The sequence below is a fragment of the Bradyrhizobium sp. MI1.4 genome (genome assembly GCF_055811315.1).
Genome location: NZ_JBVVPP010000007.1, coordinates 1 through 57,146 on the forward strand (window position 1 = coordinate 1; position 57,146 = coordinate 57,146).

Annotated in this window: 51 protein-coding genes (1 of these 51 running past the window's edge); 16 read left to right on the forward strand and 35 right to left on the reverse strand. The window is 63.9% G+C overall.

The features are described from left to right. The 5 genes from AC0L23_RS10135 to AC0L23_RS10155 form a co-directional block, all read left to right on the forward strand. On the forward strand, positions 1–472 hold a 472-nt coding region (locus tag AC0L23_RS10135), incomplete at its 5' end, for an extracellular solute-binding protein (protein ID WP_473356835.1). Further along, positions 469–1,392, forward strand: a complete 924-nt coding sequence (locus AC0L23_RS10140) for a carbohydrate ABC transporter permease (protein WP_085362119.1) — start codon at positions 469–471, stop codon at positions 1,390–1,392. The genes AC0L23_RS10135 and AC0L23_RS10140, both read left to right, overlap by 4 nt. Further along, positions 1,385–2,242 carry a carbohydrate ABC transporter permease gene (locus AC0L23_RS10145; protein ID WP_473356836.1) on the forward strand — a complete coding sequence of 286 codons (858 nt, stop codon included), beginning with the start codon at positions 1,385–1,387 and terminating at the stop codon, positions 2,240–2,242. Before AC0L23_RS10140 ends, AC0L23_RS10145 begins: the two co-directional genes overlap by 8 nt. Positions 2,243–2,252: 10 nt before the next feature. Continuing rightward, positions 2,253–3,362 (forward strand): ABC transporter ATP-binding protein, encoded by a 1,110-nt coding sequence (locus AC0L23_RS10150; RefSeq protein WP_085353264.1) that lies wholly within the window; start codon positions 2,253–2,255, stop codon positions 3,360–3,362. After that, positions 3,359–4,126 (forward strand): SDR family NAD(P)-dependent oxidoreductase, encoded by a 768-nt coding sequence (locus AC0L23_RS10155; protein ID WP_085353267.1) that lies wholly within the window; start codon positions 3,359–3,361, stop codon positions 4,124–4,126. The genes AC0L23_RS10150 and AC0L23_RS10155 overlap by 4 nt, the downstream gene beginning before the upstream one ends. A 114-nt stretch (positions 4,127–4,240) precedes the next feature. Here AC0L23_RS10155 and AC0L23_RS10160 read toward each other — a convergent pair whose 3' ends face one another. The 4 genes from AC0L23_RS10160 to lpxA all read right to left on the reverse strand — a co-directional run bounded on the left by AC0L23_RS10160 (position 4,241) and on the right by lpxA (position 8,702). Next, the gene (locus AC0L23_RS10160; RefSeq protein WP_085353269.1) at positions 4,241–5,596 is read right to left on the reverse strand and encodes a serine hydrolase domain-containing protein; all 1,356 of its coding nucleotides are present in this window, start codon (positions 5,594–5,596) and stop codon (positions 4,241–4,243) included. Positions 5,597–5,837: 241 nt separating this feature from the next. Beyond that, complete coding sequence (gene lpxB, locus AC0L23_RS10165; protein WP_085353272.1) at positions 5,838–7,037, reverse strand: lipid-A-disaccharide synthase; 1,200 nt, start codon at positions 7,035–7,037, stop codon at positions 5,838–5,840. Continuing rightward, positions 7,034–7,891, reverse strand: coding sequence for an LpxI family protein (locus AC0L23_RS10170; RefSeq protein ID WP_085384805.1), 858 nt, complete (start codon positions 7,889–7,891; stop codon positions 7,034–7,036). Before AC0L23_RS10170 ends, lpxB begins: the two co-directional genes overlap by 4 nt. 19 nt (positions 7,892–7,910) lie before the next feature. Beyond that, complete coding sequence (gene lpxA, locus AC0L23_RS10175; RefSeq protein ID WP_085353276.1) at positions 7,911–8,702, reverse strand: acyl-ACP--UDP-N-acetylglucosamine O-acyltransferase; 792 nt, start codon at positions 8,700–8,702, stop codon at positions 7,911–7,913. Between the two features lie 175 nt (positions 8,703–8,877). On the opposite strand from lpxA, the gene AC0L23_RS10180 reads away from it, so the two are divergent. After that, complete coding sequence (locus AC0L23_RS10180; RefSeq protein WP_085353277.1) at positions 8,878–9,222, forward strand: KTSC domain-containing protein; 345 nt, start codon at positions 8,878–8,880, stop codon at positions 9,220–9,222. Between the two features lie 6 nt (positions 9,223–9,228). Here AC0L23_RS10180 and fabZ read toward each other — a convergent pair whose 3' ends face one another. The 16 genes from fabZ to AC0L23_RS10260 all read right to left on the reverse strand — a co-directional run bounded on the left by fabZ (position 9,229) and on the right by AC0L23_RS10260 (position 30,274). Further along, positions 9,229–9,645: a 3-hydroxyacyl-ACP dehydratase FabZ gene (gene fabZ / locus AC0L23_RS10185; protein WP_050992707.1), complete on the reverse strand. Its 417-nt coding sequence runs from the start codon at positions 9,643–9,645 to the stop codon at positions 9,229–9,231. 41 nt (positions 9,646–9,686) lie between these two features. After that, positions 9,687–10,754 carry a UDP-3-O-(3-hydroxymyristoyl)glucosamine N-acyltransferase gene (gene lpxD / locus AC0L23_RS10190; protein WP_085353279.1) on the reverse strand — a complete coding sequence of 356 codons (1,068 nt, stop codon included), beginning with the start codon at positions 10,752–10,754 and terminating at the stop codon, positions 9,687–9,689. A 125-nt stretch (positions 10,755–10,879) separates the two neighbouring features. Further along, the gene (bamA, locus tag AC0L23_RS10195; protein ID WP_026232862.1) at positions 10,880–13,435 is read right to left on the reverse strand and encodes an outer membrane protein assembly factor BamA; all 2,556 of its coding nucleotides are present in this window, start codon (positions 13,433–13,435) and stop codon (positions 10,880–10,882) included. A gap of 187 nt (positions 13,436–13,622) precedes the next feature. Then, the gene (gene rseP, locus AC0L23_RS10200; RefSeq protein WP_085353280.1) at positions 13,623–14,774 is read right to left on the reverse strand and encodes an RIP metalloprotease RseP; all 1,152 of its coding nucleotides are present in this window, start codon (positions 14,772–14,774) and stop codon (positions 13,623–13,625) included. Between the two features lie 44 nt (positions 14,775–14,818). Beyond that, positions 14,819–16,042 (reverse strand): 1-deoxy-D-xylulose-5-phosphate reductoisomerase, encoded by a 1,224-nt coding sequence (gene dxr / locus AC0L23_RS10205; RefSeq protein WP_085353281.1) that lies wholly within the window; start codon positions 16,040–16,042, stop codon positions 14,819–14,821. 4 nt (positions 16,043–16,046) lie between these two features. Beyond that, positions 16,047–16,889 carry a phosphatidate cytidylyltransferase gene (locus AC0L23_RS10210; protein ID WP_085353283.1) on the reverse strand — a complete coding sequence of 281 codons (843 nt, stop codon included), beginning with the start codon at positions 16,887–16,889 and terminating at the stop codon, positions 16,047–16,049. After that, a complete protein-coding gene (locus AC0L23_RS10215; protein WP_085353284.1) occupies positions 16,886–17,644 on the reverse strand; it encodes an isoprenyl transferase in 759 nt (252 codons plus the stop codon). Before AC0L23_RS10215 ends, AC0L23_RS10210 begins: the two co-directional genes overlap by 4 nt. A 112-nt stretch (positions 17,645–17,756) precedes the next feature. Further along, positions 17,757–18,320 carry a ribosome recycling factor gene (gene frr / locus AC0L23_RS10220; protein WP_007603628.1) on the reverse strand — a complete coding sequence of 188 codons (564 nt, stop codon included), beginning with the start codon at positions 18,318–18,320 and terminating at the stop codon, positions 17,757–17,759. A 67-nt stretch (positions 18,321–18,387) separates the two neighbouring features. Then, complete coding sequence (gene pyrH, locus AC0L23_RS10225) at positions 18,388–19,104, reverse strand: UMP kinase (protein WP_018455040.1); 717 nt, start codon at positions 19,102–19,104, stop codon at positions 18,388–18,390. A gap of 60 nt (positions 19,105–19,164) precedes the next feature. Continuing rightward, positions 19,165–20,088: a translation elongation factor Ts gene (gene tsf, locus AC0L23_RS10230; protein ID WP_018455041.1), complete on the reverse strand. Its 924-nt coding sequence runs from the start codon at positions 20,086–20,088 to the stop codon at positions 19,165–19,167. Positions 20,089–20,219: 131 nt separating this feature from the next. After that, entirely contained in the window at positions 20,220–21,209 is a 990-nt protein-coding gene (locus AC0L23_RS10235; RefSeq protein ID WP_007603625.1) for a 30S ribosomal protein S2, read from the reverse strand. A gap of 219 nt (positions 21,210–21,428) precedes the next feature. Next, a complete protein-coding gene (locus AC0L23_RS10240) occupies positions 21,429–23,924 on the reverse strand; it encodes a caspase family protein (protein ID WP_473356837.1) in 2,496 nt (831 codons plus the stop codon). A gap of 191 nt (positions 23,925–24,115) precedes the next feature. Next, positions 24,116–24,856 (reverse strand): carbonic anhydrase, encoded by a 741-nt coding sequence (locus tag AC0L23_RS10245; RefSeq protein ID WP_085394861.1) that lies wholly within the window; start codon positions 24,854–24,856, stop codon positions 24,116–24,118. A gap of 112 nt (positions 24,857–24,968) precedes the next feature. Beyond that, positions 24,969–25,487 (reverse strand): hypothetical protein, encoded by a 519-nt coding sequence (locus AC0L23_RS10250; RefSeq protein ID WP_026232865.1) that lies wholly within the window; start codon positions 25,485–25,487, stop codon positions 24,969–24,971. A 114-nt stretch (positions 25,488–25,601) separates the two neighbouring features. Next, a complete protein-coding gene (gene dnaE / locus AC0L23_RS10255) occupies positions 25,602–29,099 on the reverse strand; it encodes a DNA polymerase III subunit alpha (protein ID WP_085353288.1) in 3,498 nt (1,165 codons plus the stop codon). A 455-nt stretch (positions 29,100–29,554) separates the two neighbouring features. Beyond that, on the reverse strand, positions 29,555–30,274 hold the full coding sequence (locus AC0L23_RS10260; RefSeq protein WP_085353290.1) for an outer membrane protein: 720 nt from the start codon (positions 30,272–30,274) through the stop codon (positions 29,555–29,557). A gap of 252 nt (positions 30,275–30,526) precedes the next feature. On the opposite strand from AC0L23_RS10260, the gene AC0L23_RS10265 reads away from it, so the two are divergent. Both AC0L23_RS10265 and AC0L23_RS10270 read left to right on the forward strand, forming a co-directional pair. Then, positions 30,527–30,847, forward strand: a complete 321-nt coding sequence (locus AC0L23_RS10265) for a DUF3551 domain-containing protein (RefSeq protein ID WP_473356838.1) — start codon at positions 30,527–30,529, stop codon at positions 30,845–30,847. A gap of 1 nt (position 30,848) precedes the next feature. Further along, positions 30,849–31,097: a DUF3551 domain-containing protein gene (locus AC0L23_RS10270; protein ID WP_018455048.1), complete on the forward strand. Its 249-nt coding sequence runs from the start codon at positions 30,849–30,851 to the stop codon at positions 31,095–31,097. A 147-nt stretch (positions 31,098–31,244) separates the two neighbouring features. On the opposite strand, the gene map is transcribed toward AC0L23_RS10270, so the two are convergent. Further along, entirely contained in the window at positions 31,245–31,994 is a 750-nt protein-coding gene (gene map, locus AC0L23_RS10275; RefSeq protein ID WP_085353579.1) for a type I methionyl aminopeptidase, read from the reverse strand. A 78-nt stretch (positions 31,995–32,072) separates the two neighbouring features. Next, a complete protein-coding gene (locus AC0L23_RS10280; RefSeq protein WP_473356839.1) occupies positions 32,073–35,222 on the reverse strand; it encodes a GAF domain-containing protein in 3,150 nt (1,049 codons plus the stop codon). Positions 35,223–35,827: 605 nt separating this feature from the next. Between AC0L23_RS10280 and AC0L23_RS10285 the strand changes: the two genes are divergently transcribed. After that, positions 35,828–36,814 (forward strand): hypothetical protein, encoded by a 987-nt coding sequence (locus AC0L23_RS10285; protein WP_247385798.1) that lies wholly within the window; start codon positions 35,828–35,830, stop codon positions 36,812–36,814. Between the two features lie 35 nt (positions 36,815–36,849). On the opposite strand, the gene AC0L23_RS10290 is transcribed toward AC0L23_RS10285, so the two are convergent. Both AC0L23_RS10290 and AC0L23_RS10295 read right to left on the reverse strand, forming a co-directional pair. Further along, a complete protein-coding gene (locus tag AC0L23_RS10290) occupies positions 36,850–37,488 on the reverse strand; it encodes an HD domain-containing protein (protein ID WP_085353295.1) in 639 nt (212 codons plus the stop codon). 90 nt (positions 37,489–37,578) lie between these two features. Next, positions 37,579–38,040: a carboxymuconolactone decarboxylase family protein gene (locus AC0L23_RS10295; RefSeq protein WP_085353296.1), complete on the reverse strand. Its 462-nt coding sequence runs from the start codon at positions 38,038–38,040 to the stop codon at positions 37,579–37,581. Between the two features lie 137 nt (positions 38,041–38,177). On the opposite strand from AC0L23_RS10295, the gene pdxR reads away from it, so the two are divergent. Continuing rightward, entirely contained in the window at positions 38,178–39,596 is a 1,419-nt protein-coding gene (pdxR, locus tag AC0L23_RS10300) for a MocR-like pyridoxine biosynthesis transcription factor PdxR (RefSeq protein WP_085384787.1), read from the forward strand. A 27-nt stretch (positions 39,597–39,623) separates the two neighbouring features. Here the strand turns inward: pdxR and AC0L23_RS10305 are convergent, their stop codons facing one another. Continuing rightward, complete coding sequence (locus tag AC0L23_RS10305; RefSeq protein WP_018455054.1) at positions 39,624–40,397, reverse strand: helix-turn-helix transcriptional regulator; 774 nt, start codon at positions 40,395–40,397, stop codon at positions 39,624–39,626. 107 nt (positions 40,398–40,504) lie between these two features. Here AC0L23_RS10305 and AC0L23_RS10310 point away from each other — a divergent pair, with 107 nt between their 5' ends. Then, on the forward strand, positions 40,505–41,584 hold the full coding sequence (locus AC0L23_RS10310; RefSeq protein WP_018455055.1) for a zinc-binding dehydrogenase: 1,080 nt from the start codon (positions 40,505–40,507) through the stop codon (positions 41,582–41,584). 77 nt (positions 41,585–41,661) lie between these two features. Here AC0L23_RS10310 and AC0L23_RS10315 read toward each other — a convergent pair whose 3' ends face one another. The 8 genes from AC0L23_RS10315 to AC0L23_RS10350 all read right to left on the reverse strand — a co-directional run bounded on the left by AC0L23_RS10315 (position 41,662) and on the right by AC0L23_RS10350 (position 50,647). Next, positions 41,662–42,363, reverse strand: a complete 702-nt coding sequence (locus tag AC0L23_RS10315) for an ABC transporter ATP-binding protein (RefSeq protein ID WP_085353299.1) — start codon at positions 42,361–42,363, stop codon at positions 41,662–41,664. 7 nt (positions 42,364–42,370) lie between these two features. Further along, complete coding sequence (locus tag AC0L23_RS10320) at positions 42,371–43,651, reverse strand: lipoprotein-releasing ABC transporter permease subunit (protein WP_007603606.1); 1,281 nt, start codon at positions 43,649–43,651, stop codon at positions 42,371–42,373. 90 nt (positions 43,652–43,741) lie between these two features. Beyond that, a complete protein-coding gene (gene proS / locus AC0L23_RS10325) occupies positions 43,742–45,061 on the reverse strand; it encodes a proline--tRNA ligase (protein WP_085353302.1) in 1,320 nt (439 codons plus the stop codon). A gap of 153 nt (positions 45,062–45,214) precedes the next feature. Beyond that, on the reverse strand, positions 45,215–46,777 hold the full coding sequence (locus AC0L23_RS10330; protein WP_085353304.1) for a copper resistance CopC/CopD family protein: 1,563 nt from the start codon (positions 46,775–46,777) through the stop codon (positions 45,215–45,217). Then, positions 46,777–47,295 carry a YcnI family copper-binding membrane protein gene (locus tag AC0L23_RS10335; RefSeq protein ID WP_162496494.1) on the reverse strand — a complete coding sequence of 173 codons (519 nt, stop codon included), beginning with the start codon at positions 47,293–47,295 and terminating at the stop codon, positions 46,777–46,779. Before AC0L23_RS10335 ends, AC0L23_RS10330 begins: the two co-directional genes overlap by 1 nt. Positions 47,296–47,327: 32 nt before the next feature. After that, the gene (locus AC0L23_RS10340; RefSeq protein ID WP_085353308.1) at positions 47,328–47,846 is read right to left on the reverse strand and encodes a copper chaperone PCu(A)C; all 519 of its coding nucleotides are present in this window, start codon (positions 47,844–47,846) and stop codon (positions 47,328–47,330) included. Between the two features lie 134 nt (positions 47,847–47,980). Continuing rightward, positions 47,981–50,188 (reverse strand): TonB-dependent receptor family protein, encoded by a 2,208-nt coding sequence (locus AC0L23_RS10345; RefSeq protein ID WP_456654121.1) that lies wholly within the window; start codon positions 50,186–50,188, stop codon positions 47,981–47,983. 84 nt (positions 50,189–50,272) lie between these two features. Beyond that, positions 50,273–50,647: a DUF2946 family protein gene (locus tag AC0L23_RS10350; RefSeq protein WP_085394838.1), complete on the reverse strand. Its 375-nt coding sequence runs from the start codon at positions 50,645–50,647 to the stop codon at positions 50,273–50,275. Between the two features lie 476 nt (positions 50,648–51,123). Here AC0L23_RS10350 and AC0L23_RS10355 point away from each other — a divergent pair, with 476 nt between their 5' ends. From AC0L23_RS10355 to AC0L23_RS10370, 4 genes are all read left to right on the forward strand, one after another. Next, positions 51,124–51,528, forward strand: coding sequence for a globin (locus AC0L23_RS10355; protein WP_018455065.1), 405 nt, complete (start codon positions 51,124–51,126; stop codon positions 51,526–51,528). Positions 51,529–51,669: 141 nt separating this feature from the next. Further along, the gene (locus AC0L23_RS10360) at positions 51,670–52,692 is read left to right on the forward strand and encodes a sugar ABC transporter substrate-binding protein (RefSeq protein WP_018455066.1); all 1,023 of its coding nucleotides are present in this window, start codon (positions 51,670–51,672) and stop codon (positions 52,690–52,692) included. Positions 52,693–52,698: 6 nt separating this feature from the next. Continuing rightward, entirely contained in the window at positions 52,699–54,201 is a 1,503-nt protein-coding gene (locus tag AC0L23_RS10365; RefSeq protein ID WP_446481777.1) for a sugar ABC transporter ATP-binding protein, read from the forward strand. A gap of 12 nt (positions 54,202–54,213) precedes the next feature. Further along, complete coding sequence (locus AC0L23_RS10370) at positions 54,214–55,242, forward strand: ABC transporter permease (RefSeq protein WP_026232870.1); 1,029 nt, start codon at positions 54,214–54,216, stop codon at positions 55,240–55,242. Between the two features lie 326 nt (positions 55,243–55,568). Here the strand turns inward: AC0L23_RS10370 and AC0L23_RS10375 are convergent, their stop codons facing one another. Continuing rightward, positions 55,569–56,273: an L-2-amino-thiazoline-4-carboxylic acid hydrolase gene (locus AC0L23_RS10375; protein ID WP_473356840.1), complete on the reverse strand. Its 705-nt coding sequence runs from the start codon at positions 56,271–56,273 to the stop codon at positions 55,569–55,571. A 41-nt stretch (positions 56,274–56,314) separates the two neighbouring features. Then, the gene (locus AC0L23_RS10380; RefSeq protein ID WP_026232871.1) at positions 56,315–56,707 is read right to left on the reverse strand and encodes a RidA family protein; all 393 of its coding nucleotides are present in this window, start codon (positions 56,705–56,707) and stop codon (positions 56,315–56,317) included. A 129-nt stretch (positions 56,708–56,836) separates the two neighbouring features. Between AC0L23_RS10380 and AC0L23_RS10385 the strand changes: the two genes are divergently transcribed. Next, a protein-coding gene (locus AC0L23_RS10385) for a LysR family transcriptional regulator (RefSeq protein WP_026232872.1) crosses the window boundary here: on the forward strand, positions 56,837–57,146 show its beginning. 314 nt of this gene lie beyond the right edge of the window; only the first 310 of its 624 coding nucleotides appear in the window; its start codon is at positions 56,837–56,839; its stop codon lies off the right edge, out of view.

Sequence of the window (57,146 nt, forward strand, 5' to 3'; positions counted from 1 at the left end):
CGGGTGGGCGCAGGGCGTCTTGCGCAACGCCGGCTTCAAGTTCGAGGACTTCATCATCGCCCCGGGCCCGAGCGACAATAGCAAGCCGGTCTTCCTGTTGAACGCCGATGCCTTCATATTCTGGCAGCGCAAGGAGCCCGACCTGCAGGCCGGCCAGACGCTGATGGCCCAGCTCGTCATGGATCCGGCGATCCAGACTATGTATTCGCAGATCACGGGATCGATCCCCGTACGCACCGATGTCGATCTCTCCGGCGAAGGCTGGTCGGACGGGCAACGGCGGACCGCAGCAGCCCTGAAAGACGCGATTGCCAGCAATCAGGCCGTCCTCAGCCTTGCGCACAACATGGCGCAGGAAAACGGCATGACCGCAGCGATGATCGACGTGATCACGGAGTACGTGAAGAACAAGACGATCAAGCCGGAGCAGGCGGCCATACGCCTCGCCGAAGCCGTCGAGAGCTCACGTTGACGATCGCCGTCTCGACAACACCGGGCCGGCCGGCGGCCTCTGGCTGGGTACGCCGGCTGCCTGAATATCTGACGATCTGGGTGCCGCTGCTGTTGTCCGCCGCGCATCTCATTGCGTTTACGCTGTGGACGATCTGGATATCGTTCACGCCGTCCACTTTGGTCCCGGTCTCGGGCTGGGTCGGCTTGCGCAACTATTCTGCGGTCGCCGCATCGCGGAACTGGCAGATTGCCTTGGACAATCTGCTGCTGTTTGGCAGCGCCTTCGTGTTGCTGAGCCTGGCGACCGGTCTCATCCTTGCGATCCTGCTCGATCAGCGCATTCGCGGCGAGAACCTGCTGCGGTCCATCTTCCTCTATCCTCTGGCGGTGTCATTCGTGGTCACCGGCACGGTCTGGAGTTGGCTGCTCAATCCCGGCCTCGGGATCCAGAAGCTGGTCCGCGACCTCGGCTGGACCTCCTTCCGGTTCGACTGGCTGATCGACCGCGACATGGCCATTTGGACCATTGTCATCGCTGCGATCTGGCAATCGTCCGGTTTCGCCATGGCGCTGTTCCTCGCCGGCCTTCGCTCCGTCGACGCCGACCTGATCAAGGCCGCGCAGATCGACGGCGCCGGACCGATCCGAATGTACCGGCGTGTCATCCTGCCGACCCTTTGGCCGATCACCATCACCGTCATCGTCATCCAGCTGCAGTTCGCGATTTCGACCTTCGACCTCGTCCGCGCGCTCACCAATGGCGGACCCGGGATCGCCACCCAGCTGCCGGCCCTCGTCGTCTATGACCTGATGTTCCAGCGCAGCCTGCTCGGACGCGGAGCGGCGGCGGCAGTGCTCATGTTGCTCATTCTTCTTGCGGTTTTGCTGCCCTATGCAGCGTGGCGTTATGTCCAGCGGCGGCGGGCGATCCATGCGTGAGCGAACCATCGCGCCAAGCCGGATTCTGATCTATCTCGTCGTCTCGCTGATCGCTGCAGCATGGCTCGCGCCATTGGTTGTTGTCGTGCTGAACTCGCTCCGCACCAACGAGGAGATCGCGCAAGCGTCGATGATCGGCTGGCCGAAGCAATGGGCGTGGAGCAACTACGCCGCGGCCTGGAGCGGTTTCTGCGTCGCCGAGACCTGCGCCGGCATCCGGCCGTACATGCTGAACTCCGCGCTCGTCACGATCCCCGCGACGATTTTCTCGACCCTGCTCGGTGCTGTCGCCGGTTACGCCGTGTCGCTCTGGCGTTTTCGCGGCGATAAATGGATCTACGGCATCGTGACCCTCGGCCTCTTCCTTCCCCAGCAGATGCGCTTGCTTCCCTGGACCATCGTGTTGCGCGATACGGGCCTGATGAACACGCTCACGGGCCTGGTCGTGATCCACACGATCCAGGGGCTCTCCTTTACCGTCTTGTTCTGCCGAAACTACTACACTGCCATCCCGCAGGATCTGATAAGAGCTGCGCGCATCGATGGCGCAGGGTTCTTTCGTATTTTCTGGCGCATCATCCTGCCGCTCTCGCCGCCTATTCTGGTCGTCACCGTGATCTGGCAGTTCACGCATATCTGGAACGAATTTCTCTACGGCGTGACATTCACGACTGGTCAGCAGCAGCCGGTCACCGCCGCGCTGATCGCGCTATCCGCCGCGGTCGCCGACATCCCGCAGCATGGCGTGCAGAGCGCTGCGGTGATGATCGCCGCCCTGCCGACCCTGCTGATCTATCTGATCGGCGGCAAGTATTTCGTGCGCGGCCTCACCGCCGGGGCCGTGAAATGATCGGATCGTCATGGCAGCCCTAAGCATTCGCTCCCTGTCCAAGCGCTACGCCAATCTGGAGGTGCTGAAGGGCATCGATCTCGACATCGAGAGCGGTGAATTCACCGTGCTCGTTGGCCCATCCGGCTGCGGCAAGTCCACGCTGCTCAACATCATCGCTGGGCTCGACCTCCCGAGCGCAGGCACCGTGGAAATCGGCGGACGTATCGTCAACGACATTCCGCCGAAGGACCGCGACATCGCGATGGTGTTCCAGTCCTACGCGCTCTATCCGTCGATGACGGTGCGCCAGAACATCACTTTCGGCATGGAATGCCGTCACGTCCCGAAGGCCGAGCAGGAAAAGGCGCTGGCGAATGTGGCCAGGCTGCTCCAGATCGAGCCGCTGCTCGGCCGCAAGCCCTCGCAGCTCTCCGGCGGCCAGCGCCAGCGTGTGGCGATGGGCCGGGCGCTGGTGCGCGATCCCCTGCTCTTCCTGTTCGACGAGCCGCTCTCCAATCTCGACGCCAAGCTGCGCGTCGAGATGCGGATGGAGATCAAGCGGCTGCACCAGCGCATCGGCGCCACCATCGTCTATGTCACACACGATCAGATCGAGGCGATGACGATGGCGACGCGCATTGCCGTGATGCATCGCGGCGTGGTGCAGCAGTTTGCCGACCCGGATACCGTGTATCGCTATCCCGCCAATCTGTTCGTGGCCCGCTTCATGGGCTCGCCGCCGATGAACACGATGCCGGCACGGCTGGAGGCCGATGCCGGCGGGCCGGTGGTCGTGATCGGCGCGGGACGGCCGGACGAGGTCCGCCTCCGCCTTGGTCAATACGACGCGGCGGCCCCTTTCGTCGGCCGTGACGTGGTGGTCGGGATCAGGCCGGAATGCCTCGCCGAGGGCAGCCGCGTGTTCTCCGCCGATCCGCCCGTCGTCGTCAACGCGCCGGTGGAGATGGTCGAGCCGACGGGAGCCGAAACGATCGTGCTGCTGCGGCTTGGCGGCGAGCCTGCGCTGGCGCGCATCACGCCGGACATCCGCCCCACACCGGGCGCCGCCGCCCCGTTCGCGCTCGACACGCGTCGCATCTGCCTGTTCGACCCCGAGACGGAGCGACTGATCGCATGACAAGAACGAGCTATGCCGGCCTTAGGGACCGCGTGGTGTTGATCACCGGTGGCGCCAGCGGCATCGGTGCCGCCTTCGTGCGGGCGTTCGCGGCGCAAGGGGCGCGCGTCGCGTTCCTGGATCTCGATGAAGCAGCCGGCCGGGCGCTGGTCGCGGAAGTGAAGGCCGCGGCCGGGACCGTACCCTTGTTCGTGCCGTGCGATCTCCTCGACATCGACGCCTTGCGCGGCGCCATGGCGCAGGTCCGGGGATCGCTTGGCGATGCCGCGGTCCTCGTCAACAACGCCGCCAATGATCAGCGTCAGGTGCTGGCCGAGGTGACGCCGGCCGAATTCGACTGGATGATCGGCGTCAACCTCAAGCACGTCTTCTTTGCTGCGCAAGCGGTGGTGCCGCAGATGCAGGCGCGCGGCAGCGGTTCGATCATCAACATGTCGTCGATTGCCTGGATGCGCGGCGCGCCGGGGCTGCCTGTCTACGCCGCGGCAAAGGCCGCGATCGTCGGCTTCACCAACTCCCTGGCCCGGTCGCTCGGGCCCGACCGCATCCGCGTCAACGCGATAGCGCCGGGGATGGTGATCACGGAGCGTCAGCGCCGGCTGTGGTACCCAGACGACCAGGTGATCGCCGAGCTGCGCACGCGCCAGGCCATTCCCGACGCGGTGACACCCGACGACATCGCCAGCATGGCGCTGTTCCTCGCCTCCGATGAGAGCCAGCGCATCACGCGGCAGTGTTTTCAGGTCGACGCTGGTCTCGGCTAGAGCGTGTACTCACAAACCCGAGCTGCCTCGTAGAGGTCCGCTCCGTATCTGATAGCAGTCGCGTTGGCGTAACTCTCCCTGGGTCCGAGTTGGGCCACAAGCGGAAGTAATCGCTCATTCATTCGATCGGCGCGCCGCCACAATCGCGTACAGTAGTTTCGCGACGCTGTACCCGATATCTTCCCGCGTGAGACCCATACGCAGGATCACCAGTTTACGCGAGGGGATGATCGCAATCACCTGGCGCAGGTGCCCTTGCAACATGAACGTGTCGGTAGGGAGTCGGAATCCCTGGCCCGGCCCCAACCAAAGCTGTCCGCGACCGTAGACCGGGCCATGTCCCTCATCGGACGCTGGCACAGGCGAGCGCATGTAATCGACAAAGCCCGGCGGCAAAAGCTGAGCACCGTTCCACTCTCCGTTCATGCGCAGGAATTCGCCGAAGCGCGCCCAATCATGCGCATTGGCGAAGAGAAAGGCTTCGCCAAGGAATGTGCCTGAAGGGTCAGCCTCAAGAACAGCGCTGGTCATGCCCAAAGGCTTGAACAATCGCTCCTGCGGATACGCTCGCGCGTCCGCTCCAACCGCGTTCTGCCAGACCCGGGCCAACAGGACAGACGAACCCCCGGAATAGTTGAACTGCGTCCCAGGCGGGGCGACAAGCGGACGGTCCCGCGCGAAAGCCGCCGCATCATGTGCGAGATTTTCTAACCCGTCGGGGTCGGGAGAGTCACCGTCCTCGCTCCATTTCAATCCGCTTGTCATGGCCATCAAATCGGCCACCGAGATGTCCGCGTGCGCGTCGCCAGTCCACTGCGGAAACAGATTTTTTCGGTCCAGCGAAAGCTTTCCGTCCCTGATCGCCATGCCGGCCAAGGCGGCGTTCACGGTCTTCGTCATCGACCAGCCCTGGAGGGGCGTCGAAGCGTTGAAGCCTTCGCCGTAGGTTTCTCCGATGATGCGCCCGTCCTGGACCACGACGATCGCGCGCATGCCCGGCCCCTGGAGAGCCGGATCGTTCAGCGTCGCCAGTAAGTGTTTGTCGTCAGACAATTGAGCACTCTCGCCGACCGGCCAGAGCGCACTAGGCTTTCCGGGCAGTGAGGGCGGCTCGGCACGGTCGGGGATTTCGTCCTTAGACACCAGCGTACAACCACGTCCTTCCTCATATTGGGCGTAGCGTTTGGCGAACAGGCCTCGATATGCCGCCTCGACACGCTGGTTGGCGGTGTCGACGTTGATCTTCAGACGTTCGACAATGCGTGGATGTGTTAACGCGAGGTCGGTTTTGATCACCGCATCCGCATCACGTTCGGCAATGAACACATTCGAGCAAACCATTTTTGCCGCATAAGCCGAGGCGGACACTAGTCCATTGGGTGGGCTGAAGGTCAGCCAGCCAGCGAACCCTAAAATCCCAAGAAGCAAGATCGCGACAAGAAATCTGAACATTTTTAGAGCAAGACGCATGCGTCCCTTTAGGTAAATCCAATCAGGAGGCCGCACCTAGGCGAGCGCACAAGATATTGCGCGCAGATCCTGACATGCACCTGACATCCCGGTTTGCCGTGGTTGTTTGGTGGACCGAGGATGTTGGCAGTCTTACCGAGACGATGAGAGATGCAAATCGACGCGAGGTCTGCTCTGGGTCACAAACCGCCGATCACGCCCAAGGTTAGGAGGCTTCCGCTTTGCGCTGGCAAGCCAACGTTTATGAGTACACGTCCAAGCCTGCCCGCCTACCCTTGCGTATCGTCGCCAGCACGATGTCGGCTGCGAGCACGCTCGGCGATCTGTTGCCTGTCGACATGATCGTATCGAGCTGGGCGAATGCTTCCACCTGCTGCCGGCGCAGCGGTGAATCGGTCAGAAGCTCCGAGAGCGCGGGCGCCAGCTTCTCCGGCGTGCAGTCTTCCTGCAGGAACTCCGGGATGACATCCTTGCCGATCACGAGATTGGCGAGGATCACCGAGGAGACACGGATCGCGCGGCGCAGGATGAAGGCTTCGATCGCGCCGACGCGATAGGCCGTCACCATCGGAATGCCCGATAGCGCGAGCTCCAGCGTCACCGTGCCGGATTTTGCCAGTGCCGCGCGCGCGATGCGGAAGGCAGCGCGCTTCTCGTTCTCGCCGACCACGATTTGAGGCTTGACCAGCCAGTTCGCGATGCCTTCGCGGATGGTGGTTTCGAGATGCGGCATGGTCGGCAGCATCAGCTCGAACGCGCGGCCTTCGGTCTGCAATCGGCCGAGCGTCGCGCCGAACACGTCGAGATGGTGCCTGATCTCGCTGCGGCGGCTGCCGGGCAACACCAGCAAGACCGGCGGCTCGCCGTCGCGGCGCGCCTGCTCCTCCGCGTTCGGCCGCAGCGAGGGCAATTGCTCGATCAGGGGATGGCCGACATAGCTGCATGGCGGCCCGCCGAGCTTGCGGTATTCCTCCGGCTCGAATGGCAACAGGCCGAGCACATGGTCGACATAGCCGAGCATGGTCCGCGCCCGTCCCGGCCGCCAGGCCCAGAGCTGTGGCGAGACGTAGTCGACGATCGGGATCGCCGGATTGCGCGTCCGCACGCGGCGGGCGACACGGTGGGTGAAATCGGGGCTGTCGATGATGACGAGCGCGTCCGGCGCGGCTTCGGTCACGGCCTCCGCGGTCTCGCGGATCAGCCGCAGGATCTTCGGCAATTGCTGCACGACCGCGGCGAAGCCGACGATCGAGAGCTGCTCGATCGGAAACAGCGTCTCGAGCCCCTGGCGCGCCATGGTGTGGCCGCCGACGCCCACGAACTGCACGCCGTCGCCGAGGCGCTGGCGCAGCACCTTCATCAAGGCGCTGCCGAGCCGGTCGCCGGATTCCTCCGTGGCGATCAGGAAGATCTTGCGCTTGGGATCGCGACCCTGCATCACGCCGGCAGGCCGATGACGAAGAGATATTTTGCGTCGGCGAGTGCGATCATTGCCTGCGGCTCGGCGGCGATGGTGTTGCCGGCAACGACGGCGATCCCGGCCAGCCCTGCGGCGGCGACGCCCTCGAGGGTGCGCGGGCCGATCGTCGGCAGGTCGAAGCGCAGATCCTGCCCGCTCTTTGGGACCTTCACCAGCACGCCCCGCCCGGTGGCGGCGCGGATGCGGCCCTCTTCGCGCAGCCGTGCCACGCGCGCGAGCAGTGCATCGGTGCCCTCGATATCCTCGACCGCCACCACATGGCCGTCGATCACGACCGCGGCCTGGCCGATATCGAACGGACCGAGGGCGGTCAGCACCGCGCGTCCGCGCTCGATGTCGGTCTTGCCGGTGTCGCTCGGCCAGGCGCGGCTGATGCAGCCCTCGGGCATCAGCAGATCGGGCGCGACATCCTTGATGCCGACCATGCGAAAGCCGCCCTGCTCGAGAATGCGCCCCACGCCGGACAACAAATGATCGTCGCCGCCGCGGAAGGCGCGGATGACATTGCCGAGCAGCCGAAGCGTCGTGAAGTCGACCCGGACCTCCGAGAGCGAAGGTCGCACCAGCGTGCCGATGAAAATCAGGTCGCGGCAGCCCTCCTCGCGAAACAACCGCATGGCGCGGCCGAGCTGGCCGACCGAGATCCAGCGATGACGGAATTTCTCTACCCGCGCGGGATCGCAGGCTCCCCGAAGCGGAAACAACACCGGCGTGATGCCGCGGGCGGCGAGCGAGTCGGCAACCGCGAACGGCATCGCGCCGCCGCCAGCGACGACGCCGACCGGCGATGAAATTTCCGAAGCCGCCGATGTCATGCCCGGGGCCATTCCATCATCACTTCGCGATGGCGGGAAGACAGAGCGGGCGCTTGCCCTTGCCGATGAAGTCGAGGATTTCGCCGATCGCCGGATCTCCACCGGCGAGCGGCCGCGCCGCCTCCAGGCGTTCGGCAAAGGTAGCGGGGCCATGGAAGAGTTTCTGGTAGAACGCGCGCACGGTCACAAGCCGCTGCTTGGTGAACTTGCGCCGCTTCATGCCGATCAGGTTGAGGCCTTCGAGCACCGCATATTGGCCGTTGACCAGCCCATACGGGATGACGTCGTCGCGCACGCCGCAGACACCGCCAACCATCACATAGGGGCCGATGCGGGTGAACTGATGCACTGCGGACAGGCCGCCGATATAGACGGCGTCACCGATCTCGCAATGGCCGCCGAGCGTCGCCGAGGTTGCGAAGATCACGTTGTTGCCGACCATGCAGTCATGCCCGACATGACTGTTGTTCATGAAATAGCCGTCGTTGCCGACGCGCGTCAGGCCACCGCCCTTGATGGTGCCGACATTCATGGTCGCACCTTCGCGGATGGTGCAGCCCGAGCCGATCTCAAGCTTCGTGGGCTCGCCCTTGTAGCTGAGATCCTGGGGCGCCCCGCCCAGCACCGCGAACGGCGAGATCACGCAGCCATCTCCGATCGAGGTGTGGCCGATGGCGGTGACCTGTCCGATCAGCTTGCAGTTATTGCCGATCGCGACATGCGGGCCGATGATGCAGAAGGGGCCGATCTCGGTGCCCTCGCCGATCACGGCGCCGTCCGCGATCCGTGCGGTGGGGTCAATCTTACTCATCAAGCAATCTGACTCATCAAGAAGGTCTGATTAGGTGTTGAAGTCGCTCGGTTTTCCGCTGGTTAGCGCGACTATGCCCGATCTGTCCAGTGACGTATGATCTCTCCGTGTTTCAAGTGCCGGATGAGGCAGCCTTCCCGGGTCATCAACAAGTTCACGCGGAGCTTCAGGTATCGTGGTCAGGGCCCTGGCACTTCTCCTCGCACAGTTCGCCGCGGCGCCGATCGTCTCCGAGACGATCGAGACCGCCGAACACCGCCCCATCGACCTCGCGACGTTCGAGTGCCGCGACATCAGCCGCAGCACGGTGCTTCAGCGGGTCTGTTACGACCGTGCGCAGCAGGCCCTCGTCGTGGCCGTTGAAGGCGTTTATGACCGCTATTGCGGCGTACCGGTCGACACGGTCGAGCGCCTGCTGGGCGCACCGTCCATGGGACAGTTCTTCAACCAGAACATCAAGCGCGAGGTCAGCGGCGGCCGGTACGCGTGTCCTGCGCGCGAGCGCATCCAGAGAAGTTGATCCCGCTCAGTCGGTCAGCATGGCGCCGACGTCGGCCTCCGCAACCACCTGGCCGTTGACCTTGGCGTCGCCGTGAAACCACCACATGGCCTTGCGGCGGCCGATCGAGCGCATGTGGTATTCGATGGTATCGCCGGGCAGCACAGGCTTGCGGAACTTGCACTTGTCGATGGTGAGGAAATAGACCGCGCGCGGCTTCTCGGTGCCTTCGACCGACTTGATGCCGATCACACCCGCGGTCTGCGCCATCGCTTCGATCATCATGACGCCGGGATAGACCGGGCGATCGGGAAAGTGGCCCTGGAACGGCGGTTCGTTGAAGGTGACATTCTTGATGCCGATGCCGCTGTAATCGGTGCGGATGTTGATCACGCGATCAATCAGCAGCATCGGAAAACGGTGCGGGAGCGTTTGCAGGATCATGTTGATGTCCACAAGCTCGAACCTGACCGGTGCTTCGTCCGTCACTCCCGTTCCTCCTGCTTCGGATCGGCCTTGCTGTCGCGCGCCAAGCGCTCGACCGCCAAAATTTCCTTGAACCACTGCCTGGTTGGCTTGGCGAAAAAACCACCCCAACGTCCGTTGGGAGGAACGTCGTCCTTGACGCCGCTCATGGCAGTCACCTGAGCTCCATCCCCGATCTTGACGTGATTGTTGATGCCCACCTTCGCTCCCAGCGCCACGTTGTCGCCGAGGGTGAGGCTGCCGGCAAGGCCGATCTGGGCTGCCAGCAGGCAGTGCCGGCCAATGGTCACATTGTGGCCGATCTGGACCTGATTGTCGATTTTGGTCCCTTCCCCGATCACGGTGTCGCGCAAGGAGCCCCGATCGATGGTGGTGCCGGCGCCGACCTCCACGTTGTTCTGGATCAGCACGCGGCCGGTCTGGGGCACCTTCAGATGGCCCTCGGGGCCGAAGAAGATGAAGCCGTAGCCGTCCTGGCCGATCGAACAACCGGGGTGGATCAGCACGTCGTTGCCGATCAGCGCGCACTGGATGGCGGTGCGTGCGCCGACATTGCAGTCCCGGCCGATCTTGACGCCGGGGCCGATCACGGCCCCCACACCGATCACCGTGCCGCTGCCGATCTCCACGTCAGGGCCGATCACGGCCAAGGGATCGACGATCACGCCGTCCTCGAGCCTGGCGGTGGGGTCGATGATGGCCGACGGCGCGATGCCGTCGTTGCCGGTCCAGGATTGCGGCCGGAGCGCGTCGCCATGCCACTCCCGCGCGATCCTGACGAAGGCGCGGAACGGCTGTGGCGCCCGCAGCACGGCGACATGCGCGGGCACCCGCGCCTCGAAGCGTGGGCTCACCAGGCAAGCACCGGCCTTGGTCGCCTTGAGCTCATCGGCATATTTGAGATTGTCGAAGAACGTCAGGTGCATCGGGCCGGCTTCGTCGAGCGAAGCAAGACCCCTGATGATTTGGCCGCCCCTGGCGGGATCGACCAACTCCGCCTTGGTCAGCGTGGCGATGTCAGCCAGCGCCGAGGCGGGCGGCTGTGTGAAGAAGGTCGGCTGCGCCATTCCACCCCGTCGCGGTCCGGCTTCGGCATGAAGCGGCCAAGCCGCATCATGCCTCATCTCCTGGATTGGCACGATCCCTTTCGGAAACCGGCTCCGGTGGTCCGGATCGTGCCGTGCTGTTCGAATTAGAACGAGGTGCCGCCGCCGAACCGGAACTCCTGCGTACGGTCGTTCTTGCCCTTGGTCAGCGGCACGGCGTAGTCGAAGCGCAGCGGACCGAACGGCGAGGCCCAGATCAAGCCGACGCCGACCGACGACCGGACCGCATTGCCATTGTCATACACCAGGCCGGTGCAGGTTCCAGCCGAAGCGGGATTGACGGTCGACGGCGTGCAGCTCGAATTCTTGGTCGTGGTCAGTTCGTTGGTCACCGACCACGTCGTCGGTCCCTGATAGTCGAACAGTCCGCCGGCGTCGGCGTAGACGGCGCCCTTCAGACCCACTTCCTTCGGCAGGAACCAGAACGGCATCTGCAATTCGAGCGAAGCACCCCAATACTTGGTGCCGCCAAGCGCGTCCTGCGTACCGAAGGGGTTCAAATCGCGCGGTCCGATGCCGTTCGGGGCAAAGCCGCGGACGAGGTTCGGGCCCATCTGGAAATGATCGAGCATGCGCAGATCGCTGCCCATCTTGTTCAGCATGCCGCCCTGGAGGCGAACGAGACCGACGATATCGGAGACCAGCGGAGTGTAGTACTTCGCGTCAACCACAGTCTTCAGATAGGAGACGTCGCCGCCGACGCCGGCGAAGTCCTGCCGGAAATCGACCAGCAGACCGTCGGTGGGGTTCTTGTTGTTGTCGAGCGTGTTGTAGGTCAGCGTGTAGCCGAGCGCCGAGGTCAGGGTCTTGCCGTTGGCAAGCTCCTTGCGGACCGGCAGCGAGGCCTCGCCGTCGCTGTAGCAGCCGAGGCCGTTGGTCGAGGGAGCCAGAGGAATACCACTCGCCGCGGAGAAAGCCGGGCTTGGATTGAATGCCGGATTCGGAGTGACACCGTCGGCAAGGAACTGGTTGTTGTTACAGTTCGCGAGGTACGACGGCAGCGTGATTTCCTGCCGGTAGATCGAGTAGCGCACCTGCAGCGACAGATCTTCACGCAGGGAGAAACCGAGGCGCGGCGAGAAGCCGAGCGTCTTGGTGCCGTAGGAGATGTAGCTGTTGGACCTCTGCTCACGCTGATAGAGGTCGAGACCCAGCGCGACCCGGTAGTCGAGCAGATAGGGTTCGACGAACGACAGCGAGTAGCCGCGGGCATACTGGCCGTAGGTCACCGCCGCCTTGGCGAACAGGCCGCGGCCGAGCAAATTGCGTTCGGAAACCGAGACTTCGGCCAGCGCGCCGTCGGTGGTGGAATAACCACCCGAGACCGAGAAGTCGCCGGTCGATTTCTCTTCCATGTCCACGAGCAGGATCACGCGGTCGCTCGACGAGCCGGGCTCCGTCGTGATCTTCACGCTCTTGAAATAGTCGAGGTTCTTCAAGCGGCGCTCGGCACGGTCGACCAGCGCGCGGTTGTAGGCATCGCCCTCGGAGACGTCGAACTCGCGACGGATCACGTAGTCGCGCGTACGGGTGTTGCCGCGAAGATTGATGCGCTCGATATAGGTGCGCGGACCCTCGTCGATGTTGAACACGACCGACACGGTGTGCGCCTCGAAATTGCGGTCGCCGCCGGGACGGACCACGGCGAAGGCGTAACCGCGACGCGAGGCCTCGATCTGCATCTCCTCGACCGACTTCTCGACCGATTCGACGTTGTAGAGCGAGCCGACATTGACGCGCGAATAGTTGCGCATCGAGGTGGGATCGAAGTTGGGAATGCTGGAGCGGAAGTCGATCGAGCCGACCCGGTATTGCGAGCCCTCCTCGATCTTGAAGGTAACGTTGAAACCCTTCTTCTCCGGATCGTATTCGGTGAGCGCGGCGACGACCTGGACGTCGGCGAAACCGTTCTTGAGATAGAAGCGGCGGATCAGGTCGCGGTCGGCCTCGACCCGATCGGGATCGTAGATGTCGCTGCTGGCGAGGAAGCTCAGCAGGTTGGATTCGTGCGTCTTGATGACGTCGCGCAGGCGGTAGGACGAGTACGCGTTGTTGCCGACGAACTCGATCGACTTGACGCCGGTCTTGGCGCCCTCCTCGACCGTGAAGACGAGATCGACGCGGTTGTTCGGCTGCTCGATGATTTCAGGCGTGACGCGAACGTCGTAACGGCCGGAGCGGCGATAGATTTCTGCGATTCGCAGGGTGTCGGACTGCACCATGGCGCGGGAGAAGGTGCCGCGCGCCTTGGACTGGACTTCACCGGTGAGCTGCTCGTCCTTGATCTTCTTGTTGCCCTCGAAGGCAATGCGGCCGATCACCGGGTTTTCCACCACGGAGACGACGATCTGGCCACCGGCCCCGCGGTTGATCCTGACGTCCTGGAACAGGCCGGTCTCGATCAACGCCTTGAGGCCATCGTCGATGGCACCCTGATCCAGGCGACCGCCGGGACCCGGCTTGAAGTAGGAGCGGATCGTCTCCACCTCGACCCGGCGATTTCCTTCGACGGAAATCGACTGCACGGTCTGAGCAAGCGCAGACGAAGACACAAAGGCAGCCCCAACCGGGGCAAGCACCGGCGCGCCGAACATGATCAGGGTTGCGAGCAAGCCCCCCCGGAGTCGCAGTCCAAACTTCATTGCGCAACGCGCCCTTATCATTCCGTACCAGACCCAACCCCAACGCCGGTCTGGAGATTCCCCAAGTTCAAGCCGCTTGTAGACAATTTCACCGACGCCGCAAACGGTCGAGCGCGCCGTAATTTCATTTTCATTCCAAGACGTTGCCCAAGAGCAACGCCCGGGCAACGCCACAAAAAAGCCCCTATCAGGATGCGGCCATTCGCAGGATGTCGTTATAGGTCGCAAACACCATCAACATCAGCACCAAGCCAAGCCCGATTCGGAACCCCATCTCCTGGGTCCGCTCGGACAGGGGCCGACCACGGGCGACCTCCGCCGCATAGAACATAAGGTGACCGCCATCGAGCAGTGGGATCGGGAACAGATTCAGCAGGCCGATCGACACCGACAGCACCGCGCAGAGGTTGATCACGAACTGGAACCCGGCGCTGGCCGCCTGCCCTGACATCTTGGCAATGCCGAGCACGCCGCTGACCTCGTTCGGATTGCCGTTCCCGACGAACAACGAGCCCAGGAACTTGAAGGTGCTGGTGATGATGAACCAGACCTGCTCCACCCCGATCTTGAGCGCTTCGCCGACGCCGACCGGCGACGTCGAGGCCTCCCCGGCCTGAGACTTGTGTTCGACGCCGAGCACGCCGAGACGGTGGCTGTTGCCGAAGGGATCCTTGCGCTCGAGCAGCGCCGGCGTCGCGGTCAGCGACACGATGGAACCGTCGCGCTTGACCTGGAAGGCAAGCGGCGAACCAGCATTCATCGCAACCATGCGCTGCATGTCGGCAAAGCTTTCGATCGGCTTGCCGTCGATCTGGACGACGACGTCGCCGATCTTGAAGCCGGCTGCCGCCGCAGCGCCATCGGCGACGACACCGTCGACGCGCGCAATCGTGCTCGGCTTGCCGTAATACAGCGCCATGCCAGCGAAGATCAGCGCGCCCAAGATGAAATTGGCGATCGGTCCGGCGGCAACGATGGCGGCGCGCGGGCCGACCTTCTTGTGATGGAAGCTGCCGGCGCGCTCCTCGGCCGTCATGGCCGCAAGCTTCTCGGACGACGGCGTCGAAGCCTCGCTCTCGTCGCCGAAGAACTTGACGTAGCCGCCGAGCGGGATCGCCGAGATCTTCCACCGGGTGCCATGGCGGTCGTTGAAACCGACCAGCTCAGGTCCGAAACCGAGCGAAAAAGTTAACACGCGAACGCCTGCCCAGCGCGCGACCAGGAAATGGCCGAGCTCATGGAAGAACACGACGATGGTCAGGACAAACAGGAAGGGAACCGCGTAGCCAAGGAGCCCATGGCTCAACGTATTGAAACTATGGACGAAAAAGTCGATCATCGAATTCCCTCATCCAGTGCCGCAAGGCCCTGGCCCCGAACCATCTAGGATGCCTTTAAGGCAATTTGAGGCAATAGGGCGGCAGCCCTATTTCGCGCAACATGGTCAACAGCGATTGCATCGTCCGCTGACGTCAGCGGCGCCTGGTTCCCGCTGCGGACCCAGTCATCCAGCGTCTCCTCCACCAGCCTGGCAATCGCCCCGAACCGGATCTTGCCGGCGATGAAGGCGGCGACCGCGACCTCGTTGGCGGCGTTGTAGACCGTGGTCGCCCCCTTCCCGGTCCGGAGCGAATCGAAGGCCAGGCGCAGCCCGGGGAAGCGCTCGAAATCTGGCGCCTCGAAGGTCAACTGGCCGATCTTGGCCAGATCGAGCTTGGCGGCCGGCCCGTTGATGCGGTCGGGCCAGCCGAGGCAATGCGCGATAGGCGTGCGCATGTCGGGTGCGCCGAGCTGGGCCACGACCGAGCGGTCGGAGAACTCGACCATGCCGTGGATGATCGACTGCGGATGAACGAGGACGTCGATCTCGTCTGGCGAGAGCGCGAACAGATAGGAGGCCTCGATCACCTCGAGCCCCTTGTTCATCATCGAGGCGGAATCGATCGTGATCTTCTGGCCCATGCTCCAGTTCGGATGCTTCAAGGCTTGCTCGAGTGTCGCCTGCTCGATGTCGGCAGGCTTCCAGGTGCGGAACGGGCCGCCGGAGGCCGTGATGATGACACGGACGAGCTCGTCGCGATTGCCCGAGGCGAGCGCCTGGAACAGCGCATTGTGCTCGGAATCCGCAGGCAGGATGCAGGCGCCCGCTTTCGCCGCGCGCTGCATGAAGAAATCGCCGGCGCAGACGAGACATTCCTTGTTGGCGAGCGCGACATGCGCGCCGCGATCGACCGCCGCCAGTGCCGGCTTCAGCCCGGCCGCGCCACTCACGGCGGCCATCACCCAATCGGCCGGACGCGCGCCGGCCTCGATCACCGCGCTTTCACCGGCGCCGCATTCGGTGCCGGTGCCCGCGAGCGCAGCCTTGAGCTCGGCAAATTTTGAGGTGTCGGCGATCGCAACGAAGCGCGCGGAAAACTCCTTCGCGAGCTTTGCCAGCGCCTCGACATTGCTGTTCGCCGTTAGCGCCTCGACACGGTAGCGCTCGGGAGAGGCGCGCAGCAGATCCATCGTGCTGTCGCCGATCGAGCCGGTGGCGCCGAGAACCGTGACGCTGCGGACGCTCGATGCCGCAGCCTTGTTGTTACGCAATGGAACCGCGCTCATATCTTCACCAAACCATAAGACCGCTTCCGGCGCTATGCACACCATGGCGGAGGAAGCCGATAATCCATGCCACCAGGATGGCGGCGACAAAACCGTCCAGACGGTCCAATAGCCCGCCGTGGCCAGGAATTAAGTGACTGGAATCCTTGACGTCGAAGCGCCGCTTGACCGCGGATTCGAACAGATCGCCGCAGGCCGACACGATTGAGAGGACCGCGCTGACGAGCAGCAATGGAACTATCTTTCCAACCCCGCAAGCGGCAAAGGCGACCGCGACCAAAAGGCTCGCGGCAAAGCCGCCGAGCGCCCCTGACCAGGTCTTCTTCGGGCTCACGCGCGGCCACAGCTTCGGTCCGCCGATGCCGCGGCCGGCGAAATAGCCGCCGATATCGGTCGCCCACACCACGAGCAGCACGAACATCAGCGCGGCGAAGCCGTTCACGAAATCCTTCCGCAGCAGGATCGAGGCGAGTAGCGCCGCCGACGCATAGGCAAATCCGGAGGCCGCCCAGACGAACTTGCCCCGCGCGATCACCGTCACGACCGCCCCGCCAATCAGGCCGGTGATGATTGCGGTCTTCAGCGCGCCGAAGGCAACGCACAAGCCCATCGTGGCGATGACGATCGTCCCCGCCCCGGTCAGCGCGGTCGAGCCTGCGCCAACCACCATCAGCCATTCCGCGAACAGTCCGATCGACACCAGGGTGACGAGAAGCGCCCACAGCCAGCCGCCGGCATAAGCGAGCGCAATGGCGAGCGGCGCCAGCACCAGCGCCGCGAGGATTCGCATCACGAGATTGCTCGGGGCAGGCTGAGAGCCGGCCGGTGCGGAGTTGGGCTCGCTCACGAGGCGGTTTTCGCGACCAGGCCGCCGAAACGGCGCTCGCGCCTGGCGAATTCGGCGATTGCGCCTTCCAGCGCCGCCTTGTCGAAATCGGGCCAGTGAATCGGCACGAAGACAAGCTCGCTATAGGCGGCCTGCCACATCAGGAAGTTGGACAGGCGCTGCTCGCCACTGGTGCGGATGATGAGATCGGGATCGGGAATGTCGGGCGCGTCGAGATGCGCCCCCAGTGTCTCGGCATCGATCGTGTCAGGATTGCGCCGGCCCTCGGCGACTTCGCGCGCGAGCTTCTGCGCCGCCTTCGCGATCTCCTGCCGGGAGCCGTAATTGAATGCGACGACGAGCGTGAGGCGCGTGTTATCGCGCGTCAGTTCCTCCGCCTCATTGAGAAGTGCGCAGATGTCGCCCTCCAGCCCATCCCGCTCGCCGATGATGCGTACCTTGACGCCGTCGCGATGCAAGCTCGCCAGATCGTTGCGGATGAAGCGGCGCAACAGGCCGAACAGATCGCCGATCTCGCTCGCCGGACGCGACCAGTTTTCCGAGCTGAAGGAGAAGATGGTGAGATAGCGGATGCCAAGTTCATGCGACGCCCGAACCACGCGACGCAGGGCCTCCACGCCGCGGCGATGGCCCTCCGCCCGTGGCAAGCCGCGCGCGGCCGCCCAACGTCCGTTGCCATCCATGATGATGGCGACATGCGCAGGCGCATCGGACCGTTCTGGTCCTTCCGTTGCGGGCGCGGCGGCGTTGGACATGAGGCTGCCTTAAAGCATGATCCGGACCCGAAGGGCCGCGTTAGCGCAAAGTGCGAAGCGGTTTTCCGTAAATCATGCGCGAACAATAACCTAGAGCGCGATCCATCGTGCTTTAGACGGTGAGGATTTCTTTTTCCTTGGCGGCCAGCAACTGGTCGATCTCGGAGATCGTGCCGTCGGTCGCCTTCTGCACCTCGTCGGCGTGGCGCTTCTGATCGTCCTCGGACATCTCGTGATTCTTCTCGAGCTTCTTGAGAACGTCGAGACCGTCGCGGCGGACGTGGCGCGCAGCGACCTTGGCGGCTTCCGCGTATTTGTGCGCGACCTTGACGAGCTCCTTGCGACGCTCCTCATTGAGTTCGGGGATGCGCAGGCGCAGAACCTGGCCTTCAGTCGCCGGCGACAAGCCGAGATTGGAATCGACGATCGCCTTCTCCACCGCCTTGACCATCGACTTGTCCCAGACCTGCACCGAAATCAGGCGCGGCTCCGGCACGCTGACGGTGGCGAGCTGGTTCAGCGGCATGTGGCTGCCATAGGCGTCGACCTGCACCGGATCGAGCATCGAGGCGGAGGCGCGACCGGTGCGCAGGCCGCCAAGCTCGTGCTTGAGCGACTGGATCGCGCCCTGCATGCGGCGCTTGACTTCGTTGAGATCGAAATTGTCCGTGGCCATCACGTTTCTCCTTCAAAATCCCGGCGACCTCTCCGCACCCCTTCTCTGAGGGTGCAACGACAAGCCGTCAGCCGGCGACAATGGTTCCGTGGCCGCCGCCACGCAGTACAGCACCGATCGAGCCCGGCTCCGCGATCGAGAACACGATGATAGGCAGCGACGTCTCGCGGGCAAGCGCGAAGGCGGTCGCATCCATCACCTTGTAGCCGCCCTCGATCGCCTGCGAATGCGTCAGACGGTCGAATCGCGTCGCCGTCGGGTCTTTCTTCGGGTCGGCCGAGTAGACACCGTCGACATTGGTCGCCTTCAGAACCGCCTGGGCGCCGATCTCGGCTGCGCGCAGCACCGCGGTCGTGTCCGTGGTGAAGAACGGATTACCGGTTCCGCCGCCGAGCAGCACGATCCGGCCCTCGGCGAGGTATTTATGTGCCGCGGTGCGGGTGAACAGCTCGGAAATCTCGGGCATGACGAAGGCCGACAGCGTGCGCGCAGGCGTGCCCTTGCGCTCGATCGTGGCCTCGAGCGCGAGGCAGTTCATCATCGTCGCGAGCATGCCCATGGTATCACCGGTCGGGCGCGACACGCCGCGCGAGGAGACCTCGACGCCGCGAAAGAGATTGCCCCCGCCGATGACGACGGCGACTTCGGTGCCGAGGTGGCGAGCGGCGATCAGATCGTCGGCGACCCGGTCGATGGTCGGTTGATCGATGCCAAAACCCTGCGGTCCCGCGAGATATTCGCCGGACAGCTTGATCACGACGCGACGATAGACCGGATCAGTCATGAGCACTTTCCTTGTCCGGGCGCCGCTTCCGGCGGCACGCCGGAAGGAACGTTCCGGCGCTTACTTCTTGCCGCTGGCCGCCGCGACCTCGGCCGCGAAGTCGCTTTCCTGCTTCTCGATTCCCTCACCGAGAGCATAGCGCACAAAGCCCGCGATTTTCACCGCGCCGCCGACCTTGCCTTCGGCTTCCTTCACCGCCTGCGCCACCGACTTCCCGGTGTCGTGGATGAAGGCCTGCTCGAGCAGGCAAACTTCCTTGTAATAGGTCTTCAGGCCGGACTCGACGATCTTCTCGATCACGTTCTCGGGCTTGCCCTGCTGGCGATATTTGTCGGCGAGCACGTCCTTCTCGCGCTTGACGACCGCCGGATCGAGACCGGACGGATCCAGCGCCAGGGGGTTGGCGGCCGCGACATGCATCGCGATCTGGCGGCCAAGCGTTGCGAGCTCGTCGGCCTTGCCGGGGGATTCCAGTGCCACGATCACGCCCATCTTGCCGGCGCCCTCGACCACCGCGCCATGGACGTAGCTCGACACCACGCCCTGGCTGACCTCGAGCGAAGCTGCGCGGCGCAGCGTCATGTTCTCGCCGATGGTGGCGATTGCGTCATTGATCGCAGTTTCGATCGTGACGTCGCCGACCTTGGCGGCCTTGATCTTGTCGACATCGGCGCCGGTGTTGAATGCGACCTGGGCGATCATCTTGACGAGGCCCTGGAACTGGCCGTTGCGCGCGACGAAGTCAGTCTCGGAATTGACTTCGACCACGACGCCCTTGTTGCCCTTGGTGAGCGCGCCGATCAGACCCTCGGCGGCGACGCGGCCCGACTTCTTGGCGGCCTTCGACAGGCCCTTCTTGCGCAGCCAATCCTGCGCCGCTTCCATGTTGCCGTCGTTTTCGGTCAGCGCGGCCTTGCAGTCCATCATGCCTGCGCCGGTCGACTCGCGCAGGTCCTTGACCATCGCAGCTGTGATCGTTGCCATCGTTCAAAATCCTTTTTGCCTGCCGGTTTGCCGCGGCGCGGCCAGATCGCCTCGCCGCGGTCCATCTCAGGAATTCGCGTCAACTGAAATGGTGGCCGGAGCTTGTCCGGCCAACCCATCGCTCTTTTTGACTATTCCGCTTCCGCGGTCAGCGCCTTGGCCTTGGCCACCCAGGCGTCCGCGCGGCTCGGCAGGCCGACTTCTTCGCCGATCTTGTGCGCGGTATCGTGATCGAGCTCAGCCAGCTGCCAGAAGTGGAAGATGCCGAGATCGTTGAACTTCTTCTCGATCGCGCCCGACACGCCCGGGAGCTTCTTGAGGTCGTCGGACGTGCCGCGCGGGCCGGCAAGGCCTTGGAAGCCGCTCGTGGCGGGCAGCTCTTCTGCGACCGGCCGAACCGAAGCACCGACGTCGATTCCGGAATCGCCTTGGGCGCGTGAAATGCCGTCAATCGCTGCGCGCGCGATCAGATCGCAATAGAGCGCAATCGCGCGGCCGGCGTCGTCATTTCCCGGCACCACATAAGTGATGCCCTTCGGATCCGAATTGGTGTCGACGATCGCCGCGACCGGAATGTTGAGCCGCTGGGCTTCCTGGATCGCGATGTCTTCCTTGTTGGTGTCGATCACGAAGATCAGGTCGGGCAGACCGCCCATGTCCTTGATGCCGCCGAGCGAGCGGTCGAGCTTGTCGCGCTCGCGCTGAAGGGTCAGGCGCTCCTTCTTGGTGTAGGAGGAGGCATCGCCGCCGGCGAGCACGTCGTCGAGATGACGCAGGCGCTTGATCGAGCCCGAGATCGTCTTCCAGTTGGTCAGCGTGCCGCCGAGCCAGCGCGAATTGACGAAGTACTGAGCGCAGCGCTTGGCCGCGTCGGCAACGCCGTCCTGCGCCTGGCGCTTGGTGCCGACGAACAGGATGCGGCCGCCCTTGGCGACGGTGTCGCTGACCGCCTGCAAGGCGTTGTGCAGCAACGGCACGGTCTGCGCGAGGTCGACGATGTGGATGTTGTTGCGGGCGCCGAAAATGAACGGCGCCATTTTCGGATTCCAGCGGTGAGACTGGTGACCAAAGTGCACGCCGGCTTCGAGGAGCTGACGCATAGTGAAATCGGGTAGTGCCATCGTTCTAATTCTCCGGTTGGTTCCTCCGGAAGCGTGTGAGCAGGACAGAGCGTTGTCGCCCCGGCTGCCACCGGACGGCCTTGTGAGCCATGCTTCCGTGTGAGATGGCGCGGTGTATAGCGCGATTTCGGCCAGAAGCAAGGAAATAAGGGCCTTTCGGGGCGGCTTTCGCCCGCAAGAGGCCCCCTTCCGTAAAGATCGCTCCGGCCTAGCCCCTGCCTAGCATCTGGGCTGGTTCGGCGGGCACTTCTTTGCCGCCGGCGGCGGAGCCGGAGGACGCGGTGGAGGTGCTGCCGGGCGCGGCGGCGGCGGTGGCGCGACGGCCATCCGGGGCGGCGGAGGTGGCGCCGGCCGGGCGACCGGCGGCGCGGGCCGCGCCATTGGCGGCGGCGCCGGTCGAGCAACCGCCACGGGTGGAGCCGCCCGTGGCGGTGGCGGCGGCGCAACACGCGGCGGAGGCGGAGGCGCCGGCCGCGCCACGGCCTGAGGCCGCGGTGGTGGCGCCGACGGCCGGGCAGCCTGGGCGGGAGCTGCGGTCGGCTGATGCTGCGGCCTGATCGGCTCCCGCGCCGCCGAGGGCGGCGGCGTGACCGGTCGTCCAACTGCGCCAGGAGGCGTGCGGGCAGCAGGCGGCGAACCAGCCGGCTCGCGGGTCGCGGACTTGCCATGGTCCCCAGGCCCGGTCCCGGTCCCGGGCGGGGCCTGGGCCACCGGCGGCTTCGGCGGTTGGCCGGGCACAGCGGCCGGGTTTGTCGCCGTGGGCGCAGTCGCCGGCGCGGCGGCGGTCGGCGCACCGGGATGACCCGGCGGCGTGGTGCCGGGAGCAGCAGTCGTCGGCGCTCCCGCAGGCCCTCCCGGATGGGTCGGCGGCGGTGTGCCGGGAGCAGTGGCCGTGGGCAGCCCGGGTCTGCCGCCCGGCAGTGGCCCGGCTCCCGCTGGCGGTACAGGTGGACCGCCATGGGTGCCGGGAACCGGCAGGGTGTTGGCTTGGGGCAGCTTGGCCGGTGGCGTGGCAAGCGGACTGGCAGGTGGAGTCGTAGGTGGCGTACCGGTCGGTGCGGCATTGGCCGGCCTGGCCGGAGGCATTCCTGGCCTCGCCGTCGGCTGCATCGTCGCGCTCGGCGGCATCGGCGCCTTGCCCTGCTGAATCAGGGCGGCGCGCTGCACGACCGCCTGCGGCATGGCGGGACCAGCCGGATTGGTGCGCCCGGCAATGGCTGGCGCGAGATTGCCCGCTGCGGCACCCGCACCCGCCGGCGGTGCCGGCGGCTGGTTGATCACCGTGTTGATGACCGTCCTGTTATGGATGTTCTGATAGATGATGTTGTTCGGGGGCGGTGCGACATAGACCGGCGGCCTGACGAACACAGGAATTGGCACGAACATCGGCTGCGGCAGCACGAACAGGCCGACCACCGGCATCGGCGGCGACAGCACGACGAAATCCGGCGGCGGCGGTGGCAGATAATAGACCGGCGGCGGCGGTGGCGGCGCAAAGCCAAAATCCGGATCGCTGAAATACAGCACGGGACGCTCGACATAGACCACCTCCTCCGGCGGCGGTGGCGGCACGTCGTAGTCGATCATCGCGAAGCTCGGCGGCGGCTCGGCCGGCGCGGTGAGAATCGCCAAGCGCCGGCGCGCATCCGCCGCATGCGGACCGCGCGGATAGCGACGCAGATACGACCAATAGGCCTCCGGCGTGTCGGTCCGATAGGTCCGCCGCCAGGTGATGGCCTCGCGGCGCGCCGCGACGATCACCATCACGCGCTTCGACAGCGGGTCGCCGGGATAGGCGGAGAGAAACTCTTCGTAGGCCGGCAGCGTGTCGCGCGTGAGCGCGGCGGCATAGGCATCCTGCACGCCGAGATCGCGGATCGGCTTGTTGCGCATCGCGGCGACTTGGTCGGGTGCGGCCTCAGGCGGCGGCGCGTCAGGTCCGCGCTCGAAGAACGAGAATTGCGCCGATATCTTCTGCTCGTTCCAGGGCACTTGCGCGCCCTTGCTGGCCTCGTTGACGCGCAGGCGAACGCGGTCGAACACCTCAGGCAGCGGTAGGCCGCCGGTGCGGATCATCTCCGCCAGCGACTGCGCATAGATGCCGTAAGGTCCAGGCTCCTCGGGCGCCACCGTGCCGGGCGCGGCGTTGAACGCGATCAGCATGTTGGCGTCGGGCTCGACCAGCGCAAGTCCGCTCGCGATCTGCTGGCCGCCCTCCACGAAGGGCTGCGCCCGCGCAGCGTCGAGCACGACGATGTTGGCCTTGAGCGGAACGGAGGCGAGCTGGCGGAGATAGTCGCCGATGCGCAGGCCTTCGGTCGGAATGTCGGTGTCGCGGGTGATGTTGGAATCGACCGGGATGAAGTAGTTCTCACCGGCAAGTTGCACGCCATAGCCGGCGAGGTAGACCATCGCGACGGTGTCCGGTCCGGAGGCCTGCGCCTTCTGGATGAAATCGCGAAAGCTCTTGCGCAGCGTGTCGCCGTCGAGATCGCGGGCGCCGACGACGTCGAAGCCCGCCGCCTGCAGCGTCTGCGCGATCAGGCCGGCATCGTTTGCCGTCGTCGCCAGCGGCGACTTGGCATAGGCGCCGTTGCCGACCACGAGCGCCATACGCTTTTCCTGCTGCTGTGCACGCGCCGGATCCGGCGCGCCCGCGGCAAGGACCGCGATTGGCAGGAGAAGGCAAATGAAGGCTCGGAGCGTCCCACGCATGACTTGCTTGCCCGTTTTTGTTGTTGAGATGCCGCCACGCATCAGACGCGTGGCGAGCTGAATGACACTTGAACGAAAGGCTTCCAAATAACGAAGGCTTGGATTGAGGCGGCGGCATGGCGCCAGGCACCAACGCCAGGGCGCCTGCGTCAGCCTCGCGACAACGAACCGGCGCGAGCCGGTTCGTCTCGTCAGACCTGCGCGATCAGGTCGACCGTTCCCGTCGTGAGCCGATAGATGCCGCCGACGACCTTCAGCTTGCCCTGCTCCACGGCCGCATTGAGGATCGGCGCTGCCGACTTCAGCTTCGCGACGTTGTCGATGACGTTCTGCCGGATCGCCCTGTCGAGGACGTCCCCACCCTGCTGCATCGCAGCCTTCGCTGCAGGCGTGATCGCATCGACCAGCGATGGAATATGGCCCGGCGGCGGCTTGTTGTCCTTGATCGCCTTCAGCGTCGCATCGACCGCGCCGCAAGCGTCATGGCCGAGCACGAGGATCAGCGGCGCATTCAGCACGGCCACCGCGTATTCCATGCTGGCGATGGTTTCGGTGCCGGCAAAATTTCCGGCGACGCGGCAAACGAACAGATCGCCGCGGCCAGTGTCGAAGGCATATTCCGGCGCGATGCGCGAATCGGCACAGCTCAGTACGGCCGCGAACGGATTCTGTCCGCCGACCAACGCCTCGCGCTCGTGCTTGAAATCGTGCCGCCGCGACACGCCGTCGACATAGCGGGCATTGCCTTCCGTCAGGCGCTTCAATGATGCGTCGGGCGACAGCACGTTCTGCGGCTTGGGCGGCGCCTTGGTCTCTTTGGCGAAGGCTCTGCCGGTCAGGGCGAGGCCGAGCGCCGAGGCACCCAACAACATCGCGGATCGTCGCGACGGCGCGATCCTCTCATGTGGGGATTCATTGCACTTGTCGCACATGTCACGTTCCCTCCCGGCGCGATGGACGAACGGCCTCACGGCGATCATAGCCGCAACGCTGTGACGACACCACAAATGACGGTGCGGGCGGAGCTCGAATTTCGCGCGGAGGCTATTCTGCCAACCGAAGCTCTGCGATCGTCGTCCTGGCGGCCGATTCATCCAAGGGCAGGAAATCCAGCGGCCCCTGATTTTTATAGCCGGACGTCATCGCAAGGGTGAGACCCCAGCCCAGCACCCCCGTGCTCGCATTCGCGATCATGGCGCTCTTGCGCTGACTGAAGCGCGCTACGAAGAACACGGTCTGGCCGGACTGAGCCGAAAAGTCCACGCGCGTGACGCCGAGCGCCGCCTCCTCTGCTACGAACTGGTGCTGGCCTGCCGGGCGATCGACATAGACATATGTCCCGGTCTTCAGGCCCTTGATCGGCGTACCGTCGAGGGAAAATTCCCAGTCCGGATCGCCGATGCCGCCGAAGCCTTTCTCGCGAAACACGACGACACGGGCCTGCCCGGCTTTCGGCGGACCCAGCTTTCGTACCGTCTCCGAATATCCGAGCCCGCTCCTCGCCGTCTCACAGCCGCACAGCAGTGCCGCAGCCACGAGCAATACCAGCCCACGCAATAGCATCACGCCCTCAGATTTTCCCCGAGTGCATGCTAACCGAAAACAGCGAAAGGTTGCAACAGGGCCGCCGCATGTCCCGCGCAAGACATGCAGCCGCCTGCAACACCGTGCGCGTTGCTAGAGCTGCTGCACGTCCACCACACCGGCGACCGCCTTGATGGCGCCGGCGATCTGCGGCGAGACCTTGAAGCGGCCGGGCAGCTTCATCTCGACCTCGGTTTCGAGGTCGAGCATCATGACCAGCGAGACCTCGCCGTCGCCGTTGGAGCGGGGCGCGATGCCCGGACTGCCGACCTTCGGCGCGGCGCCGTTCGCCATGTCGGGGCCGGCGAGACGCTTGGCGATCGATTCCAGCGGCTTGGTGTCGCGCACGAAGATGCGCAGGCCCTTCTGCGTCTTGGCCGCGGCCTCGTCCAGCGGCTCGGCGTGCAGCACGCGCGCGCGGACGTCCTCGCCCTGGAGCTCGGCGCCGAGCTGGAGCAGCACCGCGGCGCCCGGTTCCAGGACGTCGCGATATTGCGCGAGGCCTTCGGAGAACAGCACCGCCTCAAAGTGACCCGTGGGATCAGAGAGCCCCATGATGCCCATCTTGTTGCCGGTCTTGGTCCGCCGCTCCATGCGCGACACCACGGTGGCCGCGACCTTGCCGGCGGTGGCGCCGGTCTTCACCGCGCGGGAGAACTCGGCCCAGGACTGCACGCGCAGCCGCTTCAGCACGGTGGCGTAATCGTCGAGCGGATGTCCCGACAGGAAGAAGCCGATCGCGTCATATTCGCGGCGCAGCCGCTCGGCCGGCAACCAGGGCTCGATCTGCGGCAGCATGATGGTCGGCGCGTCGGCCGAGCTGCCGAACATGTCGTTCTGGCCGATGGTTGCAGCTTCGTTCGCCCGCTGGCACGCGGCGAGAATCGAGTCGGCGCCGGCGAAGACCCGCGCCCTGTTCGGCTCCAGCGTGTCGAAGGCGCCCGCGGCGGCGAGGCTTTCGATGATGCGCTTGTTGATCGCGCGCGGCGACACCCGCGCGGCAAAGTCGGCGAGCGAGGTGAACAAGCCGTTTTTGGTCCGCTCCGCGATGATCTGCTCGACGGCCGCAATACCGACGCCCTTCAGCGCCGCGAGCGCGTAGTAGATGGTCTTGTCGCCGACCTCGAAAGTCGCGCCGGAACGGTTGACATTGGGCGGCTCGACCTTGATGCCGAGGCGCTGCGCCTCGGCGCGGAATTCGGACAGCTTGTCGGTATTGTTGAGATCAAGCGTCATCGACGCGGCGATGAACTCCACCGGGTAATGCGCCTTCATGTAGGCGGTGTGGTAGGACACCAGCGCATAGGCCGCCGCGTGGCTCTTGTTGAAGCCGTAGTCGGCGAATTTCGCCAGCAGCTCGAAGATGGTATCGGCCTGCCCCTTCGGCACGCCGTTCTTCACTGCGCCTGCGACGAAGATCTCGCGCTGCTTCTCCATCTCGGCGCGGATCTTCTTGCCCATGGCGCGGCGCAGCAGGTCGGCGTCGCCAAGCGAATAGCCCGACATCACCTGCGCGATCTGCATCACCTGTTCCTGGTAGATGATGACGCCGAAGGTCTCCTTGAGAATCGGCTCCAGCACGGGGTGGAGATATTCCGGCTCCTCGTCGCCGTGCTTGCGCGCGCAATAGGTCGGGATGTTCGCCATCGGACCCGGTCGATAGAGCGCGACCAGCGCGATGATGTCCTCGAAACGGTCGGGGCGCATGTCGACCAGCGCGCGCCGCATGCCCTGGCTTTCAACCTGGAACACGCCGACCACCTCGCCGCGCGCCAGCATCTGGTAGCTTTCGGCATCGTCGATCGGCAGCGTCGCGAGATCGACGTGGATGTTGCGCGGCTTGAGCAGTTTGCACGCGACGTCGAGTACGGTCAGCGTTTTCAGGCCGAGGAAGTCGAACTTCACGAGGCCCGCGGGCTCGACCCATTTCATGTTGAACTGGGTCACCGGCATGTCGGATTTGGGATCGCGATACATCGGCACGAGTTCGCTCAGCGGGCGATCGCCGATCACGATGCCGGCCGCATGCGTCGAGGCGTGACGGGTCAGGCCTTCGAGGCGCTGCGCGATGTCGAAGGCGCGCGCCACCACCGGATCCTCGTCGCGGAACGCCTGGAGTTTTGGCTCGCTCTCGATCGCGGCGGCCAGCGTCACCGGCGCGGCCGGATTCTGCGGCACGAGTTTTGTGAGCTTGTCGACCTGGCCATAGGGCATCTGCAGCACGCGGCCGACGTCGCGCAGCACGCCGCGCGCCTGCAGCGTCCCGAAGGTGATGATCTGCGCGACCTGGTCGCGACCGTAGCGCTCCTGGACGTACCTGATCACCTCGCCGCGGCGATCCTGGCAGAAGTCGATGTCGAAGTCCGGCATCGAGACGCGTTCCGGATTGAGGAAGCGCTCGAACAGCAGGCCGAACTTGATCGGGTCGAGGTCGGTGATGGTCAGCGCCCACGCCACCAGCGAGCCTGCGCCGGAGCCGCGGCCCGGCCCGACCGGGATGCCCTGGCCCTTTGCCCATTTGATGAAGTCGGAGACGATCAGAAAGTAGCCCGCGTATTTCATGCGCATGATGACGTCGAGCTCGAACGCAAGCCGCGCGTTGTAATCTTCTTCCGTCGTGCCTTGCGACAGCCCGTGCACACGCAGGCGGTTGGCGAGCCCCTCCTCCGCCTGCCGCTTCAATTCGGCCGCCTCGACCGCGGCGGCATCGGAGCTTGCGGCAGCGCCGACCGTGAAGAACGGCAGGATCGGCTTGCGCGTCATCGGCCGGAACGAGCAGCGCTCGGCGATCTCGACCGTCGAGGCCAGCGCCTCCGGAATGTCGGCGAACAGCACCGCCATCTCGGCGCGGGACTTGAAGCGGTGATCGGGCGTGAGCTGCTCGCGCTCGGTCTCCGCGATCAGCCGCCCGCCGGCGATGCAGAGCAGCGCGTCATGGGCTTCATAATCGTCGGTCGTGGCGAAATACGGCTCGTTGGTCGCAACCAGCGGCAGGCCCTTGGTGTAGGCGATGTCAATCAGGTTGCTTTCGACCCGCCGCTCCTTCTCGATGTTGTGGCGCTGCAATTCGATGTAGAGACGGTCTCCGAACAGGCTGGCCAGACGCTCGCAGCGCGCCGCCGCGAGCTCGGTATAACCGCCGGCAAGCGCCAGCGAGATCGGTCCGTCCGGACCGCCCGTCAGCGCGATCAGACCTTCGGTCTCGCCTTCGAGCCAGTCGAACTTGATGTGGGGAGCATGAGTGTCGGGCGTCTCCAGGAACGCGCGCGAGTTCAGCCGCATCAGGCTGCGATAGCCGCGCTCCTGCGCGGCCAGCAGCACCACGCGCGAGGGCAGCAGCACGTTGCGCGCATTGGGATCCTGGTCCCCGAACTCGATCGCGATCTCGCAGCCCACGATCGGCTGGATACCGGAGCCCGCCATCTTGTCGGAGAACTCCAGCGCACCGAACATGTTGTCGGTGTCGGTCAACGCCAGCGCCGGCTGATGGTCTTTCTTCGCTAGCTCGGCGAGCTTGGCGATCTTGATCGAGCCCTTGAGCAGCGAATAGGCCGAGTGAACGTGAAGGTGGACAAATCCGGCGCTCGGCATGGTCGCGTGACGGCCTCTTGCAGATGAGATGGAGCGGTCACCGGCACCGGAGGCATCCTGCACTCGCCCGGCCGACTCGCCTCATAATGGTGGGGCGTCATGGTGCCAGAGTCCACGCCGGAGCGGCCGATCGGCCGCGTCGTCCTGCTTTTCCCCAACCTAGGCCCGCGCCTAGAGCTGCGGGAGCACCTGGGCCCAGATCGCAATCATCCCGACAAACAGCGCGATCGACGCCAACGCGGCGGCCTCTTCAACGAAAATCCTGAACATGGCTTACTCCATGGTGAGAACGTATGAAGAACATTGTTCTCATTTCGTTCTCAGGAGTCAAGCCATCTCGACCATCTCCAAACAGAATGGTTAACCCGCTGAATTTAAGCAACAAAAAAGCCCCGGCCGATGGCCGGGGCTTTCGCCAACCGCTCGAAGTCGAGCGATCGATAGCAGTCTTTTACTCAGTAACGGCCGAGGCTCGGGCCGCCGAACTTGTAGTTCAAGCGAACGAGGCCCATGTCGACGTCCTGGCGGATGCGATCGGTGCCAACCAGGCCTGCGAACGTGACGTTCTTGTCCTGCAGGAAGATGTGGTTGTACTCGACGCCAACCGACCAGTTCGGGGCGAAACCGTACTCGAGGCCGGCACCGATCGTGCCACCCCAACGGGTCTGATCGTTCGAGGACAGCAGCGCGCCGCCAAGGGTCGAGACTTCATACTTGCTGCCGGCGACAGCCGCACCGCCCTTGGCGTAAACGAGGACGTTGTTCCAGGCGTAGCCGATCTGACCGGTGATCAGACCGAACGAGTCGATCTTGGAGCGGTTGCGCGTCGCGAACAGCGCGCTGACGTTGTCGCCCGAGAAGTCAGCCCAGTTGCCCTGACCTTCGATGCCGAACACCCACTGGCCCGACTGCATGCGGTAGCCGATCTGGCCGCCGACCGTGCCGCCGGTCGCATCGTGCGAACCCTCGCGGCCACCGCCGACGAGATCCCAAGTCGAATGGGCGGAACCGCCGCCGCCGTTGACGCCGATGTAGAAGCCGCTCCAGTCGTAGATCGCGGCGACCATCGCCGGCGCCTTGGTGTAAGGCCGCGCAGCGAGGTCAGCAGCCACCGCCGGTGCGGTCGCGCCGAGCGCGACAAGGCTCACAGCAGCAAGCAACAGATTCTTGTTCATTTGATTCCCGTTCCAGTTTCGTCGTTAGGCCCCCGGGCCGTAGCGTCGTCATAGCAGCGCTCGACAGAATTGCTGTAACCTCGACGCCACAGTTCGCGCCAAAGGATCGCGCTTCATTAATGAAGATTTACCAGCGCGCGCGGGAAACCCTTTGAAACAAGAGTTTTCATGAGTTCCATTGTCGACTACACGACATACGCAGCATGCGCGCGTAACAACGTCGCGCGCACGTTCGCGTGATTGGAGAATCGAATGCGCAGACGAATTGCTCTCCCCATTGTCGCCACATTTTCGCTCGCCCTCGCCACATTTGGTTTCACGCTTAGCGCAAGCGTGCCTGCGCGCGCGTTCGGGACTCACCATGCCTTCTGCCTCACCGGCGATGAATGGCCGGGGCTGAGCAATTGCACGTTCGACACTTACGCGCAGTGCCAGGCGAGTTCGTCGGGCCGCGCGCTCACCTGCATCGCGAACCCGTATTTCGCAGGCCAGAGCGACGATCCCTACGCGTATCAGAACAGGCCGCCCGCGCAGGTGCCGGGTTATTCGCCCGGTTACTATTTGCCGCGCTGAGATGCGTCGCGCTCGCTTCGCGCTCCTCGCGATCGGCCTGCTGCTCGCCGGCGCGCCTGCGCACGCGCAGACCTACGATCCGAGCTATCCGGTCTGCATGCAGATCTACGGTCCCGTCGGCTATTTCGATTGCCGCTACACCTCGCTCGAGCAGTGCAGATTTTTAGCCCTCGGTCGGTCAGCGACGTGCGTGGCGAACCCGTATTTTGCGCAGAAGAAGCCCCCTCGCCACTCGCGGCGCGTCAATTGAATCGGGACTTCGATATGCGGCCCGCCTTGCGTTGAGCTTCCGACGCCACGCTCGGCAATCTGGTCGGCGAGACCGGCGCCGCCGCTGGCTCTGGATGATCGAACCCGTTCGGATGCTGCCCGAGATCCGGTGGCTTGAGGAGCCTCCTTAACCAGCCATCGTAACGATCAACGGTCCGCTTCGCGTGGCGATCACGGTGTGCTCGTATTGAACGGTCGGCGCCTCGGGGCTGCTGTAGAGCGTCCATGGATCATCGCCATCCTCTGCCCATTCCGCGCCAAGGGACAGGAACGGCTCGACGGTGAACACGAGGCCTTCGCTCATGATGCGGCGTTCGGAGCGGTCGGGCCACGTTGCGATCTCCGTCGGCTCCTCGTGGAGCGACAGGCCGACGCCGTGACTGGCAAGGTTCCTGACCAGGCTGTAACCGTTCTTCCGCGCAAAGGTCCCGATGGCCTGACCGATACCGGCAATCGGTTTGCCGGCTCCGACCTGCTGCAGGCCCGTCCACATCGCCCGCCGGCCGTCCCTGCAAAGACGTTCGACCGCGCGGGTTGCGGGTGGAACGGCGAATGAGGCTCCCGTATCCGCAAAGAAGCCGTTCTTCTCGGCTGACACGTCGATGTTCACGAGGTCCCCGCGCGCGATCCGCCGATCGCCGGGGATGCCATGAGCGATCTCCTCGTTCACGCTGATGCAGGTTGCGCCCGGAAAGTCGTAGGCCAGCTCCGGAGCCGAACGTGCACCGGCGGCCTCCAGCAGCGTTCGCCCGATCTGGTCGAGCTCGGAGGTGGACATGCCCGGCTCGAGCGCCTTTCCCATTGCCTCCAGGGTATTGGCGACAATGCGCCCGATCTCCTTCAGGCGCGCGAGGTCGTTGTCATCCGAGATTGTCATGTCATGCTCTTCCGAAAGCCGGGACATAGCCCTTGTGAAGGCAGCTTGCAAACGGAAGAGATCGTTTCCAAAACGCGTTCAGATCTCGTCGAGCAAGGTGCGGACTTTGGCAGCCAGGTCTTCGATAGCGAAGGGCTTGGGAAGCAGATGCTTGCCGGCATCGAGCACGCCATTGTGAACGATTGCATTGCGCGTGTAGCCGGTGGTGAACAGCACTTTCAGCGCCGGGTATCGTTTCGACAGCTCGGCCGCCAGCTCGGCGCCGGTCATGTCGGGCATGACGACATCCGTGAACAGCAGATCTGGAACGAAACCGTTTTCGATCGTCCTGATCGCCTCTTTGGCGCTGGCTGCCTCGATGACGTTGTAGCCAAGTTCGCGCAGGCTTTCGGACGAAATGTTGCGGACGCGCTCGTCGTCTTCCACGACGAGAATGGTTTCGTTCTGATGGCTTGCACCGGCGGGTATTTCTTCCTGTGACAGAGCTGAGCCCGCCTCCTCGCCGGCGAAGCGTGGAAGGTAGATCTTCACGGTCGTGCCAACATCGACTTCCGAGTAAATTTTGACATGGCCGCCCGACTGCCGCACGAAACCGTAGACCTGACTGAGGCCGAGACCGGTGCCCCTGCCCACGACCTTGGTCGTGAAAAACGGATCGAACACCTTGCCCAGCACGTCGGCCGGAATTCCCGTGCCGTTGTCCGTCACGGCCACGAGAACGTACTGCCCGGGTGCGAGTGCATACTCGCGAGCATATTTTCGGTCTATCGAGACGTTGCTGGTTTCTACTGTCAGCCTGCCGCCCTTCGGCATGGCATCGCGCGCATTGACCGCGAGGTTGATCATCGCGCTTTCCAGCTGGGCCGGGTCTGCCTTGACCCGCCAGAGGCCAGCCGCCAGCACCGTCTCGAGGCGGATCAGCTCGCCCAGCGAGCGCTCGAGCAACTCGCTCATCCCGCCGACCATCTTGTTGATGTCCACGACCTCAGGCGCGAGCGGCTGTTGGCGCGAGAACGCGAGCAGCCTCTGCGTCAACGTGGCTGCGCGATTTGCACCGTCGATGGCGCCCTCGATGAAGCGGTCTATGCTGACCTCTCCCCTGCCGAGCCGCCGCTTGGCAAGATTCAGGCTGCCGAGAATCACGGCCAGCATATTGTTGAAGTCGTGGGCAATGCCGCCGGTCAACTGCCCGACGGCTTCCATCTTCTGGGATTGCCGCAATTGCTCTTCGGCCTTCATGCGCTCGGCAATTTCGTCGGCAACACGTTGCTCCAATCCGGCGTTGAGCGCCTCGAGCCGGGTCAAGAGCTGGGCGTTGTCGATAGCGGTGGCGGCATGGCCCGCAATACCAAGCAACGCGGACTCCTGCTCGGCTTGGAATTTACCCGTCTCGGCGTGACCGAAGAAAAGTCCGCCGAAAACTTCGCCGGTGCGCGAGATCACAGGGACCGCCAGGTAGGATCGGACCGGAAGATGGCCCTCGGGCATGCCTTTCCGCGGCGCGTTCTTGCCATAGCGGGGGTCCCGCAGGATATCGTCGGACCTCACCACGCCGGAGCCCTCGAAGGTCGGGCCAAAGACGGCTGTGTTACGCGGCATCGGAAAGTTTTCAAACGCGGATCGCGGCGCACCAGACAGCGAATACAGCATGTAGCTGCCGCCATCCGGCGCCAGAACGTTGTAGAAAAAGGCGCCGAATTGAGCACCGGTGAGTCCGACGCCGGCATCCGTCACGATCTGGACGATCTTGTCGAGGTCGCGTTCGCGAGAGACCGAGGCCCCGGTATCATTGAGTATTCTGAGATGACGCTCGGTTTTCTTTTGCGCGGTGATATCCAGAACCGTTCCGATGAACCGAACAGCTTGGCCGTTGGCAAAGATGGCTTGACCGGTCGCGGCGATCCAGCGTTCGACCCCATCCTCGATGCCAATGGTCCGGTATTCCAAGTTGTAGTTTGCCGGCGCGTGCGGCGTCAGCGCCGCGGAGACGGCCTCGTGGGCGCGCTGCCTGTCCTCGGGATGAAGGCCCTTCAGGAACGACCCTTCATAGCTGACTTCGGCGTCCGGCGATAAACCGAACACCTCCTTGCAGCGGCTATCCCATCGAAGAACGTTGTTGACCGGGTCGTAGTCCCAGGTGCCGATACCAGCCGCCTTGTTTGCAAGCGTCAGTCGTTCGGCGGCCTCCCGCGCCGCCTGTTCCGATCGGACGCGCTCGATGTGGGCCCACGACCGCTCGGTCACTTCGGTGAGCAAGGCGAGTTCGCGCGGCGTCCACTGGTGCGGGCCCCGGTGATGGATCGCCATCAAGGCGGTGAGTTGCCCTTCTTTGACCAAGGGCATGCAAATCGTCGAACCGATCCCGATGTTCTGGAAAGTGGCGGCTTCCTCAGGCGCAAGCTCCTTCAAATTGTCATTGATGATGAGGGGTCTGCCGGCGCCGAGCTCTCGCACCGCCTTTTTACCGAAGTCAGCCAGGCTGTAGTGACCGAGGATATGCACCGCGCCCGGCGCGGTCCAATCCCCGCGTATGGTGAAGCCGTCCTGGTCGGGATCCATATCGGCATAGGCACAGCTCGATACCTCGAGATGCTCGCCAAGCATCCTGGTCGTCACCGCCATCACGCCGTCGGCATCGCGGGTCCTGGCCGTCTCCTTGTTGAGTGCGTCCAGGAAAAGCAGCCGGGCTTCGTTCTCCCGCACGGCCGTCTCAGCACGGCGACGCTCAACGGCCGTGCGCGTACGCTCGGCAACATCGCGAATGAGCTCCAGCTCTTCGGGGCTCCATTCGCGCGGCCCGGCATTGTTCAAATACAGCAGCGCCACGACCCCATCGGCCTCCGAGATCGGCATGTTGACGAGCGCACGCGCAGAGATCGCCTCGAGAGCCTCGGCACGATCGCCGACGCGAGGGTCTTTTTCAGCATCGGCACAGATGACGGTCTCGCCCCGCTTGAGATCTTCGATGTAGCTGCCATAGTCGCGGAAGCGCAGCACGCCTGCGAGGCTCAGGATGCCCGGTGCGTTCCAGTCGCGGACAATGGTGATGGTCTCGGCTGAGGTGTCGACCGTGCCATAGCCCGCCCGGCTGACGTTCAGGCTGCGGCCGAGCAGTTCCGCCGCAGCATAGGCGAGATCGTCGGGATTGCTGATCTCTCGGATGAAGTCGCCGAGTGTGGCTAAGACGGAATTGCGATCGGCCGAGCGGATCCCGGTCGCTGTCGTCATTGGTCTTCCCCTGCCACGTTCCTAGCTCCACGAGGAGCTACTGCTTGATCGTCCCGCTGCTGTTCGCTTCGACCACAGGTAGCCCGCCTGACTTTCTGAGTGATGCAGCCGGGTCGCGCAAATTGTCTGCGCGATAACCGCATGATGGCATTTAGGTTCCTGTCGTCACCGTCCCCTTGGGAGATGCTGTTCTGCCTGCTCCCACATCGCCGCCAGATTGCCAATCCAGCCGTCGCGGACAGACCCGTGCGGATGCGCCACCGCAAGTTGTGGCTGCGCGGATCATCGTGTAACATCGATCTCTGCTTTTCACTGCGGGTGGTCCCCGTCGTTTCATGCTCGCCCGTAGTCTGCTTGTCCTGGCCTCGCTGATGCTTCCTGGCGCATTGCACGCCGAAGGGACGCCGGCCGAGAAGACTGGATTTGCATCCAGGCTGACGATCTATCTTGCCAAGGGACCACCAGACGCCTGCGGACCGGGCTGCGACCGCCGGATCGCCATCGAGGGCGATATCGACCAGGACGCTGCGCCGCGCATTCGCCGCTTCCTTGCCGGCGTCAAGGACACGCAGCGTCCGATCTACCTCTATTCACCGGGCGGAAACGTGGAGCAGTCCTATGTCATCGGGCGGTTGTTGCGCAGCCGCAAGGCGATCGGTCGGGTTGGCCGGACCATCGCGACGGCGTGCGCCGCGGGCACGCAGGTGGACGCCGCGTGCCTGAAAATAAAAAATACCGGCGGCGAGGTGGAAGCCGAACTCACCACTTACCATGCGATGTGCAACTCGGCCTGCGGCTACCTGTTTCTCGGAGCGACATCGCGCGAGGTCGCCCCCGACGCCGCGCTGGCGGTCCATAATTCCAGGCTGGTCCTTGCCTTTCACGGGCATCCGCCTCCGGCGGCGGTCGCGGAATACAGGCAGCGCCGGATGGCCAGGGCCGATCGCGATCGCGCTGCGTTCATCGCGGCGATGGGGATCAGCCGCGAGCTAGACGATCTGATCCGGACGGTGAAGTTCGAAAACCTGCACCTGCTGACGCGCGCCGAGCTCTATCGTTTCGGCATCGACACGCGTTCGCTTGCCGAAACGGCGTGGAAACTGGAAAAGGAAGCGCGCCCCTTCGCCCGCAAGTTCGCGATGCTGAAGGAGAACGGCGCTTCGTTCCGGCCTATGGAATGGCGTCTGTCCTGCGAAAGCGGAAAGCGCGTGCCGTTGACATTCGCGCGCGAGATCGACGAGACGGCCGTCGGCAAGACCACCATCCTGGTGACGGCGGACGCCGCTCCGGACAACGCGGCCGGAGGGTCTGCGTTGCGGACCGGAAAATACGAAGTCTGGCGTGGCAGCATCGATCCGGACATGCTCAAGGCGATACTGGCGTCCCGCTCCCTCCATGTCCGCGAAACCACGCTGTTACCCGACGACAAGGCGGACATCACGAAATTCGACATCGACTTGACGGGCCTGACGTCAGTGTGGCCGCAGCTTGCGGCGTCATGCGCGGCGGCGACGCCGGCTCCGAAGAGCCCGTGGCCGGCCATTCAGCAGCCGAACGCCAGCGTAACGCCCCCGGCCGCACCGTCGCCATGAGTCAACGTGGCGAAACTCGAACATCGCGCCGAAGGTCAGCTCCGCCAGGGAGTGTTGCGGATGCGCGTGCATGCGTTCGGCTTGTGAAATGTGGGGTCGTGATCTTCGATGTAATCGAAATTGACAGTCCCGAACGTGGTCTGCGGCTTCTTCAAGGCCGAGCAGGTTTGTACCTGAAGGAATTCGTTCTTGAAATCACCGCGCGGAAATGCGGTGGTCACCTGGTCGCGCTGCTCTGGCGAGTACTCGTCATAGCCAATCCCCACGACGTCGACCAACACACCCGCATTCGTGAGAGCGATTTCCGGCCGCATGTATTGTGGAATTCCGGGCGTCGTATGTAACGCGATCGCCTCCCAAACCAGATCGGCTTTTGGCTCGTCGATGCCGTGCCCCCTCAGAAATTCGCGGGCGGCATCGGCGCCATCAACTTCAAATCGCTTGGTCTGTGTATGGTAATGGTCGACAAGCCCGAGATCATGGAACAGCGCCGCGATGTAGAGCAGCTCGGAATCGAATTTCAGATTTTGCCGATGTCCCTTGATCGCGCCGAACACAAAGACGCGGACCGAGTGGTTGAACAACATGTCGTTTTCGTACTGGCGCACCAGCTCGGCGGCCTCCCGTGCGATCTTGCTGTCGGGAATCTTCACGCCGGAAATTGCGATGGTCATTTCAAGCTCCTGCCTTGAATCGCCGATATCTCAGGACATGCCGTCGCAGTCGATGGCATGTGTTTACCCTCTTGCCGTCTGGCACCGGGGTCAGGCTGCCATCTCTTTCGCGGCCTGTGGCGTATTTCGGAAGCTGATTGCCATGCGATTGTACGCATTCATCAGGCCGATCGCGATGGTGAGATCGACGAGCTCGCGCTCCTCGAAGACGGCGCGGGCAGCCTCGTAAGCTTGATCCGGGATGCCGGTGTCGGCCACACGGGTCACCGTTTCAGCCCATGCGAGGGCGGCACGCTCCCGCTCGTCGAAGAGATGACCGCCTTCCGCCCAGGCCTGCACCAGCGCGATCTTTTCGATCTTCTGTCCGCTCTTCAGCAGATCGCGCGTGTGCATGTCGAGGCAGTAGGCGCAATTGTTGATCTGCGAAATGCGCAGATAAACCAGAGTGACGAGCGTTGCAGGAAGATTGCTCTGCATGACATAGCCGTAAACGCCGCCGAGCGCTTTCATGCCTGCGGGTGCAATGCGGTCGTAGTCGAGACGCTTAGCCATTTTCATACTCCATGATCGGTTCTGTTCGGCGGCTGTCGCCATGTACTTCCGCCATGTACTTCCCTGCCCGATAAATGGCCCCGCCCTGGTCTACAAAAAAGCACCAAGAATGGACGAAAATCGTGTACCACGGGGGCATGGTCAAACCGCTGCAGCTGGAGCTCGATCGATCTGCGAAGACGCCATTGGCGGAACAAATCCGCAGAGGTATCGGAGCTGCCATCGAGAGCGGCGTGCTGGCTCCGGGAGCTCGTCTGCCCTCATGGCAGGATTTGGCGGCTCAGCTGGGCGTGGCGCGCGGCACCGTGCGATCGGCCTACGAAAAACTTTCCTCTGCGCAACTGATCGTCGCGTCGCGCGCGACCGGAACGCGTGTTGCGGATCGACCCGCCTTTACCCCTCGGCAGGAAGCCGCTCCCCACCCCGGCTCGTTCATGGAGATGTACCAGGAGCTCACTGCGGGACCGGCCGTTTTCCAAATGGGTGTGCCCGCTCACGAGACCTTTCCCGCCAAGCTCTTCTCGAGGATGCGCACGCGGGCGGTGCGCGCGGAAACCAGCGCACCGGCCATTTATCGGGATCCCCGCGGCGAGCTGGAATTGAGGCGCGACATTGCGGCATATCTCGCGCTGGCGCGGGGTATCGAATGTGCACCGTCGCAGATCATCATCACCGGCGGCTTCAGCAGCGGCCTCGGACTGGCACTGCGGGTTCTCGGCCTCGAGCAGAAGAAGGTCTGGATGGAGGACCCGGGCTTCCCCTTCACAAGACACGGCCTTGAGCTTGCAAGGTTGTCGATCAGGCCGATCCCGGTTGATGTAGACGGCATTGACGTCCGTTACGGCCTGAAACACGCTCCTGATGCTGCGTTGGTGGTCGTGACGCCGGGACAGCAGGCACCGCTTGGCTCCACCTTGTCGCTGGCAAGACGTTCATGTCTTCTCGACTGGGCAGCCCAGGAAGGGGTATGGGTGATCGAGGACGACTATCTGAGCGAGCTTCAGCTGAGAGGGCGGGCCACACCGGCGCTCGCCTCTCTCGATCGTTTCGGGCGCGTGATTCACATCGGGTCGTTCAGCAAGACCCTGACTCCTGCCTTGCGGCTGGGCTTCGTCGTTGCACCCGCCTCTCTGGCATCCCGTTTTGCCGAGGTAGCGGCATGCCTCGCTCCGGCGCCCGGGCCCTCCGTACAGCTCGCAACCGCCGAATTCATCCGCGACGGCCACTATCTGCGGCATCTTCGACGCACGAAGCGGGCCTATGCCGCGCAAGGCGATGCGCTGCTGAAATATTTGAAGGCACGCGCCAAGGACGTTGCGAAGGACGTTGCGATCGCCGGATTGGCCGCGGTCCTGAGACTGCCGGACGGAACCTCCGACGTCGCGATCGCGAGGGAAGCAGCATCGTTTGGGTTGGCGCCCACGCCCCTGTCGCTATGGCATGCGTCCGCGGCCTCGGCGCGATCCGGCCTGTTGCTGGGCGTCGCCACATCTCCCCACAAGAGGATCGAGGCGTCCTGCGATCGGCTGCTTCAGATCATCGACCGTCATACGTGACGAGCTTCGACCCCATGTTTCCGCAATCTACACCGGCGTGTAGATCACGAGCTTCAGCGCCGGATCGTCATTGGCCTGAAAGCTCGTGTGCTCGAACCGGAGCACGCCCTTGGTCGGATGGTTCATGATCTTGAGGCCCGCGGCAGTGCTGCGGATCTCGTGCGCCTCCCACCATTTGACGAATTCCGGACTGCCCTGGCGCAGCCGCGTCAGCAATTCCGTAAAGGCGGGATCGCCGGCCCAGACGTCGTGAGTGGCGCGAAACATCGCGACCATGCTCTTGGCGATGTCAGCCCAGCCGGCACCGTAGAATTTTCGCGTCTGCTTGTTCGTCATGACCAGCAGCAGCGTGTTGCGGTCCTGCTCGGGCAATTGTCCGAACCCGAAGATCTCCTCGGCCGCCGCGTTCCAGGCCAGCACGTCCCAGCGCCGCCCCGTGACATAGGCCGGCTGCGCCAGGCTCTCGATCATCCGCCGAACGGGGGGCGGCACGATCTCGCGCGTGAACGCGCGCCTATCGCCGTCGCGCGCAAGTGCCTTGAGATGGGCGTGCTCGGTCTTGCTGAGGCGCAACGCTCGCGCCAGCGCATCCACGGTGGTGACCGAGGGGCTGACGGTGCGGCCCTGCTCGAGGCGGATGTACCAGTCGACGCCGATGCCGGCGAGCTGCGCCACCTCTTCGCGGCGCAGGCCCGCCGTGCGACGCCGCCGGCCCGCGGGAAGCCCGACCGTCTTCGGCGACAGCTTTTCGCGGCGGGACCTGAGGAAGTCGCCGAATTCGACGCGGCGTGGGTCGGCCATGGTGACGTGCCTCGATGGAGGGCTTGGGGAATACTAGGATAATACCAGGCCTTCCTGGGCCTGGAAAGGCGGCGCATATGGGCTTCAACCCACTTTGAGGTGAGATCATGAAAGCTGCCGTATTGAAATCATTTGGATCGCCGCTTGCGATTGAGGAAGCCGCGGACCCTGTGCTCGGCACGGGCGAGGTCATCGTGGACGTCATCGCAACGCGGGTGCTGTCCTACATGAACGAGGTCTTCAGCGGGGCACGCAACTATGCCCTCGACCTGCCGATCATCCCGGGGCCAGGCGGCATCGGCCGGGTGCGCGCAATCGGCCCGGACGCAACCAAGCTCAGCGTTGGCGACTGGGTGTTCTGCGACCCGACGGTGCGCTCGCGCGACGACGCCGCAGCGCCCGACATTGCCCTGCAAGGACTCACTGCCCCCGGTGCCGGCGCCATGCGCCTGCAACAGCATTTTCGCCATGGCTCGTTCGCCGAGCAGATGCGGGTGCCGACGGAGAACGTCAAACGGCTTGGCACGATCGCGTCGGAGGACGCCACGCGATGGTGCGCGCTGGGGACGCTGCTGGTGCCCTATGGCGGCTTTCTCGCCGCCAGCCTTCAGCCCGGCGAGACCGTGCTGGTGAGCGGGGCCACCGGCAATTTCGGCAGCGCAGCCGTCTCCGTCGCGCTCGCGATGGGCGCGGCCTGCGTGGTCGCGCCCGGCCGCAACGACAAGATCTTGGCCGACCTCGTCCGCCGTTTCGGCGATCGCGTGAAGCCGGTCAAACTCTCCGGCAACGAGGATCACGACCGCGAGAGCATGAAGCGTGCGGCGCCCGGGCCGATCGACTGCGTGCTCGACATCATGCCGCCCTCGGTGAGCACGAATGTGGTGCGCGCGGCGATCATGACGGTGCGCCCCAATGGCCGCGTCGTGCTGATGGGTGGCGTCGGCATGGCCGGCGGCGCTGGCCTCGAGCTGCCCTACCCCTGGATCATGCGCAACTGCATCAGCATCCACGGCGTCTGGATGTATCCGCCGGATGCGGCAAGCCGCCTGATCGCGCTGGTGCGCGCGGGACTGCTGAGGCTGGAGGAGTACGAGGCCACGGCCTTCGACCTCGACCACGCCAATGAGGCGGTAGCCCATGCCGCAGCCAATGGCGGGCCGTTCAAATTGACGGTGATCCGGCCTTGAACCTCCCGGGAGCACCATTTTTTTCGTCAGTGCGCCCAAGCACTTGGCTACTGTGCATGGGGTTGTTTTCGCGGTTTTTACTCGAGCTCGACCACCTGGCCGTTCGACAGCGACACGCGGCGGTCCATCCGGCCGGCGAGCTCCATGTTGTGGGTCGCGATCAGCATCGAGACCTTGGTCGCCTTGACGAGCTGCATCAGGGCCTGGAAGACGTGGTCAGCGGTGTGCGGATCGAGATTGCCGGTCGGCTCGTCCGCAAACAGCACCCGCGGAGCATTGGCCACCGCGCGCGCGATTGCAACGCGCTGCTGCTCGCCGCCCGACAGCTCGGACGGACGGTGCGTGATGCGCTCGCCGAGGCCGAGATAGCCAAGGATCTCCTTGGCGCGCTTGACGCTCTCGGATTTCTTGAGGCCGCGGATCATCTGCGGCAGCATGACGTTCTCCAGCGCCGAGAACTCCGGCAACAGCCGGTGGGACTGGTAGACAAAGCCGATGTCGGTGCGGCGAAGCTGGGTGCGCTCGATGTCGGGCAGTTGCGAGGTCGGCGCGCCATTGACGTAGACCTCGCCGGAATCGGGCGCTTCCAACAGACCCGCAATGTGCAGCAGCGTCGACTTGCCCGAGCCTGACGGCGCCACCAGCGCGACGGACTGGCCCGCCCACAGCGCGAGCTTGGCGCCGTCGAGGATCGTCAGCGGCACCTCGCCCTGCAAGTACTGTCGCTTTATCTCGTGGAGATAAATGACCGGTACATCTTCCGCCCCCTGCTGGTCCATCAGCCCCTCACTCGTACCGCAGCGCTTCGACGGGATCGAGGCGCGCGGCGCGCCAGGACGGATACAGCGTCGCCAGGAACGACAGCGTCAGCGCCATGATCACGACGGCCGAGGTCTCGCCGATGTCGATCTCGGCGGGCAGCTTCGACAGGAAATATAGCTCTGGCGAAAACAGTTCGGTGCTGGTCAGCCAGGACAGGAATTGCCTGATCGATTCGATGTTCAGGCAGATCACCAGCCCGACGATGAAGCCGACCATCGTACCGACCACGCCGATCGAGGCGCCCGTGATCAGGAAGATGCGCATGATCGAGCCTTGCGAGGCCCCCATGGTCCGCAGGATCGCGATGTCGCTGCCCTTGTCCTTCACCAGCATGATCAGGCCGGAAACGATGTTGAGCGCGGCGACCAGCACGATCATGGTGAGGATCAGGAACATCACGTTGCGTTCGACCTGGAGCGCGTTGAAGAAGGTCGAGTTGCGCTGCCGCCAGTCCACCAGAAACACCGGCCGGCCCGCCGCCTCCGTCACGGCCTGGCGGAACGCGACGATCTGATCCGGATTGGTGGTGAAGACCTCGATCGAGGTGACGTCATTGCTGCGGTTGAAATAGGCCTGCGCCTCCGCGAGCGGCATGAACACGAAGCCGAGATCATACTCGGACATGCCGATCTCGAACACCGCGGCGATCTTGTACGGCTTGATGCGCGGTGTCGTGCCCATCGGCGTGACCGCGCCCTTAGGCGCCACCAGCGTGATGCTGTCGCCGGCGTGCAGCGACAGCTGGTCAGCGAGGCGCCGGCCGATCGCGACCCCCTGCCCGTCATCGAAGCCCTCGAGCGAGCCCTGCTTGATGTTCTTGGCGATCGAGGTGAGGTTGTTGAGGTCGTCGGAGCGGATGCCGCGCACCAGGACGCCGGAGGCGTTCCACGGCGATGACGCCAGCGCCTGGCCATCCACCACGGGCGCTGCGAGCCGAATGCCCTGGACCTGACTGAGGCGGTCGGCGACGTCCTTCCAGTCGGTCAGCGGCGATTCCAGCGGCTGGACCAGGATGTGGCCGTTGAGCCCGAGGATCTTGTCGAGCAACTCCTTGCGGAAGCCGTTCATGACGGCCATGACGATGATCAGCGTCGCCACGCCCAGCATGATCCCGAGGAAGGAGAACCCGGCGATGACCGAGATGAATCCCTCCTTGCGGCGCGCCCGTAAGTAACGCGCCGACAGCATCCACTCGAATGGCGCAAAAGGCGCGGTTTGAACAGTTTCGGTCATGGTCTCATCCATCGCTCGATAGTCCCATGATTCGGGGTCAAATGTGGCCGGATTGGCGGCCGCGATCTCGGGCGATGAACAATATTCAGCCGACCAGCCTTATCAGCCCACAAGTCTTGCGACCGCGTCCGCAGGCGACATGATCTCGCGGGCGCCGTCACTTCGCCGCTTGAGCTCGACGTTGCCGTCGGCGAGCCCTTTCGGCCCGATCATGATCTGCCACGGAATGCCGATCAGGTCGGCGGCGGCGAATTTGGCTCCGGCGCGCTGGTCGGTGTCGTCGTAGAGCACGTCGACGCACTTGGCGGACAGCTCCGCATAGAGCTTCTCGCAGGCCGCATCGACCGCGGCATCGCCCTGCTTGAGGTTGAGAATCGACACGCGGAACGGGGCAACGGCCTCCGGCCATTTGATGCCGGCATCGTCATGGCAGGCCTCGATAATGGCGCCGAGCAGGCGCGAGACGCCGACGCCATAGGAGCCGCCGTGGATCGGCACGTCGACACCGTCGGGGCCTGCCACCAGCGCCTTCATCGCCTCGGAATACTTCGTGCCGAAATAGAAGATCTGCCCGACCTCGATACCGCGGGTGTTCACCCGCTTGTCCGCGGGCACTTCCTGCTCGAAGCGCGCGGCGTCGTGAACGTCTTCCGTCGCCGCATAGACCGACGTCCATTGCTTGATGATCGGCGTCAAATCGCTCTCATAGTCGACGTCCTCGCCCGGCACCGGCAGGTCCAGCACGTCGCGATTGATGAACACGCCGGATTCGCCGGTCTCGGCCAGCACAATGAACTCATGACTGAGATCGCCGCCGATCGGGCCGGTCTCGGCGCGCATCGGGATCGCCTTCAGCCCCATCCGCGCGAAGGTGCGCAAATACGCGACGAACATCTTGTTGTAGGCGACGCGCGCCGCGGCCTCGTTGAGGTCGAATGAATAGGCGTCCTTCATCAGGAACTCGCGGCCGCGCATCACGCCGAAGCGCGGACGCTGCTCGTCGCGGAATTTCCATTGAATATGATAGAGATTCAGCGGCAGGCTCTTGTAGGACTTCACATAGGCGCGGAAGATCTCGGTGATCATTTCCTCGTTGGTCGGGCCATACAGCAGCTCACGCTTGTGCCGGTCGGCGATGCGCAGCATCTCGGGGCCATAGGCATCGTAGCGGCCGCTCTCGCGCCAGAGGTCGGCAAGCTGCAGCGTCGGCATCAACAGTTCCAGCGCGCCAGAGCGGTCCTGCTCCTCGCGCACGATCTGCTCGATCTTCTTGAGCACGCGGAAGCCGAGCGGCAGCCAGGCATAGATGCCGGCGGCCTCCTGCCGGATCATGCCGGCACGCAGCATCAGCCGATGCGAGACGATCTCCGCCTCTTTCGGATTTTCCTTCAGAATGGGCAGAAAGAACCGCGACAACCGCATGGCAATACTCGAGGAATCAGTGATGACTTGCAGTGAAACCGGATTGGGAGCCAAAACACAAGACCGGGAATGAGGAAAACCCGCTAACACAGCGGAATTCCTGTCATTTTTCCGTCGACTTCAGATTCGACGTGATGTGCCGAAGAGCCCGATTCAGGGCGCCGCCACCTCAAGCTCGTCCTCCAGCGTGATCTTCTCGAAATCGCTCACCAGCGCGTCGATCCGCACATGCCAGCGGCCCGCAAAGGGCAGCTCGACCTTGCGCACGTGCCAGTAGCTGTCCGGCCCGAGCGAGGCGTTCCGCTCCATCGGCTCGATGCCGCGTTCAAGCAGGCTCAGCGTCAGCGTCACCTCCTTGGCCTCCAGCACCGCTCCCTCGCCAGTCATGAGCTGCAGGACGAAATCGTCGATACCCGCCTTACCCGGCGAGACCAGGATCTGAAACATCGCCCTCTCCGTATGGATGTGGATCGCCAGCGGGGTCTCCGGAACGATCGTCCGCGGCGGCGGCGTGAAGCGCCAGCCGGCGACCACGGCGAAGATGCCGAGCGCGATGGCGCATTCGATCACGATCGAGCGCTTCAGGGCCGGCGCAGCCTTGTGATCTCCCGCCAGCGCCGGGGTCAGGCGGAAGCGGTTGAGCGCGGCAAGCGCCAACAGCACGAGGACCAGCGCGAGCTTGATCGAGAGGATGAGCCCGTAGCGGGTCTCGACCAATGCAGACGGATTCTCAAGCTGGACGATGGCGAGCGCGAGGCCGGTCAATGCGAGAACACCAACGACCGGCGCGGCGAGGCGAGAGAAGCGGTTCACGACAGGCAATGCCACGGCGGGCCGCTTCGATAACAGGGCGACCAGCGGTGCGAGGGCTCCAATCCAGAAGGCAACACCAAGACCATGGAGAAAGATTGCCGGCCGGGTCAACAGTTCGGGCGGTGCCGTAGCGGCGTGCCCGGTCATTGCCAGCGACAAGCCGACGCCGACGAAGGCAATAATGGCCAGAGCGCGCGCGCACCACGCGCTGCCTAGCGCCAGCAATGCGAACAGCATTGCAGCGACGGCCACGAGCAAGGCGGGGCCCGCGCTGGTCCCGAATGCCACTTTCCAGGGAGCCATCGTCGCGAGAGCCGACAACGGTAGCCCGAGGAGATCAAGCCCCAACACGCCAAGGGACACCACCGCGCTCGGGAGACCGATGGCGAGCGCCACGCACGGAACAGTTATGCCGGTCATCGACCACGCAACCCACCGTGCAAAGAAAACGCCGCCGACGCCGACGAACACGCCAAGATAGAGACCGACCCGCGCCAGCCAGATCAGCACGTTCAATCCGCCATCGGCGTTTGCGGGAGGTTGCGTCCCCGTCGGCGTGCCTATCGAGAAGATCACCGATCCAACGACGGGATGGCCATCCTGCGAGATCACGCGATAGCTGACGACGGCCGTGCCCTGCGGCAGGTCCGCCGGCATCGCAACCGAGATGGTCTCGCCCGATGCGCTGACGCGCACGTCATCCCGCGCCCTGCCTGCGCCGTCGATCAGCCGGATCGCGCCCGGCGTCACTGTCTCGTTGAAACGCAACTCCACCGCCTTCGGCGCGCTCGCGAGCATGCTGCCGCTCGCCGGCTCGACCGCGACCAGCGCCGCGTGCGCCGAAGCGCCGGTCGCGAAACCGACAACGAGGAGCAGCGTCGCGACCGCGGCGAGCAGGCGCATCAGGGTTTTGGCAGGAGTTTTACGCCTGGCGCCGGCGATTTGCTCTCATGCGAATGCCCTGCCCCCTCCGCTGGAATTTCGATCCAGCGACTGAGGCCGGTCTCGCATTCCTGGACGACGGGGAAGTACAGGATCGTGTTCGGCTTGAGCGTGTCGGTCAGGGCCGTGTGCATGACGAACTCGTCATAGTTCTTGTCCGGCAGCTTGCCGCCGGACCAGGTCACCTCCTTGACGCCGGAGGAGAGCTTGTTGCCGTGATAGTCGTATTCGCTGGCGTATTTGCCCTCGACCACGTCAACACTCCAGCCCGCCTTCGGCATCGGTTTCACCGCGATCACGCCTTCCGGGATCTGCACCCGGATTTTCACCGTGGGCGAGCCCGCGCAACCGTGCGGGACGGCGAAGACGGCCTTGTACGATCCCCCCACTGTCGCCTGCTTGCCTTCGAGGAAGACGTGCGCAGTCGCTGGCGTTGCCGCAAATACGCCCAGAAAGATCAGCCAGGTTCGCTTCGACATATTGAGTCTCCCGAAGGTCCAGATCACGCTGGTCACATCTTCATTCCCGAATGATCAGGCATTTTCTTCATCATGTGCCCACTGTCGCCGGGCGCCTGCGCGCCGACGCCTTGGACGTCGAGGGAGACGGCGACCTTGCCGGCCTTCTCGAACTGAAGCGTCACCGGCACCTTGTCGCCCTGCTTGAAGGGACCCTTCAGCTCCTGAAGCATCAGGTGGTAGCCGCCGGGGGCGAACTTCACCGTCTTGCCGGGATCAATCACGAGCCCCTTGTCGAGCAGGCGCATCTTCATCACGCCATTGTCCATCGCCATCTCGTGGACCTCAGCCTTCCCCGCGATATCGGCGGAAACGCTGACCAGCTTGTCTGCCACGGTGCCCTTGTTCTCGATGGTCAGATAGCCGCCGGCCACCTTGGCTCCGCCTGGTGTCGCCCGGCTCCACGCCTGCGAGATGACGAGATCGCCGGCCTTGATGTCCTCGGCCTGCGCGGCGGCACAGGCGGTCAGCAACAGTGAAATTGCAAGGAGAGTTCGTCCGATAGTCTTCATGTTGATTGCCTCTTTCGCGATTGATCGGGCCGAGAATGGCCCTGCATTCTTCCACAACGACCTTCCGTCAGCATCGGCATTCGGAATGCCGGCCTGCCGCGGGCCGAATATAGGCCCAAGCGCCCATTTGCACGTCACCATCGATACCTCATTCCAGCGTACACTGCCCGTCCCGTGCCCGGCTCAAACAATGCTGACGTCGCCGTCGCTCGATCGATGATGCTCGCGCTGGCTGTGTAGGTCTTGTTGGTGAGATTACGCCCCTCGATGTAGGCAGACATCGGGCCACCATTGTCGAAGCCGGCTTTCAATCCCAACAGGGCGTAAGGCTCTGTCGTCAGCGTGTTCATGCTGTCGACGAAGTAGGCCTGTGGCACCCATTCGACGTTGGGTCCAACATAGAAACCGGAAGGGTGCTTGTAGAGAAGCTCCGCCCGCAGGTAGTGAGTTGGAGCTCCCGGCAATCGATTGTTTCCGAAGGTCGGATCTTTGTCGAAGCGGAAGTCGTTGAAGGAATAGGCGACATTCAGCCAGACCTTGTCCGGCGCAGGGCCATTGACGAAGATGTCACGAAGGATTGCTGCGCTCGCGCCGGCCTCGATGCCTTGATGAAAGGTGCGGTCGGCATTGGTCACATTGCAATTGCCGAAAGTACTATAGAGGCATTGCAATTCGTCGCGAATGTTGGCCCGGTAGGCCGTCAGTTCCCAGGCATAATCAGATCGCTTCATGCGAGTCCCGATTTCGTACGTGGTCGCAATCTGCGGGCGGATGCTGGTGAACGGGATCGTCGGAATGCCGAGACCAATCGCGCTTTCGCCGAAGCTCGGCACCTCGGCACTCCGCGAGACATTGGCGAAGGCTTGCCAGGCCGGATCAATTTGCCACAACACACCGCCTTTCGGCGACCAGAGATTAAAGCGCGTTGCCCCCGATTGATCCCCGTCGCTGATGAAGCGATCCTGCCGATTGCGGGTCGCGTACAGAAATTGCGTGCCGCCGATCAGCGCAAGATTTGGAAGGACGTAGAAGCTGTCCTCGACATAGGCGGAAATATTCTCCGACCGATCGATCGAGGAAGAAAGCAGTGCGCCCTTCTGCCCGCCAATGTTGGCGAACTGCTGGTTGTCAATGCTGCCGTTCAGCACATTGACGCCTGCGACCAACTTGTTGCGGAAGCCGCCAATGGTGCGGTCATCCGTGATCTTCGCGAATCCGCCGTAGTCCTTGTAACGGTAGTCCAGCCACTGGAAGATCGGATGCATCAAATGGCGATCGACGCCAAAGGCGCCGAATTCGACTTTGGTGTCATCGAAACGAACGGTGGTTTTGTTGGCGAGCCTGACAGTATCGATATTGCGCTGCTGATCCATCGCAACATTCGCGGGTGCAGCAGCTTCCGGATCGGTCAAAGCGGACATCTTGGTCACGGTACCCGGAATTCGCTGCCGCACCTCGTTGGCATTGAGGTAGAACCGTGTCTCGACATCCGCGGAGAACTGGTAGCCCACATTACCGCTCAAGCGGTTGCTCGAGCCGAAGCTGTGATCGCGAAATCCGTCTGCGGCCTGCGTGGAAGCGGTCACGAAGCCGTCCCACGGACCGTTGACGCCTCCTGCGTTCGCCTGAAGTCGTTTGTAGCCGAATCCTCCGACATCGAAGGACACACCATGCGGAAACGAGTCGCGGCCGGTCGGGGTCACGAAGTTGATCGCGCCTCCCAGCGAATTGGCGCCGAACTGAAGCGCGTTGCCGCCCTTGAAGACTTCAACATATTTGTAGGCGCTCGGATCGATCTCCTGGAAATCGCCATAGCCATCCGCAGTGTTGATCGGAATGCCGTCCATATAGAGCTGCACACCGCGCAGATGAAAATTGCGCGACAGGCCGGACCCACGAATCGAAAGGCGGGTGTCGTCGCCCCATTTGGGCTGGGCGTACACGCCGGGCACGTAATCCAGAACATCCTTGATCGTGTTGGACGGCGTCGAGTTCCTGTACGCCTCGGCCGACACGAGCGCCACGCCGCCCGGAGTCTGGTCAATTTCCGCCAGCGCTTGTTGAGCAGTCAGAACCGTCAGGGCACCCGGAGCCCCTGCACTCTGGTCGCTCACGGTTTCCTGCGGTGATGGGGTCGTTCGCAGGCTTCGGGTGATGCGGGCCGATCGCGCAGAATTGCGTGGCGGTCGGACCGCCGGCGTACGCTTCTGGTGAGGCGCCTCAACCGTGATCGGCGGCAGCACTGCGCTGCTGTCTTGGGCAAAGGCTCCGCTCGACGACGCAAGCAGCGCGGCCTGAATGGCAACGACGCTCACGCCAAGGCGGGCATGACAACGTAACATGGGGCATTCCTGACGCCGGGCTTTCTCTCCGGCCATTCGACAGCATCAATCGCCTGCGGCGGACCGCGGCGATCACGAGAGTCGTCAGGAAAATTGAGGCGGGGCGCGCGCCTGGGCGTTTGTACCCTTATGGGCCGCGCCGGCGAATGCCTCCGCCGCGTGCCACACCACGCGCTGGGCGTGGCGCAAGGGAACGGAGAGTGCGGCGTGCGGCGGCGAATCGGGCGACGCGCCCACCTGCGCCAGGCAACAGAGGGCACACGTACCGGCATGTGCGACCGGCGTACCCGCCGGATCGTTCAGCCCGCCTTGCTCGCCTGCGCTGTGGCAGATGACGGCGGCGGACAGCGGATCGGCCACGGCCTGGCCGGCCGCCAGACAGGCGGCAATCGGCGCCAGCACCTGCATAACTAGGGCAAGCAGGACCAGAGGTAGGAATTTTTGCAGCCGTGCGCGCATCCGCCGAACCGTTTGTTCGTCTACTAACTAAACACCGGCGGATGGCCAAGTCGAGCCCGGTTCCGCCGCCTTCTTGGTCCCGCGCAAATTCCCCGGAAACTGTGGTCCGGCCGGCCCAAGGGAGGGGACCTCCGGGATTTGAGGCAGTCGAGACCTGGCCCATCCACAGATTTCTTATATTTGTCATACACTTATGCGGCCGGCCGTCCGATCATTTCGTCAATTGCTCGAATTTTGAACATTCGTTGCCGAAAATGATGACAAGTGAGAAAAGTTGATCTAGCATCCTTTTGCTCAGGCTGGCCGCGAGGTCGAAGTCTGGTGGTCCAAGTCTCGGGAGGAGCCCCTGACGCGCAAAATGCAGCGTCGCCCCGCCAATCAAGATCAAATCTTAGAATCGGGGATAATAGGGTCGACACAATTTTCGAGCGGGGCTAGGGCCCCGCTCTTTTTTTGTCTGCGGGGCTAAAGCACCGATGAATGCTTCTCCCAATCCGATCGAACAGAGCTTTGAACTTGCAGCCTCGCGCTGCACCGATCTCACGCCACACGTCTATCAACGGCTGTTCGAACAGCATCCCGAAACGCGGGCGATGTTCCGCACCCAAGGCAGCGAACTCGTGATGGGATCGATGCTGGCTCTCACGATCGAGGCCATTCTCGACTTCGCCGGTGATCGCCGCGGGCAATTCCGGCTGATCACATGCGAGGTCGTATCGCACGATGGCTACGGCACGCCGCGCGAGCTGTTCATCGCCTTCTTCACCGTCATCAGGGATACGCTGCGCGATCTTCTCCGCGATGAATGGTCGCCGGACATGGCGCAGGCATGGGACCGATTGCTCATCGAGATCGACGCGTTCGCCGGCGCCCCGGCCTGACGCTTTGCGCTGCACCAACACGGGCTCGCGGCGACCCCGCCGTTGATTGCGGATTGAGTGGTACCAACTCTTGTGAGACACTTTCGAACATCGGTCGCGCAATCAATGACGCGCCGAGATAGAATTGTATGGGAGCGAGCGATGTCCGGGACGAAAGATTTCTCGACGACGAGGCGCGATCTTCTTCAGGCGGCAGCAACCGCCGGCGCCGCGACTGCCATCCTCGGCAGCATAGGCATAAACCCCGCCCTTGCAGCCGAAGTCGGACGAAGCGAGAAGCCGCTGAAGGCGGCGTTCTCCAACGCGGGCCTCCAGGCGACCTGGTGCGCGCAGGGCAAGCAGGCCGCGGAATTCTGGGGCAAGCTGTTCAATGTCGAGGTCACCTGGTTCGACGGCCAGCTCGATGCCGTGAAGCAGCGCGCGGCGATCGACAACATGGCCTCGCAGAAATGGGACTTCGTCGCGATCCAGGCTTTTGGCATCGGCACGCTCACCCAGCCGGTGCAGAAGATGATCGACGCCGGCACGCCCGTGATCGACATGGACACGCTGATTGCGCCGCTCGACCAGATCAACGTCCACTCCTTCCTCGCCCCCGATAACGAGTTCATGGGCGCCTCGGTGACGCAGGCGCTGTGCAACGCCATGGGCGGCAAGGGCAAGATCATCATGACGCAAGGAGCCCTCGGCCACACCGGCGCGCAGGGCCGCGCCAAGGGCTTCAACAACGTCGTGAAGCAATTCCCTGGGATCGAGGTGCTCGACACCCAGCCGGCCGACTGGGATGTGTCGAAGACCGCGCGTCTCTGGGAAACCTACCTGACGAAGTATCCGCAGATCGACGCGGCGTTCTTCCACAATGACGACATGGCGCTCGCCGCCGCCAACATCATGAAGGCGCGGGGCCGCACCAACATCCTGATCGGCGGTGTGGATGCGATGCCGCCGGCGATCCAGGCGGTCAGCGAAGGCCGCATGTTCGCCACCGTGCGCAATCCGTCCTGCCGCATTCATGGCGGCGCCATCATTGCGGGCGTCTCCGCCGTGGCCGGCGGCGAAAAGAGCGGACAGGGCATCCCGAAGAACGTCGTCACCGACGGTCCGGTCGTGACCAAGGCCAACGCCGCCGGCATGCAGTGGATGCAGGATCATTTCCTGATCTGAGCCTCCATGCGAGAGGATCGTTCACCCATTCTGGAACTGCAGGGCATCACGAAGAGCTTCGGCGGCGTCGAGGCGCTTCGTGGTGTCGACTTCGCGCTTTCACCCGGCGAGATCCATGGTCTCGTCGGCGAGAACGGCGCGGGAAAAAGCACGCTGATGAAGATCATCGCCGGCGTGCACACCGAATTCTCCGGCCGCTTCCTGATCGACGGACAGGAGATGCATTTCCGGTCGGCCCGCGATGCCCACAGCGCCGGCATCGCCATGGTGCACCAGGAGCTCTCCGTCGCGCCCGACCTCACGGTTGCGGAGAACGTGTTTCTGGGCAACCAGCCGACCAACGCCCTCGGCCTCGTGCAATGGCGGCGGATGGCGCGGGAGGCCGGCGAGCAGCTCGCCCGCTTCGGCATCGACGTCGATCCGATGAGCAGGCTCGGCGACCTCCCGATTGGGCTGCAGCAGCTGATCGAGATCGCGCGCGTGCTGTTCTCCGGCGCGCGCATCGTCATCCTGGACGAGCCGACGTCCGCCCTCTCTCCGCCCGAGGTCGAGCGATTGTTCGCGACCCTGCGGCGCCTGCGCGAGGAAGGCACGGCGATCGTCTTCATCTCGCATTTCATCGAGGACATCTTGCGCGTGTCCGACACGGTCACCGTGTTCCGCAACGGGCGGAAGGTCGCGGAGACGGCAAGTGCCGCGACCAACAAGGGCGAGCTGATCGAGGCCATGATCGGCCGCGGCGGCGAAGCGCTCGAGCACAGCTACAGCGACGATTTGATGCTGCCCCAACCGAGCGACAGCTCGGTTGTCCTAAGGGTCGACCAGCTGTCGCTGGCCCGCAGCCTGAAGGACATCTCCTTCGAGGCGCGCGCCGGCGAAGTGCTCGGCATCTACGGCTTCATGGGCTGCGGCCAGCAGGAGCTGTCGCGCATCTTGTTCGGCAAGCTGAAGCCGGACGGCGGCACGCTCGCTGTCGAGGGCAAGCCCAAGACCTTCGCGAGCACGGCGGCGGCGCGGCGCGCCGGGGTGGCGCTGGTGCCGGAGAGCCGGCGCGCGATGCTGTTTCACCAGGAGCCGGTTTACAAGAACATCTCGATCAGCATCCTCGATCGCATCTCGGCGTTGCTGCTCAAGCCGGCGCAGGAGCGCGACATCGCAAAGCGCCAGGTCGAGCAGCTCCAGATCAGGCCGCCCGTGGTCGGCCTCGATCTCGGCATGCTCTCCGGCGGCAACCAACAGAAAGTCGCGCTGGCGAAATGGCTGACCTATCCGCCAAAACTGCTGGTGCTCTGCGAGCCCACTCGCGGCATGGATGTCGGCGCCAAGAACGACGTCATCAACATCGTCCGTGATCTCCGCGCCAGGGGGCTCGCGATCATCGTGCTGTCGACCGAGCCGGAAACGGTGCTGTCGCTGGCCGACCGCATCCTGGTGCTCAAGCGCGGCGCATTGGTGCGCGAATTCAAGAACGAGCCGGTCAGCAAGGACCGCCTGCTGGAAGCGGCGTGACGGAGAAGCACCATGGCAAGCAGTGACACGGCTTTGGCGGCGGGGCAGCGGACGCGAGGGCTTGCGCCCTTCCTGCGCTCGCAGATGCGCAACATCGCCCCGTTCCTGACGCTGATCTTCCTGTCCGGCTTCTTCGCGCTGGCCAGTCCGTCGTTCGCGACGCTGGACAATCTCGGCAACATCCTGACGCAGGTCTCCGTCACAGGCATCATCGCCGTCGGCCTCACCTTCGTGATCCTCTGCGCGGAGATCGACCTCTCGATCGCCAGCATCGCCAACGTCACGGGCATCGCGGTCGCCTACTTCACGCTCCAGGAATCCTACGTCAACATTCCCAACATTCCCCTGCCCGGCGCCGCGGCGATCCTGCTGGCCATTTTGCTCTGCGCGTTGCTCGGCCTCGTCAATGCGCTGGGGCTGACCGTGATCGGCATCCCCTCCTTCATCATGACCCTAGCGATGATGCAGATCGCGGCCGGCATCTCGGCGCTGCTGGTGCGCGGCCAGATCGCCTACAAGGTGCCCGGCGTGATCACCACGCTCGGCTCGGGTTCGATCGGCGGCATCCCATGGATCGTCATCGTCGCCGCGATCATGCTGCTCTTGGGACATCTGGTGCTGACCTACACGCGCTTCGGCCGCTACGTCTACATGGTCGGCGGCAACCGCGAGGCGGCCGAATATTCCGGCCTTAACGTCAAGCTCATCCTCGGCGCGGTGATGGTCATTTCGGCGGTGTGCTCCGGGATCGGCGGCATGCTCGGTGTCGCTCATTTCGGCAGCGCGCAGCAGAACGAGTTCGACACCTATCTGCTCGACTCCATCGCTGCCGTCGTCGTCGGCGGCACCAGCCTGTTCGGCGGCCGCGGCGGCATCGGCAACACCATCGTCGGTCTCTTCGTTCTCGGTGTTCTCAACAACGGCCTCGACCACGTCAACATCGACAGCTTCCTGAAAATCCTGATCCGCGGCCTGATCCTGCTGGCAGCGCTGGTGATCAATGTTTATGCGCAGCGGCTGAGGGAGAAAGCGGTGGAATAGCCGCCCCTCAAAACAAAAAGCGCGAAAACAACCCCATGCACAGTAGAGACTGTGAGGGAATTCAACGACTTACAAAAACCCGAAATTGTGTAGCTGCGACCGTGGCGGCATTTGACTCGTCGGGCAAAACAGGAGCAGGATGTCATCGTGGCAGCGGGCGCGGATGGGCTCAGGGTCGCTCCCCAAACTCCGTCATTGCGAGCGCAGCGAAGCAATCCAGGCTGCCGCCGCGGAAAGATTCTGGATTGCTTCGCTGCGCTCGCAATGACGACGTGACAGCAGGGGCAATCCAGCCTCACCTCGATCGCGGAGCATGAGAACGCGGCTTAGCTCTCCGCTTTCTCATCCGGCGCAAGCCGCGAGAACCGGAAATTGCAGTGGCTCGCACCGCCCGCTAACGTCTGTGTCCTTTCCAGCCGGATGCCTCGCGCTGCGTAGGCAACGAAATCGAGCCCGCAGATGTTCGGCAAAATGTCCTTGTCGCCATGGCGCGCCGCGAGTTTGCAGAAGCCGCAAGCCTTGTAGTTGATGCCGAACTCAAAACTGTCACCCGTATCAGGCTCGACGAAATCGTAGACGAAATCTTCCGGAAATTCGGTCTGATGGCTTTCAGTCGCGCTTCTTGCCGCCTGCTCGCGCAGCAAGGCCTGGTTCTCCGGCGACATGAATTGACGCCCTGAGGCGAGACGCTCCGCTTCAGGCGCGGTGAGCAATTGCGCCTTGTAGGTTTCCCGCTCGATCTCGCCGATCACAGGCACCGGCACGCCGTGGCGCCGCAGCACCCGGCTGATGGCCATAAAACCCAACAGACGCATGAAGAAATCGCTCATGCGGCTTGCCGCGCCGCCGACATAGGGCATTTGGATGAGCACGATTTCGAACTCGTCCATCACCTCGCGCCTGATCTCGTCGATCTCGGAAAGTTGCGCGCACTCACGCAACATCGCTTCGGCCAAATCGAGCCGATCGCGCATGGCGGCCTCCATTGCACCGCGATGCGCTTCGTAAAACGGATGGATGATCTCAGCCATGGGACACCCGATATGATTGGCTCATTGCAAAGTCGGCTGGTTCACTCCGCGGCGATCGCCTCGATCTCCAGCAGCCATTTGCTGTCGACGGTCTCGACGATCACGACCGTCAGCGCAGGCTGGTGTTCGCCCAGCATCGCGCGACGAATGGAGCGGTTGGTCACGAGTTGATTGCGGTCAGTCAGGAACGTGGTGACCTTGACCAGATGCGCGATGCCAAGGCCGGCGGCAGCAAGCACCTCGATCAAATTGCGCCAGGCCTGCTCGCACTGCGCCTCGAAACCTTCGGGCACGGTGCCGTCGAGTCTCTCCGGCACCTGGCCGCTGATGAACAACAGGCGGCGATACTGCGTCAATTCAAGTCCCATGCAGTAGCCGCCGGCAGGCGCATGGACTGTTGCGGGATTGTGGCTGACGAGGTGAGCTGGGGGCACGAGGTTTCTCCGGATTGCGGGTCGGACCGTATCCGGCGCCATCACCGCTCCGCAAAGCATCATTGCTGCGGTTCAGCGCAAGAAAATCTATTGCAAGGCCACAGCCCATCAGTGTCAAAATGGAGCCCGATGACCTACGCCCTTCCCCCACTCAACGCGCTGCGCGCCTTCGAGGCCGCCGCGCGGCATCTCAGCTTCAAACTGGCCGCACACGAGCTGCACGTGACGCCCGCCGCCGTGGGGCAGCAGGTGAAGGCGCTGGAGGCGCGCCTCGGCGTGCAGCTCTTCGAGCGGCTGCATAAGCAGCTCGTCCTCACCGTCGCCGGTCAGGCCTATCTGCCCGGCGTCTCCGAAGGCTTTCGCCACATTGCGGAGGCGACCTCGCAATTGAAACCGGCAGGTGCGGTGCTGCTGCAATTGGGCATCCATGGCGGCTTCG

Excerpts from the sequence above, each read along its gene's own strand:
- AC0L23_RS10330 (WP_085353304.1), bottom strand. The coding sequence starts at position 46,777 with ATGCGCCTGCTCGCCGCGGTCGCGACGCTGCTCCTCGTTGTCGGTTTC.
- AC0L23_RS10355 (WP_018455065.1), top strand. The coding sequence starts at position 51,124 with ATGAATGCTTCTCCCAATCCGATCGAACAGAGCTTTGAACTTGCAGCC.
- dxr (WP_085353281.1), bottom strand. The coding sequence starts at position 16,042 with ATGAGCGCGGTTCCATTGCGTAACAACAAGGCTGCGGCATCGAGCGTC.
- frr (WP_007603628.1), bottom strand. The coding sequence starts at position 18,320 with ATGGCCACGGACAATTTCGATCTCAACGAAGTCAAGCGCCGCATGCAG.
- bamA (WP_026232862.1), bottom strand. The coding sequence starts at position 13,435 with ATGAAGTTTGGACTGCGACTCCGGGGGGGCTTGCTCGCAACCCTGATC.
- AC0L23_RS10340 (WP_085353308.1), bottom strand. The coding sequence starts at position 47,846 with ATGAAGACTATCGGACGAACTCTCCTTGCAATTTCACTGTTGCTGACC.
- pdxR (WP_085384787.1), top strand. The coding sequence starts at position 38,178 with ATGGTCAAACCGCTGCAGCTGGAGCTCGATCGATCTGCGAAGACGCCA.
- proS (WP_085353302.1), bottom strand. The coding sequence starts at position 45,061 with ATGCGGTTGTCGCGGTTCTTTCTGCCCATTCTGAAGGAAAATCCGAAA.
- AC0L23_RS10335 (WP_162496494.1), bottom strand. The coding sequence starts at position 47,295 with ATGTCGAAGCGAACCTGGCTGATCTTTCTGGGCGTATTTGCGGCAACG.
- AC0L23_RS10235 (WP_007603625.1), bottom strand. The coding sequence starts at position 21,209 with ATGGCACTACCCGATTTCACTATGCGTCAGCTCCTCGAAGCCGGCGTG.
- AC0L23_RS10370 (WP_026232870.1), top strand. The coding sequence starts at position 54,214 with ATGGCAAGCAGTGACACGGCTTTGGCGGCGGGGCAGCGGACGCGAGGG.
- AC0L23_RS10170 (WP_085384805.1), bottom strand. The coding sequence starts at position 7,891 with ATGACATCGGCGGCTTCGGAAATTTCATCGCCGGTCGGCGTCGTCGCT.
- AC0L23_RS10375 (WP_473356840.1), bottom strand. The coding sequence starts at position 56,273 with ATGGCTGAGATCATCCATCCGTTTTACGAAGCGCATCGCGGTGCAATG.
- AC0L23_RS10310 (WP_018455055.1), top strand. The coding sequence starts at position 40,505 with ATGAAAGCTGCCGTATTGAAATCATTTGGATCGCCGCTTGCGATTGAG.
- AC0L23_RS10365 (WP_446481777.1), top strand. The coding sequence starts at position 52,699 with ATGCGAGAGGATCGTTCACCCATTCTGGAACTGCAGGGCATCACGAAG.
- AC0L23_RS10315 (WP_085353299.1), bottom strand. The coding sequence starts at position 42,363 with ATGGACCAGCAGGGGGCGGAAGATGTACCGGTCATTTATCTCCACGAG.
- pyrH (WP_018455040.1), bottom strand. The coding sequence starts at position 19,104 with ATGACTGATCCGGTCTATCGTCGCGTCGTGATCAAGCTGTCCGGCGAA.
- AC0L23_RS10270 (WP_018455048.1), top strand. The coding sequence starts at position 30,849 with ATGCGTCGCGCTCGCTTCGCGCTCCTCGCGATCGGCCTGCTGCTCGCC.
- AC0L23_RS10160 (WP_085353269.1), bottom strand. The coding sequence starts at position 5,596 with ATGCGTCTTGCTCTAAAAATGTTCAGATTTCTTGTCGCGATCTTGCTT.
- AC0L23_RS10250 (WP_026232865.1), bottom strand. The coding sequence starts at position 25,487 with ATGCTATTGCGTGGGCTGGTATTGCTCGTGGCTGCGGCACTGCTGTGC.
- AC0L23_RS10290 (WP_085353295.1), bottom strand. The coding sequence starts at position 37,488 with ATGACCATCGCAATTTCCGGCGTGAAGATTCCCGACAGCAAGATCGCA.
- AC0L23_RS10350 (WP_085394838.1), bottom strand. The coding sequence starts at position 50,647 with ATGCGCGCACGGCTGCAAAAATTCCTACCTCTGGTCCTGCTTGCCCTA.
- AC0L23_RS10305 (WP_018455054.1), bottom strand. The coding sequence starts at position 40,397 with ATGGCCGACCCACGCCGCGTCGAATTCGGCGACTTCCTCAGGTCCCGC.
- dnaE (WP_085353288.1), bottom strand. The coding sequence starts at position 29,099 with ATGCCGAGCGCCGGATTTGTCCACCTTCACGTTCACTCGGCCTATTCG.
- AC0L23_RS10145 (WP_473356836.1), top strand. The coding sequence starts at position 1,385 with ATGCGTGAGCGAACCATCGCGCCAAGCCGGATTCTGATCTATCTCGTC.
- AC0L23_RS10295 (WP_085353296.1), bottom strand. The coding sequence starts at position 38,040 with ATGGCTAAGCGTCTCGACTACGACCGCATTGCACCCGCAGGCATGAAA.
- rseP (WP_085353280.1), bottom strand. The coding sequence starts at position 14,774 with ATGATCGACTTTTTCGTCCATAGTTTCAATACGTTGAGCCATGGGCTC.
- AC0L23_RS10215 (WP_085353284.1), bottom strand. The coding sequence starts at position 17,644 with ATGTCCAACGCCGCCGCGCCCGCAACGGAAGGACCAGAACGGTCCGAT.
- AC0L23_RS10280 (WP_473356839.1), bottom strand. The coding sequence starts at position 35,222 with ATGACGACAGCGACCGGGATCCGCTCGGCCGATCGCAATTCCGTCTTA.
- AC0L23_RS10360 (WP_018455066.1), top strand. The coding sequence starts at position 51,670 with ATGTCCGGGACGAAAGATTTCTCGACGACGAGGCGCGATCTTCTTCAG.
- AC0L23_RS10260 (WP_085353290.1), bottom strand. The coding sequence starts at position 30,274 with ATGAACAAGAATCTGTTGCTTGCTGCTGTGAGCCTTGTCGCGCTCGGC.
- AC0L23_RS10150 (WP_085353264.1), top strand. The coding sequence starts at position 2,253 with ATGGCAGCCCTAAGCATTCGCTCCCTGTCCAAGCGCTACGCCAATCTG.
- fabZ (WP_050992707.1), bottom strand. The coding sequence starts at position 9,645 with ATGATCCTGCAAACGCTCCCGCACCGTTTTCCGATGCTGCTGATTGAT.
- lpxA (WP_085353276.1), bottom strand. The coding sequence starts at position 8,702 with ATGAGTAAGATTGACCCCACCGCACGGATCGCGGACGGCGCCGTGATC.
- map (WP_085353579.1), bottom strand. The coding sequence starts at position 31,994 with ATGACAATCTCGGATGACAACGACCTCGCGCGCCTGAAGGAGATCGGG.
- lpxD (WP_085353279.1), bottom strand. The coding sequence starts at position 10,754 with ATGGCGCAGCCGACCTTCTTCACACAGCCGCCCGCCTCGGCGCTGGCT.
- AC0L23_RS10240 (WP_473356837.1), bottom strand. The coding sequence starts at position 23,924 with ATGCGTGGGACGCTCCGAGCCTTCATTTGCCTTCTCCTGCCAATCGCG.
- tsf (WP_018455041.1), bottom strand. The coding sequence starts at position 20,088 with ATGGCAACGATCACAGCTGCGATGGTCAAGGACCTGCGCGAGTCGACC.
- AC0L23_RS10155 (WP_085353267.1), top strand. The coding sequence starts at position 3,359 with ATGACAAGAACGAGCTATGCCGGCCTTAGGGACCGCGTGGTGTTGATC.
- AC0L23_RS10265 (WP_473356838.1), top strand. The coding sequence starts at position 30,527 with ATGCGCAGACGAATTGCTCTCCCCATTGTCGCCACATTTTCGCTCGCC.
- AC0L23_RS10245 (WP_085394861.1), bottom strand. The coding sequence starts at position 24,856 with ATGTGCGACAAGTGCAATGAATCCCCACATGAGAGGATCGCGCCGTCG.
- AC0L23_RS10345 (WP_456654121.1), bottom strand. The coding sequence starts at position 50,188 with ATGTTACGTTGTCATGCCCGCCTTGGCGTGAGCGTCGTTGCCATTCAG.
- AC0L23_RS10320 (WP_007603606.1), bottom strand. The coding sequence starts at position 43,651 with ATGGATGAGACCATGACCGAAACTGTTCAAACCGCGCCTTTTGCGCCA.